Here is a 51216-nt window from a genome sequence, read left to right as displayed (position 1 = left end):
CTCCACAAGCACCCACACGAATTGCTTGATTCAGTTGTTAAAGAGCGGTTGGTTAAGATCTTTCGTCTCAACCGAGGCGCGCATTCTACAGCAGCCTCATTTGCTGTCAAGTGGTTATTTTCAGAAGTTTTCGAGGATTTTCTCAACAACTTCAACCACTTGCGCTTCCGATCTCTCGTTAGCGGGAGGCGAATTCTACAGCGTTACACGCTGCTGTCAACACCTCTTTTTCAACTTCCTTTTGGCTTCGATGAACTGAAGCAACTTACTGTCGAATCTCGCATAACTCATTGTTTACCAAGGAGTTTTCCGTTTCGACTGCGCCGGAAGTGGGGCGAATTATAGACAGATATAATTCGCCGTCAACCGTTACTTTCACATTTCTGTCATATCGATCAAAACAGCCCAGAAACGCAAAGGCCGGCCCCAAGGGGCCGGCCTTCTGCTCATCCAACCTTACAAACTAGGGAAGGCAAACTGCGACGCTTCATGGCTGGCACGCTGCGGCCAACGCTGGGTGATCGCCTTGCGACGGGTATAGAAACGCACCCCGTCCGGCCCATAGGCGTGCAAGTCGCCAAACAGCGAACGCTTCCAGCCGCCAAAGCTGTGATAAGCCACCGGCACCGGCAATGGCACGTTAACCCCTACCATGCCCACTTCAATCTCGTCACAGAACAGGCGCGCAGCTTCACCATCACGGGTGAAGATACAGGTACCGTTGCCATATTCATGGTCGTTGATCAGTTGCATCGCCGCTTCCAGGCTGTTCACCCGGACGACGCATAGCACTGGGCCAAAGATCTCTTCTTTATAGATGCGCATCTCGGGCGTCACGCGATCAAACAGGCAGCCACCCAGGAAGAACCCGTCTTCATTCCCGGCAACGCTCAGGCCACGCCCATCGACCACCAGCTCAGCGCCCGAAGACACACCATCTTCTATATAGCCGCTAACCTTGTCCCGCGCCTGCGCAGAGACCAGTGGCCCCATGTCCAAGCCACAGGAAGTACCTGCACCAATCTTCAGTGCCTTGACCTGTGGTACCAGCTTGGCAATCAATGCATCCGCCACCTGGTCACCCACGCAGACCGCCACCGAGATCGCCATGCAACGCTCGCCGCAGGAGCCATAGGCGGCCCCCATCAAGGCGCTTACGGCATTATCCAGATCCGCATCCGGCATCAGCACCGCATGGTTCTTCGCCCCGCCCAGCGCCTGTACACGCTTGCCGCGCTTGGTCGCTTCGGAATAGATGTACTCGGCAATCGGCGTCGAGCCCACAAAACTCAAGGCCTTGACCTCAGGCGCCTCGATCAGCGCATCCACCGCGCCCTTGTCGCCATGGACCACACTCAACACACCTTTGGGCAAACCGGCTTCCTGCAACAGTTGGGCAATCAGCAGCGTCGAGCTTGGATCGCGCTCCGATGGCTTGAGGATGAAGCAGTTACCGCAGACGATCGCCAGTGGATACATCCACAGCGGCACCATGGCCGGGAAGTTGAACGGCGTAATACCGGCCACCACGCCCAGCGGCTGGAAGTCGGACCAGGCATCAATGTTCGGGCCGACGTTACGGCTGTACTCGCCCTTGAGGATCTCCGGCGCCGAACACGCGTACTCGACGTTCTCGATCCCGCGCTTCAACTCACCGGCAGCATCTTCCAGGGTCTTGCCATGTTCTTCGCTGATCAACTGCGAGATACGGGCTTCGTTCTGCTCCAGCAATTGCTTGAAACGAAACATCACCTGGGCACGCTTGGCCGGCGGCGTATTGCGCCAGGCCGGGAATGCGGCCTTGGCCGAGTCGATAGCCTGTTGAATGGTTTCACGGCTGGCCAATGGCACCTGATGAATCACCTGGCCAGTAGAAGGGTTGTAAACGTCGGCGCTGCGACCGCTGTCGTTGACCAGTTCGCCGTTGATCAAATGCTGGATAAGGCTCATGCAAGGCTCCTGAAAAGTTGTCCACAGGCGCGACACGCGTCGCGCCAGGCTGTTGTTCTATATAGAAGGAGAAATCAGTCGATCTTGTTCAGCACTTCGCCGACGGCATCGAACAAGCGATCCAGGTCCTGCGGCTTGCTGTTGAAGGTTGGGCCGAACTGCAGGGTGTCGCCGCCAAAGCGCACATAGAACCCGGCCTTCCACAACGCCATGCCCGCTTCGAATGGACGCACGATCGCATCCCCATCACGCGGGGCGATCTGGATCGCACCGGCCAGGCCGTAGTTACGGATGTCGATCACGTTCTTGCTGCCCTTGAGACCATGCAGCGCATTCTCAAAGTGCGGTGCGACTTCGGCCACGCTCTGCACCAGGTTTTCCTTCTGCAGCAGATCCAATGCCGCCAGCCCGGCCGCGCAGGCTACCGGGTGGGCCGAGTAGGTGTAGCCGTGTGGGAATTCCACCGCGTACTCAGGCGTCGCCTGGTTCATGAAGGTCTGATAGATCTCGCTGCTGGCAATCACTGCCCCCATCGGGATCGCACCGTTGGTGACCTGCTTGGCGATGCACATCAGGTCCGGCGTCACACCGAAGCTATCTGCACCGAACATCGAGCCGGTACGACCAAAGCCGGTGATCACTTCGTCGAACACCAGCAGGATATTGTGCTGGTCACAGATCTCACGTAGCCGCTTGAGGTAGCCCTGCGGCGGTACGAGCACCCCGGCCGAGCCTGCCATCGGCTCAACGAACACCGCAGCAATGTTTGACGCATCATGCAACTCGATCAGCTTGAGCAACTCGTCAGCCAGGGCAATACCACCCAGCTCCGGCATGCCGCGGGAGAAGGCATTGCTCGCCAGCAGCGTGTGGGGCAGGTGATCGACATCCATCATCGCCTGGCCAAAAATCTTCCGGTTGCCGTTGACGCCACCCAGGCTGGTACCGGCGATGTTCACCCCGTGATAACCACGGGCACGCCCGATCATCTTGGTCTTGGTCGCCTGGCCCTTTAGGCGCCAGTACGCACGCACCATCTTCACTGCTGTATCGGCGCACTCGGAACCGGAGTCGGTGAAGAACACATGGTTCAGATTGCCGGGGGTCAGATCGGTGATCTTTTCCGCCAACTGGAAGGACAAAGGATGGCCGTATTGGAAGCCCGGCGAGTAATCCAAGGTGCCAAGTTGTTTGGCGACGGCTTCCTGGATTTCCTTGCGGGTGTGCCCCGCGCCGCAGGTCCACAGGCCCGACAACGAGTCGTACACCCGACGCCCCTTGTCATCGATCAACCAACTGCCTTCGGCCCCCACGATCAGACGCGGGTCGCGCTGGAAGTTGCGGTTGGCGGTGTAAGGCATCCAGTGAGCATCCAGCTTCAGCTGGCTGGCCAGGGTGGATGGGGCGTTTTCGGGCATGTTCATCAGCAAAACCTCGCAGGGCAAAAGGCAGCGTCGGGATTGAAAAGCGTTGTTGCAGCTAAATTGCCACGGGGATAAAGTCTGGGAAATGCAACTCTTCTAACCTTAAGTCAGGCTTTTACTAAACTATGAGCAGCCGCCGACCCGACCCGCTGGCCCAAGTGAGCGACTTCGATATCCGCCTGTTGCGCATCTTCCGCAGCGTGGTGGAGTGCGGAGGCTTCTCGGCGGCGGAAACCGTGCTGGGCATTGGTCGCTCTGCGATCAGCCAGCAAATGAGCGATCTCGAGCAGCGCCTGGGCCTGCGCCTGTGCCAACGCGGGCGCGCCGGTTTCTCCCTGACGGAAGAAGGCCGGGAGGTCTACCAATCGGCCCTGCAACTGTTAAGTGCGCTGGAAAGTTTCCGCACCGAGGTCAACGGCCTGCACCAACACCTGCGCGGCGAACTGATCATCGGCCTGACCGATAACCTGGTGACCCTGCCCCATATGCGCATCACCCATGCACTGGCGCAGTTGAAAGAGCGCGGCCCCGACGTGCAAATCCAGATCCGCATGATCGCCCCCAATGAAGTTGAGCAAGGCGTGCTCGACGGGCGCCTGCATGTCGGCGTGGTCCCCCAGGCCAGCGCCCTGTCGGGCCTGGAATACCAACCCCTGTACAGCGAGCGTTCGCTGCTCTACTGCGCGGTGGGCCACCCGCTGTTTTACGCCGACGACAAACAATTGGACGATCAACGCATCAACAGCCAGGACGCCATCGCACCGACCTTCCGCCTGCCCGCCGATATCCAGGCCCATTATCAGGCGCTCAACTGCACCGCCAGCGCGTCCGACCGCGAAGGCATGGCCTTCCTGATCCTTACCGGGCGCTATATCGGCTACCTGCCCGATCACTACGCCAGTCTGTGGGTACAACAAGGCCGACTGCGTGCGCTGAAACCACCTACACGCTTTTACGATTTAAGCCTGGCTTCGGTCACGCGCAAAGGCCGCCGCCCTCATTTGGTGCTGGAAAGCTTCCTCGAAAGCCTGGCCGCGACCCGCTGATACGGGCTCCCCACAAAACCTGAGCAAGTGGACAGCTTTTTGCAAGGCACAGGGACCATGAACCGTCAGCCCTGAGTCCACATGCCATGCCACCAGAATCCTCCAGCGCCAGCGACCTGATCTACGGTCTCAACGACCGCCCCAAACCACTGCCCGCCTTGCTCGCAGCACTGCAACATGTGCTCGCCAGCTTCGTCGGCATCATCACCCCGCCACTGATCATCGGCTCCACCCTGGGCCTGGCCGCCCACCTGCCCTACCTGATCAGCATGGCGTTGATGGTTTCCGGTGTCGGCACCTTCATCCAGGCGCGTAGGCCGTTTGGAATTGGCGCGGGGATGATCTGCCTGCAAGGCACCAGCTTTGCCTTTCTCGGCGCGGTCTTGTCAGCGGGTTTCCTGGTCAAGCAGCGCGGCGGCAGCCCGGAAGACATCCTGGCGATGATTTTCGGCGTGTGCTTTTTCGGCGCGCTGGTGCAGATCGTGCTGAGCCGTTTTATCGGCCAATTGCGCCGGGTCATCACGCCGCTGGTGACCGGCATTGTGATTACTCTGATTGGCATCAGCCTGATCAAAGTGGGCATCACCGACCTGGGCGGCGGCTTCAATGCCCCGGACTTTGGCGCGCCGACCAACCTGGCCCTGGGCCTGTTCGTGGTGCTGACGATTATCCTGCTCAACCGTTCGGATACGCCGTGGGTACGCCTTAGCGCGATCATCATCGGCCTGGTACTGGGCAGCCTCGCTGCATGGTTCAGCGGCAAACTGGTACCCCAGCCCCTGCCCGACCTGCCCTTGATCAGCCTGCCGACACCGTTCCGTTTTGGTTTCAACTTCGACTGGAGCGCCTTCCTGCCGGTCGCGCTGATTTATCTGATCAGCAGCATCGAAACCGTGGGCGACCTCACCGCCAACTGCATGATCGCCCGCCAGCCCATCAGCGGCCCTTCCTATATAAGCCGGCTCAAGGGCGGCGTGCTCGGGGATGGCGTCAGCTGCATGATCGCCGCCACCTTCAGCGCCTTTCCCAACACCACCTTCGCCCAGAACAACGGGGTGATTCAGTTGACCGGCGTCGCCAGCCGCTATGTGGGGCTATACATAGGCGTGGTGCTGTTTTGTCTCGGGCTGTTTCCGCTGATTGGCGCGGTACTGCAGCAAGTCCCCAAGCCGGTGCTCGGCGGCGCGACCCTGGTGATGTTCGGCAGTGTGGCCGCTGCTGGCGTGCGCATCCTGGCCCAGGCCCCGCTGGACCGACGCAGCATGCTGATCATCGCCACCTCGTTTGGGGTCGGCCTGGGCATCGCCGCGCAACCGAATTTGTTGCACCTGATGCCAACCCTGGTGCAAAACCTGTTCGACTCGGCCATCACCAGCGGCGGGCTGACGGCAATTGTGCTGTGCCTGATCCTGCCGGAATCCAAGACCGAAACGCGCGCCGCAAATCCACTCGTGGAAAACGACACACTGGAACCGCTTTGACGCTTTTATCGTATCGGGACTTGTCTGAGGCTTGAGGGTGGGTTATCTGTGCAGCAATCGCATTCATCGATCTGCACGGAAACCTCCATGAGCCTCGAAGTTCCTGCCCACAACAGCCACGCCGGAAAACCCGCCAGCCGCATTCGACAAAAGAACGAACAAGCGATCATCCAGGCCGCCGAAGACGAATTCGCCCGGCACGGCTACAAAGGCACCAGCATGAACACCATCGCCGCGAGTGCCGGGCTGCCGAAGGCCAACCTGCATTATTACTTCACCAACAAGCTGGGGCTGTACATCGCGGTGCTGAGCAATATCCTCGAACTGTGGGACAGCACCTTCAACACCCTCACCGCCGAGGATGATCCCGCCGAGGCGCTGACCCGCTATATCCGCACCAAGATGGAATACTCGCGACGCCAACCACAGGCCTCGCGGATTTTCGCCATGGAGATCATCAGCGGCGGCGAATGCCTTACCGAATATTTCAGCCAGGACTACCGCACCTGGTTCAGCGGCCGGGCCGCGGTATTCCAGGCCTGGATCGATGCCGGCAAGATGGACCCCGTGGATCCGGTACACTTGATCTTCCTGCTGTGGGGCAGCACCCAGCATTACGCCGACTTCGCGACCCAGATCTGCCGCGTGACCGGGCGCACCAAGCTGACCAAGCAGGACATGGAAGACGCTGGCAGCAACCTCATCCACATTATTCTCAAGGGCTGTGGCATCAAGCCGGCCCTCTGAACGAAGCGACCCGATGCCTTTCACCCTTACGGGCTTTTGTGAATTTCGCGAAGAAATCCGCAAAAGCCGCTTCATCACCTTTGCTGCACCGATTACCAGCCCGCAAGACGCCCAGGCGTTTATCGAGCAGCACAGCGACCTCAACGCCACGCATAACTGCTGGGCCTGGAAACTGGGCGGGCAATACCGCAGCAACGACGACGGCGAACCCGGCGGCACCGCCGGGCGCCCGATCCTGGCCGCCATCGAGGCCCAGGGGTTTGACCAGGTCGTGGTGCTGGTGGTCCGCTGGTACGGCGGCATCCAACTGGGCACCGGTGGCCTGGCCCGCGCGTATGGGGGCGGCGCCAATAAATGCCTGCAAAACGCCGAACGGGTCGAGTTGATCAGCCGCGTGCCCTTGAGCTGTGCCTGTGGTTTTGCTGAGTTGCCGCTGGTAAAGCTGCGTGTCGCCGAACTGGGCGGCCTGGTCCTGGAAGAAACCTTCACCGCCAACGGCGTGGAGCTGCAACTGGCACTCGGCGAAGCCCATATCGACACCCTGCAATCGCAGTTGGCCGACCTGAGCCGTGGGCGAATCCTGCTGCAACGTTGAACCTGATAATGTTGTTCACTGAACCTCGACGCCAAAGGAAGCCTTCATGTCTACGCCAAAAACCGCATTGATCATCGGCGCCTCGCGCGGGCTGGGCCTGGGCCTGGTCAAGCAATTGCTCCTGGACGGCTGGGATGTGACCGCCACCGTGCGCGATCCAAGCAAGGCCGATGCCCTGAAAGCCGTGGGCCCGGTCCAGATCGAGAAACTCGACATGGACGACCAGCAGGCCGTGATCGCCCTGAGCCAGCGCCTCAAGGACCGCACCTTTGACCTGCTGTTCGTCAACGCCGGCGTCAAGGGCCCGGCCATCCAGACCCCAGGCCACGCGACCCAGGCCGAAGTCGGCCAACTGTTTTTCACCAACGCCGTGGCGCCGATCAACCTGGCCCAACGCTTTGCCCCGCAGATCCGCCAAGGCAGTGGCGTACTGGCATTCATGAGTTCGGTACTGGGCAGCGTAACCATGCCCGATGCGCCGGACCTGGCGCTGTACAAGGCGAGCAAAGCCGCGCTGAACTCCATGACCAACAGCTTTGTAACGCAATTGGGCGAGCAGAAGTTGACCGTACTGTCACTGCACCCGGGGTGGGTCAAGACCGATATGGGCGGCGAAGGTGCCGACCTCGATGTGGAGACCAGCGTGCGCGGCCTGATTGCCCAAGTGAACGCCTACACCGGCAAGGGCGGCCATCACTTCGTCAACTACAAGGGCCAGACCATTCCCTGGTAAGACTGTAGCGATGTTGTGGCGAGCGGGCTTGTTGTGGCGAGCGGGCTTGCCCCGCGCTGGGCTGCGCAGCAGCCCCAATAAGCTCACCGTATTTTTTCAGACACACCTCGGCGCCAGGTTTCAGGGCTGCTACGCAGCCCAGCGCGGGGAAAGCCCGCTCGCCACGACAAGCCAACTTGCCACAACACACTCACTCACCACCGATGAGCGGTGGATAGACCCCACCGCTCACTCCACGTAAACTTCCCTCCTCGCCCTTACCGGCGACCCTGGATCAGCAGACAGGGCAACACTGAGCTGGCAAACCTGAACCCATCATTCAGAGGAGCCGGCCAATGCCTGCGACCCGTATCTGGTTAAAAAACCCTCTCGCGATCTTCACCGCCAATGCCCTCGATGCCCGTGGCGGCCTGGTGCTGCAAGACGGCGTGATCGTCGAAGTGCTCGCCCTCGGCCAACAACCGAGCATGGCCTGCGAACAAACCTTCGACGCCCGCGAGCATGTGATCCTTCCCGGCCTGATCAACACCCACCATCACTTCTACCAAACCCTGACCCGCGCCTGGGCGCCGGTGGTCAACCAGCCGTTGTTCCCCTGGCTGAAAACCCTGTACCCGGTGTGGGCACGCCTGACCCCGGAAAAACTCGCGCTGGCCAGCAAGGTCGCCCTGGCAGAATTACTGCTCTCGGGCTGCACCACCGCCGCCGACCACCACTACCTGTTCCCCGACGGCCTGGAAAATGCGATCGACGTGCAAGTCGACAGCGTGCGCGAACTGGGCATGCGCGCCATGCTCACGCGCGGTTCCATGAGCCTGGGCGAAGCCGACGGTGGGCTGCCGCCGCAGCAGACCGTGCAGCAGGGTGAAGTGATCCTCGAAGACAGCCAGCGCCTGATCAAGCGCTACCACGAGCGCGGCGACGGCGCGCAAATCCAGATCGCCCTGGCGCCCTGCTCGCCGTTCTCGGTCACCCCCGAAATCATGAGCGCCAGCGCTGAACTGGCCAACCAGCTCGACGTACGCCTGCACACCCACTTGGCCGAAACCCTCGACGAAGAAGACTTCTGCCTGCAACGCTTCGGCTTGCGCACCGTGGACTACCTCGACAGCGTCGGCTGGCTCGGCCCACGTACCTGGCTGGCCCATGGCATTCACTTCAACCCCGATGAAATCGCCCGCCTGGGCGCGGCCGGCACCGGGATTTGCCACTGCCCAAGCTCCAACATGCGCCTGGCCTCCGGCATCTGCCCGACCCTGGACCTGATCGCCGCTGGCGCGCCGATTGGCCTGGGCGTCGACGGTTCAGCCTCCAACGATGCGTCCAATATGATCCTCGAAGCACGCCAGGCCCTGTATATCCAGCGCCTGCGCTACGGGGCGGAAAAAATCACCCCTGAAGGCGTGCTGGGCTGGGCCACCAAAGGCTCTGCGCAACTGCTCGGCCGTAGCGACATCGGCGAGTTGGCCGTAGGCAAACAAGCTGACCTGGCGCTGTTCAAGCTTGATGAGCTGCGCTTCTCCGGCAGCCACGATCCTGTTTCAGCGCTGCTGTTGTGCGGCGCCGACCGCGCGGACCGGGTGATGGTGGGCGGCAAGTGGCGGGTGATCGACGGGCAGATCGAAGGCATGGACCTCAAGGGCCTGATCGCCGATCACAGCCAGGCGGCGCGGCAGTTGATTGCCGGCTAGCTACACACCCAGCAGCGACAACATGATAAAGGTCGCAAACAGCACAAAGTGGGTCATCCCTTCGATGGCGTTGGTTTCGCCATCGTTGAGGTTGATCGCGCTGACAATCAGCGTGATAAACACCATCACTGTTTGCACCGGTGTCATCGCCATCTGAAACGGCTGGCCGGTGTACAGCGCCATCGCTTCCATCACCGGCACAGTCAAGATCACCGTCGACAACGAAGCCCCCAGCGCGATGTTGACCACCGACTGCATGCGGTTGGCCAACGCTGCGCGCAACGCGGTCAGTATCTCCGGCGCGGCAGAAATCGCTGCCACCAGGATCGCCGTGATCACCGGCGGCGCACCCGTGCCCTCCAGGCCAAGGTCCAGGGTCTTGGACATCACTTCGGCCAATGCGCCAATCACCACCACGCCAAACACCAGGGTTGCGATGGAGAATGTCAGGTTGACCGGCGACGCCTGTTCTTGCGGCAGCGTCTTGCGACGTTTTTCCGGATAGCTGTAGCTGAAGAAGTAACTGTGTGGCCCCACCTGCATACGCAGAAACAATGCATACAGCACCACCATCGCGCCAATGGTGAAGGCCGAGTAGATTTTCCAGTCGGCCTCGGGGATGAATTCCGGCACCACCATGGACACACCCATGGCGGTCAGGATCATCACGCTGTAGGTCCGCGCCGAATCATCGTTGTAGGACTGCTCGCCATGCTTGATGCCGCCCATCAGCGCGGCCAGGCCGAGGATGCCGTTGATATCCAGCATCACCGCCGAGTAAATCGTGTCGCGCACCAGGGTCGGCGACGCCTCGTTGCTCATCATGATCGCCAGGATCACCACTTCCACCAGCACTGCCGCGAGGGTCAGGATCATCGTGCCGTAGGGGTCGCCCACCTTTTCGGCGAGCAATTCGGCGTGATGGGCCACGCGCATCGAAGCCATGACAATAAAGCCGATCAGCACCAGGCCACCGAGCAGCGCCGTGGCCTGCCCACTGTGCAGCAGCCAGTGTTCCAGCGGGTAGGCCGCAATGGCGGCGATCAGCGCCAGCCACATGAATTTTTCTTGCTTGAGGGATGTGAGCATTGCGGGCCTTTTCGAGCGGCGATTCAGTCATTGATGGGGTACAGACTGCAGCGAATCGCTAACGTTTCGTTACACCTTAGTTCATTCACCCACTGGCACAGGCACGAAGAATGCTTACCGCTCGGTCAGGTTTTACCGATTATTTGCGCCCTGGCCTGTAGAATGTCGCCATTGCACCTGATGAGAACGCACACATGTACGACTGGCTAAACGCCCTGCCCAAGGCTGAACTGCACCTGCACCTGGAAGGTTCGCTGGAGCCCGAGCTGCTGTTCAGCCTGGCCGAACGCAACAAGATCGCGCTGCCGTGGAACGACGTCGAGACCCTGCGCAAGGCCTACGCCTTCAACAACCTGCAGGAGTTTCTCGACCTCTATTACAAGGGCGCCGATGTATTGCGCACGTCCCAGGACTTCTACGACCTGACCTGGGCCTACCTGCTGCGTTGCAAGGCGCAGAACGTGATTCATACCGAGCCGTTCTTCGACCCGCAGACCCACACCGACCGTGGCATCCCTTTTGAAGTAGTGCTCAATGGCATCGCCAGCGCGCTCAAGGATGGCGAGCAGCAACTGGGTATCACCAGCGGCCTGATCCTAAGCTTCCTGCGCCACCTGAGCGAAGAAGAAGCGCAAAAAACCCTCGACCAGGCGCTGCCGTTCCGTGATGCGTTTGTCGCCGTGGGCCTGGACAGCTCGGAAATGGGCCATCCACCGAGCAAGTTCCAGCGCGTGTTCGATCGCGCCCGTGGCGAAGGTTTCCTGACCGTTGCCCATGCTGGCGAAGAAGGCCCGCCGGAATACATCTGGGAAGCCCTCGACCTGCTGAAAATCCAGCGTATCGACCATGGCGTGCGCGCCATCGAAGACGAGCGCCTGATGCAGCGGATCATCGACGAGCAGATCCCCCTGACCGTGTGCCCGCTGTCCAATACCAAGCTGTGTGTATTCGACGACATGGCCCAGCACAACATCCTCGACATGCTCGAGCGTGGGGTGAAGGTCACGGTGAACTCCGATGACCCGGCTTACTTTGGCGGGTATGTCACCGAAAACTTCCACGCGCTGCACACCTCCCTGGGCATGACCCAGGACCAGGCCAGCCGCCTGGCGCAAAACAGCCTGGATGCACGCCTGGTCAAGCCCTGACCCCTCCCTGTAGGAGCGAGCTTGCTCGCGAAGGACGCCAACGATAAAGCGTACATCCTGGATGAACGCGGCGCCTTTGAATTGTTCGCGGGCAAGCCCGCTCCTACACAGCTGCCATCCGGGCAATTTCCAGGCGTCCGGTCTCGGTAACCTGCAGTGCGCTCGACTCACTGATCGTCTGCAACCAGCGCGACTGCATGAACAACTGCAACAACCCTGCCCCCAACGCCCCCCCCAGGTGCGGCTGCTGTTCGCTCCAGTCATAACAATCGCAAGCCATCGTCGCGTAACTCTGGTGGGCCAGGGCCTGGGTAAAAATGCCATGCTCGGCCAAATGGCGTGCGCCCAAGGGGGTCACGTGGATCCGTTGCTCGAAGCGTTCAATCCACTTCGCCAACACCATGCGTTGATAAAGTGCCGCGGCCATTTCCCCGCCCAGGTGGTCATGGCAGAGCCGTGCCTGACGCAACAACGCGGGCGCCAGCAATACCGCGACCGACCGGCTGGGCGCACTGCGCGCCACACTGGCCATTGTGGTACTGGCCAATGCATCGATGGCTGCGGCCACATCCGCCGCCGCCATGCGGAAGAAGCGCTTGCGCCCCCGGGCTTCAATACGCAGCAACCCGCCCGCCGCCAACCGCGCCAAATGCGCATTGGCCGATGACGCTGACAACCCGGCCAGCATCGCCAGCTCCTCGGACGGCTTGGCCGAACCGTCCATCAACGCCCAGATCATTGCAGTGCGCTTGGGGTCTGCCAGCAAGGTGGCGATCTGGCTGATGCAAGGTGCCTGTTCCATGTACTCACTCCCTGTTGAATCGTTGGTCTGCTCCATTTCGCGCAAAAGTATAAGTGTGTGGGCAGCAGATTCCGTGGCGTCCTACCGCCAAATCAGCGACAGCAGCTGCCTGAAATTTCCTGAAATCCCTGAGGTTATTGCGTAGTTCCCCTGCGTTCGGGCAATTGCGCGCTCAACTTCCCACAACGTGCCACAAGCATTTCACGCAAGAGGTTGATCGGTTTACTCAATTGCGCGCGATGGGCACACAGCAGATTGAGCGGTGTGCGTTCACCCTGCAGCTCGGGCAAGAGCAACTGCAGGCGACCAGCCAGCACATCGGCGCTGACATCCAGCCAGGACTTGTAGGCAATGCCCACCCCGGCCACGGCCCAGCGCCGCACCACATCCGCATCGTCACTGAAACGGTCACCGCTGACAGTCAGGCTGATTTCCCGTTTGGCGTCCTGAAACCGCCAATGGTCGTGCACCCGGCTGCCGAGCATATAGAGCAGGCAATTGTGCTGGGCCAGTTCTTCCAGATGGCGCGGCTCGCCATGCCGGGCCAAGTAGCCGGGCGCTGCGCACAGTACCCGACGATTGTCCGGCGCCACCGGCAACGCCACCAGGCTCGAATCCTCGGGTTCGCCATAACGCAAGGCTATATCCACCGGTTGGCGGAACAGGTCGGCGATCCGGTCGCCCAGCAGCAGGCGCACGCTCAATTGCGGGTGCTCGCGCTGAAACTCGTCCAACCACGGCAGCAACAGGTTCCGTCCGAAGTCCGATGGCGCCGACAGCTGCAGGACGCCGCTGACATGATCCTGGCCGCTGGCCAGCAGGCGCCGGCCTTCATCCAGTTGGCTCAAGGCACCCCGGGCGTACTCTAGAAAGCCTTCGCCCTCGGCGGTCAGGCGCAGGCTGCGGGTGGAACGTGCCAGCAAGCGCGCGCCCAACTGTTGCTCAATGCGTTTCAACGCAGCACTGGCCACCGCTGCCGACATATCCATGACCCGTGCGGCAGCCGACAAGCTCCCCAAATCCGCCGCACGCACGAACAACTGCAAATCATCAAAACGCAGCATGAGCACCGCCCCGGGCAATTATCAAAAAAATATTGAAAGAGACTGCTCTTTTAGCGGGTTTTATCTGCAAGAGAAATAGCCAATGATCTACCCATCCCATTCCGTACACCCTGGAACTCGTCATGAAAGCCATCGCCTACTACGCCGCATTGCCGATCAACGACCCCAAGTCCCTGCAAGATGTGCAACTGCCTGAGCCGGTAGCCGGCCCGCGCGACCTGCTGGTGGAAGTCAAAGCCATCTCGGTCAACCCGGTCGATACCAAGATCCGCCAGAACGTCGCCCCGGAAAACGGCGCGGCCAAGGTGCTGGGCTGGGACGTGGCTGGCGTGGTCAAGGCCGTGGGCAGCGACGTCACCCTATTCAAGGTCGGCGACAAGGTGTTTTACGCCGGTTCCCTGACACGCCCGGGCGGCAACAGCGAGTTGCACACCGTGGATGAGCGCATCGTCGGCCATATGCCCCAGAGCCTGGGTTTTGCCGAGGCGGCCGCCCTGCCATTGACGGCCATCACAGCCTGGGAGCTGCTGTTCGAGCGCCTGCAAATTGCTGAAGGCCAGACCGATCAAGGCCAGAGCCTGCTGATAGTCGGCGCTGCCGGTGGCGTGGGGTCGATCCTTACCCAGCTGGCTGCGCAACTCACCGCGCTCAAGGTGATCGGCAGTGCCTCGCGCCCGCAAACCCAGGCCTGGGCCAAGGACCTGGGGGCTGATCTGGTGGTCGACCACAGCCGGCCACTGAGCGAAGAACTCAAGCGCGCAGGCCACCCACAGGTGACCCATGTTGCCAGCCTGACCCAGACCGACCAGCATCTGGACCAGTTGGTCGAAGCCCTCGCGCCCCAAGGCAAACTGGCCTTGATCGATGATCCCAAGTCACTGGACGTGCTCAAGCTCAAGCGCAAGAGCCTGTCGCTGCACTGGGAGTTCATGTACACCCGCTCGATGTTCGAGACCGCCGACATGATCGAGCAGCACAACCTGCTCAATCGGGTAGCCGAACTGATCGATGCCGGCACCCTGAAAACCACGGTGGGCGAACACTTCGGCCTGATCAACGCAGAGAACCTGCGCCGGGCCCATGCCCTGCTGGAAAGCGGCAAGGCCAAGGGCAAGATCGTGCTGGAAGGCTTCTAAGCCAAGGGCTCTGTCAGCACCGTCTGTTATCTCTGTAGGTAACGGACGGCACCGCTAGTCAGAGACTTGATCCTTGTCATATTTGTGAGCGTATTCGGGTTTATATTGGCCGCCTTTGCCACGCAATCTTTTACGTGAGGAAGTCAGCAATGAAGATCCTGATAAAAGCGTTAGCAAAATCCCAAGGCAACAAATGGCAGGTCCGCCTGGACCACGACGCCTTTACCTTCCGCACTGAAGCCGAGGCCCGCGCCTTCGCCAACACCCTGCAAAACCGCATCCAGGCGCCCCACCGCTTTCCCGAAAGCCAGCAGCGCGCTACTGGCTGAAAACGCCGTCAGACCTGCGCTTGCAAGGCTCGCTGCCGTTGCAGGCGCTGGGTCAACATGGCCACCACTACCGCCAACACCCCGCACAAGCTGATGACGATCGACATCGGCATGGCTGTGCCGTCGTGCAATGCGCCGACCAACGACGCTGCACCCGCGGCCACGCCAAACTGGATGCAGCCCAGCAGTGCCGACGCGCTGCCGGCCCGTGCGCCCTGGCCGTTCATGGCGCATGCCGAGGTGTTGGGCATGATGCAACCCAGGCTGGCAATACACAGGAACAGCGGCACCAGCAGCGGCCACAATGCTTCGGTATGCAAGGCACTGACCGCCAGCAACGCCAACGCCGCTGCGAGGTAGACCCACACCGTGCGGGTCAGCAGAAACGCCGGGCCGCGCTTGGACAGCAGCCGCGCGTTGACCTGAGCCACCAGGATAAAGCCCGCGGCATTGGTGCCGAACAGCCAACCGTAGTGCTCGGCCGGCACGCCATACAGCTTGATAAAGACGAAAGGTGAACCGGCGATGTAGGCAAACATCCCGCCAATTGCGATACCGCCAGTCACGGCATACCCCAGGTAGACCCGATCAGCCAGCAGCCGCCCGTATTGGCGCAACGCCCCGGACAGTGGCTGCCGAGGCTGATGGGCCGGAAAACTTTCCGGCAAGCCGACAGCCACCGCCACCCCGGCGCCGACACTGAATACCGTCAACGCGAGGAAGATCGACTGCCAGCCCCACAGGCTGACCATCACCCCACCGAGCATCGGCGCCAGGATCGGTGCCAGCCCGACCACCAGCATCAATTGCGAAAAAACCTTGGCCGAGCCCACCGCATCGCACTTGTCGCTGACCACCGCCCGGGAAATCACCATGCCCGCACACCCGCCCAGGGCCTGGACGAAGCGCGCACCGATCAGCCATTCCAGGGACGGCGCATAGGCGCACGCCAGGGAAGCCACGGTGAACAAAGTGACACCGCTCAACAGCGGGATACGCCGGCCAAAACGATCCGCCAGCGGCCCATAGATCAACTGACCGATCGCCAGGCCCGTGAAGTACACCGCCAGGGTCAGTTGGATATGTTTTTCGTCAGTGCCGAATGCCACGGCCATGGCCGGGAAGCCCGGCAGGTAAAAGTCGATGGCCAGCGGCGCAAATGCGCTCAAGGCCCCCAGAATAAGGATTATGCGAAGGTTCATCAGGCACCCGGTAGAGTCGGCAGCCCGACAGTCTAGCCGCGCTTGGGTGCCTTGAACATTACGTTAGCTCGCTACCTATTAAATAATCAGGCGAGCTTGGCGCTGTAGCCTTCTTCGCTGATCAGGCTGATCACTTCGTCCGGCGATAAACGACTTTCAACACCGACTTCCTTGGCGGCCAGATTCACATTCACACTGGCCGCCGGGTCCTTGGCCTGTACCGCTTGGGTCACGGCCCGAACGCAGTGGCCGCAGGTCATTCCTTCAACGCTGAATATTTGCATGACATGACTCCTTGAGTGAGGTTGCACCCAGTCTCATCCTTGCCACGATGGCAAGGTCAAGCGCTGAAAAAAACCGCCGGGCTGGTATTCCCTGGCGACGTCCGCCAAGCTGCAAGCATCCACGATTTGAAACCGGAGAATTCACCATGCGCTGGTCGTTTTTTGGCCTTGCCAGTCTGCTGAGCCTGTTCGCCGCCGTCCCCCAGGCCAGCGCCGCCGAGGACTACGCGGTGCTGATCGTATCCAGGGAGCGCCTGGAAGTGCCCACCAACTGCGAGATTGGCCTGTACGTCAATGACCAGTTGGCCGGGCGGCTGTTCCAGGAGCAGGCCACCTCGTTCAACTTCCCGGAAGGCAAGGTCTCGCTGCGTCTCAAGCTGCTGCCGGGCCAGGCTCCAGGCTGCCTGCCGGGGCTGTTGGCACCCAAGGCCCAAGAGATCACGCTGAAAGCCGGCGACGTACGCAAGTTGCGCATTGCCCAGGGCGCCGACGGCATGTACCTCAAGCCCGCCAAGCTCGGCTACTGACCGTTTTTGTAGGAGCGAGCTTGCTCGCGAAGAACGAAAACGATGACGCGTATTTACCGGGTAAATGCGGCGCTCTCCAGTTCTTCGCGAGCAAGCTCGCTCCTACAAAAAAACGGTATCAGGGCTTGCCGTGAATTAAGGGGCTTGACCTTCCCCTAAGGTCAAGCTTGATCCTACAGGCAACTTTTCCTGGAGGAACGCCCCATGAATGGATCCACCACCTTCGACCTGCCGATCAGCGGCATGACCTGCGCCAGTTGCGTGGGCCGGGTCGAGCGCGCCCTGAACAAGGTGCCCGGCGTGCAAAGCGTCAGCGTCAACCTGGCCAATGAACGGGCCCATGTCGAGGTGGCGGGCCAGATGGACCCTGCCGTGCTGATCGCCGCCGTGGAAAAAGCCGGCTACACCGCCACCCTGCCGCAAAGCGAAACCGCCACCCAAGCCAGCCAGGAACAGCGTCTGAAACGCGAACGCTGGTCGCTGGTGATGGCCATTGCGTTGGCGTTGCCGCTGGTTTTGCCGATGCTGGTGCAGCCTTTCGGCCTGCACTGGATGCTGCCGGCCTGGGTGCAGTTCCTCCTCGCCACGCCGGTGCAGTTCATTTTCGGTGCGCGCTTCTATGTCGCCGCCTGGAAAGCCGTGCGCGCCGGCGCCGGCAATATGGACCTGCTGGTGGCCATCGGTACCAGCGCCGGGTATGGCCTGAGTATCTACCAGTGGCTTATCGCCCCGGCAGGGGTTGAACCCCATCTGTACTTCGAAGCCTCGGCGGTGGTGATTGCCCTGGTGCTGCTGGGCAAATACCTGGAAAGCCGCGCCAAACGCCAGACCGCCAGCGCCATCCGTGCCCTGGAGGCCTTGCGGCCGGAGCGGGCGATTCAGTTGATCGATGGCCGTGAGCAAGAGGTTGCCATCAGCGCCCTGCGCCTCAACGACCTGGTGCTGGTCAAGCCCGGCGAGCGCTTTCCGGTGGACGGCGAAGTGGTCGAGGGCCAAAGCCACGCCGATGAAGCCTTGATCACCGGTGAAAGCTTGCCGGTGCCGAAACAGCCTGGGGATAAAGTCACCGGCGGCGCAATCAACGGTGAAGGCCGTTTGCTGGTACGCACCCTGGCCCTCGGTGCCGAGAGCGTGCTGGCGCGGATCATTCGCCTGGTCGAAGACGCTCAGGCGGCCAAGGCGCCGATCCAGAAACTGGTGGATAAAGTCAGCCAGGTGTTTGTGCCGACCGTGCTGGTGATCGCCCTCGCCACGCTGATTGGCTGGTGGTTGTACGGTGCACCGCTGGAAACGGCATTGATCAATGCGGTGGCGGTGCTGGTCATTGCCTGCCCTTGCGCACTGGGCCTGGCCACGCCAACGGCGATCATGGCCGGCACTGGCGTCGCGGCCCGCCACGGGATTCTGATCAAGGACGCTGAAGCGCTGGAGCGCGCCCACGAAGTCAGCGCGGTGGTATTCGACAAGACCGGCACCCTCACCTCCGGCGCGCCGAAAATCGCCCACCTGAGGGCAGTGGATGGCAACGAAGCCTTGTTGCTGCAACAGGCCGGCGCGCTGCAACGCGGCAGCGAACACCCCTTGGCCAAGGCGGTGCTGGACGCCTGTAATGATCAAGGTTTGCCGGTTGCCGATGTGAGCGCCAGCCAATCCCTGACCGGACGCGGCATTGCCGGCACCCTGGACGGTCGGCAACTGGCCTTGGGCAATCGGCGCATGCTCGACGAAACCGGCTTGAAGCCAGGTGACCTGGCCGCCAATGCCAGCGCCTGGGAAGCCGAAGGCCGCACCTTGTCCTGGCTGATCGAGCAAAGCCCACAGCTTCGCGTGCTGGGCCTGTTCGCCTTTGGCGACACGCTCAAGGAGGGTGCCCTGCAAGCCGTGCAACAGCTCAAGGCGCGGCATATCAGCAGCCATTTGTTGACCGGCGACAACCGCGGCAGCGCCCGCGTGGTGGCACAAGCGCTGGGCATCGATGATGTGCACGCCGAAGTATTGCCCGCCGATAAAGCCGCCACCGTCGCCGAGCTGAAAAAGACCGGCGTGGTGGCCATGGTCGGCGACGGCATCAACGATGCGCCGGCCTTGGCCGCAGCAGATATTGGCATTGCCATGGGCGGCGGCACCGACGTCGCCATGCACGCGGCCGGCATCACCTTGATGCGCGGCGATCCGCGCCTGGTGCCCGCGGCCCTGGAAATCAGCCGCAAGACCTACGCGAAAATTCGACAGAACCTGTTCTGGGCCTTTGTGTATAACTTGATCGGCATTCCGCTGGCCGTATTCGGCCTGCTCAACCCGGTATTGGCCGGTGCCGCCATGGCCCTGTCCAGCGTGAGCGTGGTCAGCAATGCGCTACTGTTGAAAACCTGGAAACCCAAGGATCTGGAGGATCACCGCCAATGAACATCGGCCAGGCAGCCCGGCAAAGCGGCTTGAGCGCCAAGATGATTCGCTATTACGAGTCGATCAACCTGCTCAAGCCGGCCCATCGCAGCGACAGCGGCTATCGCCTGTATAACGACGACGACCTGCACACCCTGGGCTTTATCAAACGCTCGCGAGACCTGGGGTTCTCCCTGGAGGAAGTCGGCAAGTTGCTGGAGTTGTGGCAGGACCGGCAACGGGCCAGTGCCGACGTGAAAGCGTTGGCTCGCCAGCATATCGAGGAGCTGGATCACAAGATCCGCGAACTGGGGCAGTTGCGCGATACGTTGCAGGACCTGGTGGAGCACTGCCAGGGCGATCACCGGCCCGATTGTCCGATTCTCAAGGAATTGGCGTCGGGCAGCTGTTGCGGATCTAACTGACCGAACGCAAAACCCAATGTGGGAGCTGGCTTTTGTGGGAGCTGGCTTGCCTGCGATGCAGGCACCTCGGTACATCAGTTGCACCGAGGTGATGCTATCGCAGGCAAGCCAGCTCCCACACAAACCGGCTCCCACATTTTTAGATCGTCATGAATCTGGCGATCACTGCATCCAAGGCGGCGGCGGTTCTTCCGCCGGTTTGCCCGGTGGTGCATCGTCCGCTGCGCGGATCGCCTGGCGTCGCTCTTCGTCGAGCCGCGCCGCTTCGATCTCACGCATCACGCCGCCGACGTCTGCCAATTCTTCCGGCTCATCGAACTCGCCAGTCAACACACTGGCCGGGTGCAAGGTGCCGGCTTCGTACAGCGCCCACATCTCCTTGGCGTACTTGGTGGTCTTCAATTCCGGGGCAAATCGCCCGAAATACGAAGCCATGTTGCCCACGTCCCGCTCCAGCATGGTGAATGCGTGGTTGTTGCCCGCCGCGTCCACCGCTTGCGGCAAGTCGATGATCACAGGGCCCGTCGGCGTCAACAGTACGTTGAACTCCGACAGGTCACCGTGCACCAGGCCGGTACACAGCATCAGCACGATCTGCGAGATCAGGAACGCGTGATACTCACGGGCCTGATCCGGCTCCAGCACCACGTCGTTGAGTCTTGGCGCCGCATCACCGTATTCATCGGCCACCAGTTCCATCAGCAATACGCCTTCAAGGAAGTCGTAGGGCTGGGGCACGCGCACACCGGCGCCGGCCAAACGAAACAGAGCCGCAACTTCGGCGTTCTGCCACGCGTCTTCGGTTTCTTTCTTGCCGAACTTGGAACCCTTGGCCATGGCCCGGGCCTGCCGGCTGTTGCGGACCTTGCGGCCTTCCTGGTATTCGGCCGCCTGACGAAAACTTCGTTTATTCGCCTCCTTGTAGACCTTGGCGCAACGTAACTCGTTGCCGCAGCGCACCACATAAACAGCTGCTTCTTTACCACTCATGAGTGGGCGCAGCACTTCGTCGACCAGACCGTCCTCGATCAGGGGTTCAATGCGTTTAGGAGTCTTCATCAGCTTTTATTGTGGGTCCTTTATTACCAAACACGCGTATGGCACTCGTTATACGGCAATCCTCGCACAGCGGGGAGAGGGTAACGAGCCTTGATCTGCTAAAGAATGCATCCAATATGCCAGATTAATCCGACAAAGCCGCTATTGCCCGAGGCGTTCGGATAATAGCCGAGATCAGCGCTCAATGATCGCCGTCACGCCTTGGCCCCCCGCCGCGCAGATCGAGATCAGCCCGCGCCCCTTGCCCGCCGCGTCCAGCAGCTTGGCCAGGTTGGCGACAATACGCCCACCGGTGGCGGCAAATGGGTGCCCGGCGGCCAGGGAACTGCCCTTGACGTTCAGGCGGCTGCGGTCGATTGAGCCCAACGGCGCATCCAGCCCCAGGCGGGTCTTGCAGTAATCGGCATCTTCCCAGGCCTTGAGTGTGCATAGCACTTGGGCAGCGAAGGCTTCGTGAATTTCGTAGTAATCAAAATCCTGCAAGGTCAGGCCATTTCTCGCCAGCAAGCGTGGGACGGCATACACCGGCGCCATCAACAGCCCTTCGGCACCGTTGACGAAATCCACCGCCGCCGCTTCGCCATCACGCAGGTAGGCGAGAATCGGCAGGCCACGTTCCTTGGCCCAGGCTTCGCTGCCCAGCAACACCAGGGAGGCGCCATCGGTCAGTGGCGTGGAGTTGCCAGCGGTGAGAGTGCCCTTTTCACTGCGCTCAAAAGCCGGTTTGAGGCTGGCGAGTTTCTCCAGGGTCAGGTCCGGGCGCAGGTTGTTGTCACGGGTCAGGCCCAGGAACGGCGTGAGCAAATCGTTGTGCCAGCCCTCGGCATAGGACGCGGCCATTTTCTGATGGCTTTGCAGGGCCAGTTGGTCCTGCTCGGCGCGGGGAATCTGCCAGGTCTGCGCCATCAATTCGCAATGCTGGCCCATGGACAGGCCAGTACGCGGCTCGCCATTGCGCGGCAACTCCGGTTTGAGGTGCTGGGGACGAAGTTGTAACAGGACTTTTAATTTATCCGCCATGGATTTGCTGCGATTGGCTTGCAGGAGGATTTTGCGCAGGCCCTCATTCACTCCGATGGGCGCGTCGGAAGTGGTGTCGACACCACCTGCGATCCCACATTCGATCTGCCCCAGGGCAATCTTGTTGGCCACCAGCAGCGCCGCTTCGAGCCCGGTGCCGCAGGCCTGTTGAATGTCGTAGGCCGGGGTTTGCGGCGACAGGCGCGAGCCCAGCACGCACTCACGGGTCAGGTTGAAGTCCCGCGAATGCTTGAGCACCGCACCTGCAGCCACTTCGCCCATGCGCAGGCCGTGCAGGTTGTAGCGCTCGATCAAGCCTTCCAGGGCAGCCGTCAGCATCGCCTGGTTACTGGCCGTGGCGTAAGGGCCATTGGAACGGGCGAAGGGGATACGATTACCGCCAATGATCGCGACACGGCGCAACTGAGTCATGGAAAGCTCCCTGTTAGGTGGTAGGTGCAATCCTGAGCCTAGACTAGGAACGACTGTCACCTATTGATGGTCCACCCTTTGAACCCCAGCAGCCGGAGAGCGTTCCATGTCTGACCGTTATATCGACTTCGCCAACTCAAGCCTTGGCCACCGCGTGGTCTCGGCCATTGGCCTGCCGTCCCCGGTACGCCTGGAGCGCTGGCAAGCCGGGCGCCTGCGCCCGGTGGAAGGCGCCCTGCTGTTGGGTGGCGGCCCGCTGGCGGCCCAGGTGCTGGGATTTGCCAATAAACTCACCGAGGCCATCTACAGCTACGGGGCCGAGCCGCTCAAGGCCACGCCCTGGATCCCCGGGCATGGCCCCAAGCTCAAGGCGGTACTGTTCGATGCCAGCCATTTGCAACACACCGACCAACTCAAGCAACTGCGCGAGTTCTTCCAGCCGCTGCTGAAAAATCTCGATCACAGCGCGCACCTGGTGATTCTCGGTCGCGCCCCGGAAAGCCTCAGCGATCCATTCGCCGCCAGTGCCCAGCGGGCCCTCGAAGGCTTCAGCCGGTCGCTGGCCAAAGAGCTGCGCAACGGCGGCACCTTGCAGTTGCTGTATGTCGGCGAAGGCGCCGAAGCACAGTTGGAAGGCGCGCTGCGGTTTTTCCTCTCGCCGAAAAGCGCCTATGTCTCCGGCCAGGTGCTGCGCCTGAGCGCCTGCCCGACCCAAGTGCATGACTGGACGCGCCCACTGGCCGGGCTCAAGGCCCTGGTGACCGGGGCTGCCCGAGGTATCGGCGCTTCGATTGCCGAAACCCTGGCCCGGGACGGTGCCGAAATTGTGTTGCTGGATGTGCCGCAGGCCAAGGCCGATCTCGACGCCCTGGCCGCACGCTTGGGCGGGCGTGGCATTGCCCTGGATATCTGCGCCGATGACGCCGCCACGCAACTGATCGAACAATTGCCAGATGGCATCGACATCGTGGTGCACAACGCCGGGATCACCCGCGACAAGACCCTGGCCAATATGACCCCGGAATACTGGGACGCCGTATTGGCGGTCAACCTCAACGCCCCACAAGTGCTGACCAAGGCCCTGCTCGACAGCGGCACCCTGCACGACAACGGCCGCGTGGTGTTGCTAGCTTCGATCAGCGGCATCGCCGGCAACCGCGGGCAAACCAACTACGCCGCGAGCAAGGCCGGGCTGATCGGCCTGGCCCAGGCCTGGGCGCCGCTGCTGGCGCAACGGGGCATCAGCATCAACGCCGTGGCCCCGGGCTTTATCGAAACCCAGATGACTGCACATATTCCTTTCGCCTTGCGTGAAGCCGGGCGGCGCATGAGCTCCCTGGGCCAGGGTGGTTTGCCGCAGGATGTTGCCGAAGCGGTAGCGTGGCTGGGCCAACCGGGCTCAGGTGCGGTCAGTGGCCAGGCGTTGCGTGTATGCGGGCAAAGCCTGCTGGGAGCGTAACTATGCTGTGGTACACATTACCTCGCAGCCCGGCACTACCGCCGCTGTATTGGCGCGCCGCACTCAAGCGCAAGATCACCGGCACCACGCTGCCCGACTCAGGGTTGCATTGCCGGGTGCAGGTCAATCCTGCGGCAGTGACGGCCTACCGCAAGGTCTGTGGGTTTGCCGAGAGCCCGATGTTGCCGGCGACTTATCCACACATCATGGCGTTCGGCCTGCAGCTGCAACTGCTGACGGCACCGCAGTTCCCCTTCCCGCTGCTAGGGCTGGTGCACTTGAGCAACCGTATCCGCGTGTTTCGCCCCATGGGCGGGGTCAGCGATGTGCGGGTCAGTGTGCATACGCGCAACCTGCAACCCCACGCCAAGGGCGCGACCTTTGACCTGATCACCACCGTCGAGGATTCCCTGGGTTTGCTGTGGGAAGGTGAAAGCCAAATGCTCTGTCGCGGGGTGAAACTCGATGGCGAGGTACCGGAGCAATCCCTGCCAGCGCCCAGTACGGTCAGCGAGCTGACTCGCTGGAAGGCACCGTCCGACATCGGTCGGCGGTATGCCCGGGTATCCGGCGACTACAACCCGATCCACTTAAGCGCCCTGACCGCCAAGTTGTTCGGCTTCCCCCAGGCGATCGCCCATGGCCTGTGGAACAAGGCGCGCACTGTGGCGGCCCTGCATGAACATCTACCCGCGGCGAACATCGAGATCTACGTTGAGTTCAAGAAACCGGTACGCCTGCCTGGCGAGGTCATCTTGTTGAGCAGTGCGCCCGGTTCCAGCGGCGAGTTGCAACTCAAGGGCGCTGGCGATATCGAGCATATGCTCGGCAAGTGGCAGCCGATTGCCTGAAAACGGGTTAACCGGCTGATTAATTGTATATATACAACCTAAGTTATAGCGGGCTATCGATAGCCCGCTAACTTATTCAACTCGTTGATTTACATCGCATCATATTTAACAGAAACCTCACTTATATACCGTTGGTATTAATCACCAAGACGCATATCCGTGCCTGTATATAAATCGTTAATACCAAGTTGAGCGTTGCGACAAAGAGTGCCGAGGACTGTTATAGCCACAACGGACGCAAATATTGCCTGCTGAAGAACGGGTGAACTTGCGAGACCAACAAAGGCTGTACCAGGTGCTAAGGAACTCATCATGAAAACTCAAGTCGTGTTGTGGAAGGCAAGTACTGCATTGGCCCTTATCTTGGCGATGAGCCTGGGAGGCTGCAGCAGTGGTGGTGGCGGTCATAAGAGCAGCGTTGCATCCTCGTCCCCGGATGCTGGCGCCGGTACCGGTGGTGGTGACGGCGGCGGCACGGGTGGCGGCGACGGTGGTGGCACTGGCGGCGGCACAGGTGGCGGCACCGGCGGTGGCACTGGCGGCGGCACAGGTGGCGGAACCGGCGGTGGCACTGGCGGCGGCACAGGTGGCGGCACCGGCGGTGGTACTGGTGGCGGCACTGGCGGTGGTACTGGCGGCGGCACAGGTGGCGGCACTGGCGGTGGTACTGGCGGCGGCACAGGTGGCGGCACTGGCGGTGGTACTGGCGGCGGCACAGGTGGCGGCACAGGCGGCGGCACCGGCTCGACTACCAGCCCATTGGTCACTGGTCAGATTGCGGCCAATCTGGGCAGCACCCTCGGTAACGTCGGTACAGCGATCGGTGGCATCGGCACAACCGTTGGCGGCGTTCCGGTAGTCGGCACTGCCGCAGGCGGCCTGGTGACCAGCGTGGGCACCGCGGTTGGCAGCGTCGGCACTGGCGTCGGCACTGGCCTGGGCTCCCTGGGCACCAACAGCAACTCCGTAGGCGTTACCGTGGCCGGCGTAGCCAACGGCGTTGCCGACCTGGGCACGGGTGTTTCGAACACCGGCAAAACACTCTCGACTACCCTGGGCGGTATCCCGGTAGTCGGCGGCCTTACCGGCGGCGTCGGTGGGGCGGCAGGTGGCCTGGTGGATAAAGTTGGCCAGGCAGTCACCATGCTCGGCGATACCTTGAGTACCGCCAGCACCACCGGCCCACTGGGATCGGTCACCAACACCCTGGGCGGCAAAGTGCTGGTGCCTGTGGTCTCGCTGGTGGAAAACACCACCGGCAACCTGGGTAAAGCCACCGGCCTGGGCAACCCGGTCAATGGCCTGCTGGATAAAGTCGGCTCTACCGTCACCGGCCTCGGGACTCAGGTGGCAGGCGCAGGTGGCGCTGGCAACCCAGTGACCGGTGCCGTGGGCAGCGTGCTCAGCGGTGTCGGTGCGGTAGCAGGCACTGCGGGTGGTTATGTGGCACCGTCTGCCGGTACCGGCAGTGGCAGTGCCCCGGCATCCGGTCTGCCTGAACTGGTGGGCGGCCTGGTGGCCAACGTCGGTAACGGCCTGAATGCGGGCAACACCAACGGCACCGTCAGTGCAGGGGGTGTGGCAGGTGGCGCACTGGGCAACACCGTGGCCTCGCTCGGCACAGTGATCGGTGGCAATGGTGTGGCCAACACCGCAGCAACCGCACCGGTAGCAGGTCTGGCGACCAATGTGGGCGCGGCGCTTAACCCTGTGACTTCGGGTGTCAGCAGCCTGACCCAGAACATCGGCACCACCACCGGCATCGGCGCACCGGTCAACGGCCTGGTGACTCAAGTGGGCGGCGCAGTCAGCAGCCTCGGCGGCAACATCACTGCAGCCAATGCCAACCCGATCACCAACACTGTAGGCCAGACCGTCAACACAGTCGGTGGGGTGGTGTCCTCGGTCGGTGGCCTGGTAACCGGCGGCACCGGCGGTAGTAGTGGTGGTGGCCTGCTCGGCGGTCTGAACATCAACGCCAACGCCAATGCCACGGCGTCTGGATCGGCCACTGCAAACACCGGCGTAGGTGGCCTGCTCAAGGGCCTGACCGGCAAATAGAAGAATTGCACCTGGCCATTAGACGGCCTCCTCTACAGCGCCTACGCTTGGTTGAGACGAGAGATTCCAATGGGTCTCTCGTCTTTTTTATTGGAACTCCCGAACCGTGCCCAAGAACCCGGCGGGAACCTGCGAAATGCCGCTGCAGTTTTGACCATGGAGTGTCCTATGCGCGTTTTGACGCCGTTGTTATTGCTCACCCTCAGCGCTTACGTACACGCCGAGACCCTACCCAGCTTCCTCAACAGCAACGACACCATCCGCAACCTCCCCGTACCCAACCTGCCGGCCGACGCCTACCGCCCGGTGACGCCGCAGACCCAGCTACCAGAGACCCCGGCCGCACAAGCGCAACCGTTGCTGATGGACACCAAAGTCACCATCCGCAAACTGCAGATCGAGGGCGGCACCGTGTACCCGCTGCAGGAAGTCGCCCAGGTTTTCGAGCCGTTGATTGGCCGTGAAACCAACCTTGCGCAACTGATCGAAGCCACCCGCAGCATCACCCGTCGCTATCAGCAGGACGGCTACCTGTTGTCCTACGCCTTCCTGCCCGACCAACGCTTCGAGCAGGGCCTGGTGCGGGTGGTTTTGGTCGAGGGCTACATCAAGGACTACCAAGTGCAGGGCGACATTGGTTCGGTCTCGGGCTACGTCGACAAGCTGGCACAAAAACTCCAGGCCGAACGCCCGCTGACCCGCAAGACGTTTGAGCGTTACACCACCTTGATGGGGCGGATTCCTGGCGTGACCCTGCAAGCGCAAGTACCGCCACCGGGCACCACCGACGGTGCCGCGCATATGAATATTCAGGCCAGCCGCAAACCGTTTACCAGCAGCATGAGCATGACCGACGACAGCCGTGGCGGCCTGCAAGCCCTGATCGCCGGCACCAGCAACTCCCACACTGCAATGGGCGAACAAGTGAGCCTCAGCGGCCTGTTCCCTCCGGGGGAAGACAAAGAGCGTTACTACCGGCTCGACTACAGCCAGTTCATCAATGCCGAAGGCACGCAATTGAGCCTGTATGGCGCGCGCTATCGCAGCGACCCGAGCACCCGTATCCGCCTGGACGGCGGCTTTTCACTCAAGCCGCACCGGGAGAACGACCGCTTCTCCATCGGCCTGAGCCATCCGCTGATCGCCTCGCCCAGCGAGTCCCTGACCCTCGGCACCCGCTTCTACGGAGTGAACGACCGGACCCGCTATCAACTGGTGGGTTACCCGCAACGGTTCGACGTAGAAACCGACCTGCGCGCACTGGCCTTCGAAGGAGACTGGCGCAAGGCCGATGATCGCCAATTGCGCATCCTCAGTGCCGGCCTGTACCAAGGCATCGACGGCTTGGGGGCCAAGACACGCAGCGACCTGGAAGGGATAAAGTCTGACCTGGACTTCTTCCGCCTGCGCCTGTCCGGGGTACAGAGCGACAAGTTCTTCGACAATTGGCAAGGCGTGCTCTCGGCAGCGCTGTACTGGAGCGACGACACCTTGCCCGACAGCGAACGCGCAGTGTTCGGCGGGCAGAATTTCGGGCGTGGTTACCCGGATGACCAGGGCTCGGGCGACAAGGGCTGGGGGGTGGCCTACGAGGTCAACTACAGCTACAACCGCAGTGGTGACTGGGTAAGGATCGTGCAGCCCTACATCGTGCTCGACCGTGCCAAGGCGTGGTTCAACAACTTGCCGGTGAAAGATAGCGACATGTCCTCTGCCGCCATAGGCCTGCGGTTTGGCGATGCCAAGTACTACAACATTGCGTTGGAGGCGGCCAAGCCGATGTCGGATATGGCGCTGGACAGTTTTAACCGGCGGCCGCGGTATACGTTGAGTTTCAGCTATCAGTTGTAGGGGTGGATTGAGCTAATAAAGGCACGCGGACCTGTGGAGAGGGGGCTTGTCCCCCGTTGGGCTGCGCAGCAGCCCCAATAAGACTTACTGATTTTTATCAGCCACACCGAAGTGGCCGGTTTTGGGGCTGCTGCGCAGCCCAGCGGGGGACAAGCCCCCTCGCCACAATAGCCGCCGTACTCAGGTCAACGCATCCCCCACCTTGCCAAAGAATGTCGCAATCTGCGGTCCCAGCAACTTCCCGGCGGCCAGCACTACCAACGCAATCACCACAATCAAAATCACATACTCGATGGCCGTCGCACCGTCCCTGCGGCGCAAGAGCAGCATCGACCAAGCACACATCCTCATCAGCAAGGTAAGCAACATAGGAACTCTCCTGAACCGGCGCTATGGATGAGTCACGGCTTCCCCGTCTTCAGGGGAAACAGATTGTTGAGGGTATCGAACAACCGAACCAGGTAGATGGGTTTGCGAAACAGGTCCAGGACCTGCAAGCGCAACATGTCACTGACGTCATCCATTTCGGCATGACCCGACATGACAATCACGGGCAGGTGCTGGCGTGAGGTGTGCTCACGCAAGCGCTTGATCAGGGAAATGCCGCTTTCCTCAGGCATGCGCAAGTCAGTGATGACCAGCGCAATATCAGGATGCAGTGTCAGTTCCTGTAGTGCATCCGTGACGGAGCTGGCACAGAAGCAAACAAAGCCCTCGTTCCCCAGCGATTCCGCCAGTTCTACGAGGGCATCTTCTTCGTCATCCACCAACAGGATCTGCTGGCGGCTCGTCACAACAGCGTTCATGAGCAATACCTTCCAAGACAATCACTGATGGGCTTGCTCAAAGCGCTATTGCCAATCAGGTCAAGGCTGCCCCGACTTTAGCGAACATGGCCGCGATCTGAGGCCCAAGCAATTTCCCCGCTGCCAATACGACTAGCGCAATAACTGCCACGAGGATCACGTACTCGATCGCCGTAGCGCCCTCTTTGCGATGAAACAGCAGTTGGAGTTGAAGGTAGAGCTTCATCATGAAGGTAAGGAACATATGACTTCTCCTTTGCGCTTGCTTGCGCAGATCGCGGTACTGCACGGTGATTGCTGCGTGCCACTAGAGCATTGTCAACAAACCCCACATCAACAACTGTAAGAACGGATTAATCACAAAGTAGTAGTCGCAACACTGGCGTCATAAACCCGCGTTTTCAGGAGGCATGTCGATAGTTCCAAAATAAATCGTGATGGCTAATGGCATTTTGTCCTAGCTCGGCTACCGTCAAATAGCGAAATCGTTAGATGTTCATAGCTGCCTGGTTGCGAAATCAACTCGTTGGGAAAAACGGGCCCGTAGTGCAACAGGAAAGGGAGAGCCTTCATGAACAGTCGTGTCAGCATGATCCTGGCCGGGTTGTTATTAATCGGTGCGCTATTCGCAGGCTATTGGGGGCTGGTGCTGAGTCGCCCGCCTGAGCCGGTTGTCGAACCGTCGCCATCTGGCGTTTCCGTGGAAAAAACCGTCGCCGCCGTCGAAGACCAGACCCGCCAATCGGTAGTGGTCCTGGCCCATGATGTGCCGCCGTATATCGCCCTCACCGCCGCCGACCTGACCCTGGAAAGACTGCGCACGGCACCGGCCGGCAGCCTGACCAGCCTCGACCAGGCCATCGGCCGCACGCCCTTGAGAGCCCTGCCTGCCGGTACTTGGCTGGATGATTCGAGCTTCAATGCCGGTGGCCCCCTGGCCCGCATGATCCGCCCTGACGAACGCGCCCTGGCGGTCGCCGTCGATGAGGTCATCGGCGCCGCCGGCCAGTTGAGCCCCGGGGATTTTGTGGATGTGCTGCTGTTCCTGCGTCCGGAAGGCACCAACCCTGAGGCCACGGCCCAGGTCATCGTGCCGGCCCTGCGCCTGCTCAGTGTGGGCGATAACCTCGGCCCGACCAACGATGGCAAGCCGGCCGTAGCCCCGCCCACCACCGATGAAGAAAAGGCCCGCCAGGCACAACGCCAGGCAAGCCCGCCGCGGACCGTGGTGTTGGCAGTGCCACAACAGTTGATGAGCCGTTTGATGCTGGCAACCAGCGCCGGCACCTTGCGCCTGGCCGTACGCAGTGCCGATGAGCAGTTGCTGAGCCAGTACTGGGCCGGCAACAACGACGCCCCCGCCAACCTGCAAAGCGCTAATCGCGAGCTGTACCAGTTCACTCAACTGGCGATGCTCGGGGCCCCGAAAAGAGTCGCGCAAGCCGGGGGCGCCAACGAAACCAGGCGCTCCGGCATCGAGGTCATACGTGGTAACCAAGCGACCCAACAAAACCCCTGATTGAGCAAGGATGCCCTGAATGCGCCAACGTTTCGCACCTGCGTTCACTCAAATGGCCTGGGCCTTGATGCTGTCCAGCCTGCCTGTCGGCCTGGCATTCGGCGCCTCGGACACCTGCAGCAACCTGGGTGCCCTGCCGGCCGTGGTCGAGGTCGGCGAAGGCTTGCAGCAAAACCTGCAGTCACCGGTGGCGATCACCCGGCTGGCCATTGGTGACCCCAAAATCGCCGACGTACACCTCAATGGTGACCGCGCGTTCCTGCTCACCGGCGTGGCCTCTGGCGCCACTAGCCTGATGGTCTGGACCCGTTGTTCCAGCGCCCCGCGCCAGAGCATGGTGTTCGTCAAGGGCAAGGCCAGCTCAAGCCTGACCAGCATGGCCCTGTCGCCCTCCGACGACCCGTCCCTGCCGAGCCAGGTGCAGACCGATATCCGCTTTGTGGAAGTCAGCCGCACCAAGCTCAAGGAGGCCAGTACCTCGATTTTTGGCGGCACGCGCAACTTCCTGTTCGGTAGCCCGCGCACCGCCGGGATGAGCCTGCCGCTGGATAACGAAAGTTTTAACATCGGCATTGGTGGTGGGCGTTTTTCGGCGGTGATCAATGCCCTGGAACGCAGCGGCTTTGCCTACACCCTCGCGCGTCCGAGCCTGGTTGCCATGAGCGGGCACAGTGCGACCTTTCTGGCCGGCGGCGAAGTGCCGATCCCGGTGCCCAGCGCCGGCAGCGACACGATCTCCATCGAGTACAAAGAGTTCGGCATCCGCCTGACGCTGACCCCGACCGTGATCGACCGCACGCGGATTTCCCTGAAGGTGGCGCCGGAAGTCAGCGAGCTGGATTACGCCAACGCCCTACAGGTAGAGGGCATCCAGGTGCCGGCCCTGACCGTGCGCCGCACCGACACCACGGTGTCCCTGGCCGATGGCGAAAGCTTTGTGATCAGCGGCCTGATCAGCAATAACAACCGCTCCACCATCAGCAAGTTTCCAGGCCTGGGCGATATCCCGATCCTCGGCGCGTTTTTCCGTGACAGCAACGTCAGCCGCGAGGAAAAAGAGCTGCTGATGATCGTCACCCCGCACTTGGTCCAGCCCCTGGCCGCCAACGCACGCCTGCCGTCCCTGCCCGGGGAAAAACTGCGCACCTACGACCCCAACTGGTATCGCCTGTACTTCCTGGAAAACGGCAACTTCGACCGACGCACAGGACTTTCCCAATGAGCGATAGCCTGAGCCAGACGTTCCTGGCAATCACCCGCAACACCACCGACCTGGAATGGCTGCAAGGCGCCCTGGCGCCCCTGGGCCAAGTGGTCAGTGCCGGTGGTGGCAGCCTTGATGAACTGTTGGCCCTGGTGGACGTGACCTTCGCCAACCTGGTGTTCGTGGGCCTGGACCGCGAGCATGTGGTGGCCCAGAGCGCCTTGATCGAAGGTGCCCTGGAAGCCAAGCCAATGCTCGCCATCGTCGCCCTGGGCGACGGCATGGACAATCAACTGGTGCTCAACGCAATGCGTGCCGGCGCGCGGGATTTTGTCGCCTACGGCTCGCGCTCCAGCGAAGTCGCCGGCCTGGTGCGACGCCTGAGCAAGCGCCTGCCACCGGTGGCGCACAGCGCACACCTGGGCGGCCTCACCGTGCTGTATGGCACCCAGGGCAATGCCGACGGCGCCCTGCTCGCCAGCCACCTGGCGATGGTGGTGCAAAAGAGTGGTCAACAGACCCTGCTGCTGGACCTGGGCCTGCCCCGTGGTGACAGCCTGGCGCTGCTGGGCCTGGAAAGTTCGTTCAACTTTGGCGATGCCCTGCGCCACCTGCGCCGCCTGGACACCACCCTGATCAACAGCGCGTTCACCGCCACCGAGGGTGGGCTGCGCATCCTCGCCTATACCGAAAGCGACGAGCCGCTGGAAATGACCAGCGCCGCCGAGTTGTACATGCTGCTCAGCGCCCTGCGCCAGCACTTCCAGCACATCGTGGTGAACCTCACCGGCCAGCGCGACAGCGAAGCCTTGCGCACCTTCGTCAGCCATTGCGACAAGCTCTTGTGGTGCACCGACCAGAACGTCCTCGACTGCCGGCGCAACCTGGCGGTACTCAATCAGTGGCGGGAAAAAGGCATGAAGCTTGATCATGCCAAGCTGCTGGTGGACCGCTACCTCAAAGGTGCCGCGCCGGACACCGATGCCCTGGAAAAGAGCTTCGGCCTGGAGGCCATCGCCGTGTTGCCCTTCAGCCCCGAGGTGCGCCTGAACGCCAAGAACCAGGGGCAAACCTTATTCAGCCTGGCGCCCCGGGAGACCCTGACGCAAAACCTCAAGACCCTCGGTGAACGCCTGGCCAAGCGCTCCGAAGGTCTGGAAAAACCCTCCACCCGCTGGTTCGATCGGCTGCTGGGGACTCCCAAATGAGCAGCGAAAAACTCTTCGGCGCACCCGCCCGTGGGCTTAACAGTGCGGTGGATCACGACGGCCTGAAACTGGTGCTGCACCGCTACATCATCGATGCCATCGAAGAGTCAGGCAAAAACCTGCTGGAAGGCTCGCGCCAATCCCTGGCGCAATTTGTCATCGACAAGGTGTCGGAATACATCACGCGCATGCACCTGGCGATTTCGCGTTATGAGATGGAGCGCCTGGCCGAAGAAATCGTCGATGAGCTGACCGGTTTCGGCCCGCTGGAAGTGTTGTTGCGCGACCCCTCGGTGACCGAGATCCTGGTCAACGGCCCGCACCGGGTATTTGTCGAGCGCGACGGCCTGTTGCACCAGAGCGACCTGCGTTTTATCGACGCCCATCATGTGGAGCGGGTCATGCAACGCATCCTCGCACCGCTGGGCCGGCGCCTGGATGAGTCATCGCCGATGGTCGATGCCCGGCTGCCCGATGGCAGCCGGGTCAACGCGATCATCCCGCCGATTGCCCTGGACGGCCCGTGCCTGTCGATTCGTAAGTTTCGCAAGGACATGCTCAAGAGCAGCGACCTGGTAGCGATGCAGACCATCGACCAGGCGATCTTCGAGTTTTTCCAGGAGGCGGTCGGCAAGCGCTGCAATATCCTGATCAGCGGCGGCACCGGCACCGGCAAGACCACCCTGCTCAATATCCTCAGCCAATTGATCAACCCCCATGAACGCCTGGTGACCATCGAAGACGTCGCCGAACTGCAACTGGGCCACCCCCACGTGGTGCGCCTGGAAACCCGCCCGCCGAATGCCGAAGGGCATGGTGAGGTAAAGGCCAGCGACCTGATCCGCAACGCCCTGCGGATGCGGCCGGACCGCATCATCCTCGGTGAGATCCGCGGCGTGGAAGTGCTGGATGTGATGACCGCAATGAACACCGGCCACGACGGTTCCATGAGTACCGTGCACGCCAACAATGCCCAGGACGCGCTATTGCGCCTGGAAACCCTGGTGGGCCTGACCGGTCGCGTGGTCGCGGAGAAAACCCTGCGCCAGATGATCTGTGCGGCCCTGGATGTGGTGATCCAGCTGACCCGCATGCCCGATGGCCGGCGCTGCGTCAGTGAAGTGGTGGAGGTCGTGGGGGTGCGCGATGACGTGTATGTCACCAACACCCTGTTCCGCCATGACCGGCGCACCGGCTTTGGTTTCCTGCGCGAGGCGGTCAACCCGGCAGGTGACAAGCTGCGCCGCGAATCGGCCTTGCCGCTATAGGAGCGTCACCATGACCGGCGCCATCTTGATGTTCAGTTGCGTGATCCTGATTGGCGTGTCGCTGCATCTGTTCCTCAGTGGCCTGCGCCAGGCGGAAACCGATCGGGTGCTGGAGCGGCTCGCCGAAGGGCAGCCGCTGCTGGCCGAAGAGCGCGGCCGCTGGGTCGGCCTGGAGCGCATGTTCCAGCGCGCGGGCCTGGGCAAGCCCACTGACAGCCTGGGCCTGTGGGTGACCTGCTGGGTGTTGGGCGCGCTCCTGGGCTTGCTGGTGTGGAGCTGGGTCGGGATGGCCGCAATGTTAGTGCTTCCGCCCCTGATACTGCGGCTGTATATCGCCTGGCGCTATCGGCGGCGGGTGAAACGGATGGTCGAACAATTGCCGCAAGTCCTCGACCACACCGTGCGCAGCCTGAAATCCGGGCGCACCCTGGCCGATGCCCTGCTGGGTGCCATCGACAGCACCGAGGCGCCTTTGAAGCCTGCCATGGAGCGTATCCAGCGCAACGTGCAATTGGGGGTCAGCCTGCCCGAGGCCGCCAGTGATTTTGCCGAACTCTACGAGCAGGACGAGTTCCGCATGCTCGCCCTGGGACTCAAGGTCAACCACCGCTACGGCGGCAACGCCAGTGACTTGCTGGAGAACCTGATCAAGGTCATCCGCGAACGGGAGCAAGGCGCGCGGCAATTGCGCGCCATGACCGGCGAGACCCGCGTCACGGCCTTTGTGCTGGCCGGCATGCCGATTGCGATGGTGGGCTATTTCATGCTGATCAACCCCGGCTACCTGCTGACCATGTGGAACGACGACAGCGGCCGCTACATGCTGCTGGCCGCGCTGACCATGCAGGTGCTGGGCTGGACCCTGGCCGAATGCACCCACGACACCTCCGTGGAATGGGTACACCCCGAAGACCGTGACCTGTACTTCGAACGTACCCGGCAATTACTGCGCGAAGGCAGCGTGCGCAGTCGCTACCGCGTGCGCGATCGCCAGGGCAATTACCACTGGCTGCTGGACGAAGCCAAGCTTTTGCGCGACGACCTCGGTTTGCCGGTGGAAGCCGTCGGCCTGTGGCTGGACGTCACGGAAGCGACCCTCGCGGCGCAGCAAATCAAGGACAGCGAAGAGCGCTATCGCATCCTCGTCGAAGACTCGCCGGCCATGATCTGCCGCTACCGCCCGGACCTGACCCTGACCTTCGGCAACACGCCCCTGGCCAACTACCTGGAATGTACGCCGGCACAGTTGCCGGGGGTCAACCTGGGCCACTGGTTATCTGAAGAACAGCGCAACGCCTTCGTAAAACGCATCGGCCAGTTGAGCCCGGAGTTCCCCGTCAGTACTGCCGAAATCAGCCTGCAACTGCCGGGGCGCGAACATGCGTGGTGGGTGTGGTCCGACCGTGGCGTGTTCGACGAGCACGGCCAACTGCAGGAAATCCAGGCCGTGGGCCGCGACAACACTGAAGTGCGCCGCTCCCAGCAGCAACTGACCCAAAGCGCAAAAATGGCCACCCTCGGCGAAATGGCTACCGGCCTGGCCCATGAGATCAACCAACCGCTGAACGTGATGCGCATGGCCATCGTCAATGTGCTCAAGCGCCTGGGCAACGGCGACGTACAGATCGACTACCTGACCGAAAAACTCCAGCGCATCGACGCCCAGGTCCAGCGTGCGGCCAGGGTGGTGGACCATATGCGCGTGTTCGGCCGCCGCTCGGAGGTCGAGCAACAACCCTTCGACCCGGCCCAGGCGGTGGAAGGTACCCAGTCACTGCTGGGCGAAGGCCTGCGCGGCAAGGGCGTGGACCTGCGCATCACCCCCATGGACTTCAGCGCGCAGGTCAACGGCCATGTGGACCAACTGGAACAGGTACTGATCAACCTGGTAGTCAACGCCCGCGACGCGCTGATGGCACGGCACGAAAAAAACCACGACTTCCACCCATGGATCGCGCTGTACAGCGAACACGACAGCCGCCATGTGCGCCTCTTTGTCGAAGACAACGGCGGCGGCATCGATGCACGGTTGCTGGAGCGCATCTTCGAGCCGTTCTTTACCACCAAGCCCATTGGCGTCGGCACCGGGCTGGGGTTGTCGGTGAGCTACGGCATCGTGGAAAACATGGGCGGACGCCTGAGCGTCGCCAACAGCGAACACGGCGCGCGGTTTTGTGTGGAGTTGCCGGTGGTGGGTGTGGGTTAGATGACGAGGTAGGCGCGGCCCATGTGGCAGGTGAGGTTGGCGCCAACGTCTGCGTTGCCCAGGTTGATGCCCAGGGCAGCCAACAGCGTATTGACGATAGGGTCCAGCAGCGGGGATAAAAGCCCTTGAACGAGCCCGACGAGGGTTGTGGTGATCGTGGCCAGGAGCGCCGCGACACCCGCCAATGCTCCATTCGGAATCGCCGGGGCGGGAGGCGGTGCGTAGGTCACCTGAAGTCCATTCAACGTGTTACCCAGGCTGTTGATGATGTTGACACTGGAAATACTTTTGTAGGTCGGCGGGAGGTTCATTTCTGCCACCGGGGAATAAAACAGGCTTTCTGTTCTCTGCCCTACAGTTGATTGCGCCTTTAACAAAAATCCGCCGCCGACATTGGCTTTGCGTGGGTCGCAGCCTCCCAACAAAGTGCAGTGCTGGGTACCGATATCAATGAGGCGGACCGGCTGGACATCCACTGGTGTCGATGAGGAGAACGCCTTGGCCGGGTCAATTTTACCGACTGCCAGGGTGGCCAAAGAACTGGTGGCCTGGGCAGTTAATGTCTTGGTTGCGGAGGTTGCACAGGTGAAGTCGGTAACATGGCTTTCGCCACTGGCAGCCTCGATGTAAATGTCCAGCGTGCTGGCAATATCAATATCTGTGCGCTCGCAAGACAGGGCACATAAAAGAGCATTTACGATAGCTGCCAGATCCAGATTCAAAAGCCCCTTCACTACCTTGATCACCGGGTCGGTCAAGCCTGCCAGCCCCGATATCACAGAAGAAACCGTCCTCAAAATCGGCGCATCCACCGAGATCAACGTGCGTACTTGTGCAGTGCGCACGGAAATCTGATTTGTCCCCGTAGCCAAGCCAGCCTTGGCCAGCGCGGGGTTGCCGATGGCGGATAGCTGTGGCGGCTCCATGACTTTGGTTTTGACTGAGAAGGTGGCGACCAGTGGCACGCTCAATTGAAAATCTGCCCTCACCAAACTATTGCCATTGGAGAGTTGGGCCACGCCCTGCAGCAACTGGAACAACTGCACATCCGTATTCAAGGCCGCTGTGGGCGTGCCCGTCGCGACATTTAACAAATCGCCCAGTTTGAGCACCTTGGTATTCGGTGCGATGGCTTCGATGGCAAGCACGTTGGTGATCGTCGCCGCGACCGCCGAACCGTTGGTTTGCAGCACCTTGACCGCCGCGTCGATCAATTGCGTCGCCGAAACCGCGGTGTTGAGCAGCGTCGTGTAGTCACCCGCCGCCACGTTCGCTTGAATTGCCAACTGGTCCAGGTAACTGAGCAGGTTCACATTGGTATTGATCAAGCCCTGCCAACCCACGGCGGTCAGAGACAGGCCACCACCAAGCAAGCCACCGATGGTTTTGTTCAAGATGTCTGATTGAGCCGAATTGACCGTCAGCAGCGAACTACGAATCGTCAATTGCGCCACCGGCGGCGCCAGCGCCGCCACCGCTGTCGCAGTCAACGTAGTACTTGCGTTGTACGTCCCGCTGAACAACTTCCACACCCCATTGGCGATACCCGTGGTGACGGTGCGGCTCGCGACTACGCGGATGGCCTCATTCTTGGTGGCATCCGCCGTAAAGACACGGGTGTTGAGGCCATTGGTCAACAACGTCCCGCACGTCACCGCCAGGGCGCGGCTGGGGTCGTTGGCGACGACGGTGAAGCCATTGCGGGTGGCGTTCTGCTTGGCGTAGTCGACGGCGGTGGTGCTGCCTGCACACTGCCCGCCGCGGTTGGCGGCTTCCAGGGCGGCGGTGTCGGCAACGGCCTGCAGCTTGCGTTTTTCCAGGTACAGGCGACCGCTATCGACCACCAGCAACAGAAATACCAGGGCCAAGGCCAAGGTCCCGGCGAACACCAGACCGATTGCGCCACGTTGGCCAGAACGAAGTCGGGGAGACATCGAGCACTCCTTTGCCGGCGAACTGCCGAGCGCTTACTCTCCTGTAATGAACAGCAGTGTAGACAAGGCTTGGGAGGTGCGCTGGCAAGTTGCCACTTTGGCGACTGACGGAACCCTCAAGGCCCACCAACCCTTTGTGGCGAGCGGGCTTGCCCCGCGCTGGGCTGCGCAGCAGCCCCAAAACCAGACGCCACGGAGAACCTGATACACCGCATTCGGTTCACTGGGGGCTGCTTCGCAGCCCAGCGCGGGGCAAGCCCGCTCGCCACAGAAAGCCAGCGCCTGTTCGGACCGAGTAAGACTTACCGTGGCGGGTAGTTGGACAGCACCTTGGTCACCGTCGCCCGGATCGCCGCGCTGCGGTCTTGGGGGCTGGGGGAGCTGCTCATCATTTGTTCATCGCTGCCGCGCCACACCAGCTTGCCGTCCTTGCCGTCGAGCAGGTCGATCTGGAGGGTGGCGACCTTATAGGTGACGTTGCGCGTTTCGTTGTACATCGGCGCGCCCCAATAGCCATTCCACGGGCCACCCCAGGCGCCGCCGTAGTTGGTGGTGACTTGTTGCTGGCGATCTTCGACGATCAGGTAGGCCTGCACGTTCACGTCAGCCTTGGCCCCGGGGGCGGCCGGGCGCAGGCCGCGTTGGTCGAGCTGGTCGGCCACCGCCTGGCGGATACGCTGTTCGGTAAGGTCACTCTTGATTCGCGGATCGTCAGGACGGTACTGCAACGCCGGATCTTTCCAGGCCCAGCTACGGTACGCCCCAAAGTCGCGGCTGGCGTCAAAGTCGTGGTTGACCTGATGGGTCTGGCAACCGCCCAGCAGCACGGCAAAAGCGAGCAAAGCGATACGACGCAACATGGTAGTTCTCCAAAGGGCAAACCGAACCTGAGATGAGAATAGCTGTTAACTCGGAGGATACGCCGTCATCGCCTTCTGCACAGCCTGGCGCAAGGCATCACCACGTTCACTCAAGCTGCCCTGGCTGCCCGTTTCGGCGCTGGCGCTCCACACCGGCTGGCCCGTGCGGGCGTCGAACAGGTTGACGCGCACCACCACGACCTGCACTTCATAGGTGCGCACAATCGGCACCGAGTTGTACATGCCGTAGCCGTTGCCATAGCGATTGTAGCCACCGTAGCCATAGCCATAATCGTCCTGCACCTGGCGCAGGCGCTTTTCCAGGTGCACGTCGGCGCTGACCAGCAAGTCCGGCGCACGCTGGTCATGTACCGGGCGCAGGCCGCGCTGGTCGAGGGCACCGCTGACGGCTTCGGCGATCTGCGCAGGATCGGCCCAGGCCGACCCCGCCGGCAATTGGCCGTTGCGCCAGGCCCAGTTGCGGTAGGCGCCATAATCGCGCACCGGCGCCGGGTAGGCGCTGGCGTCAAAGGTGTTGGCCGCCTGGGCAGGCGCCGGCGGCATGGGCTTGGACGCCGCAACATACGGGTTGTTGCTGGAGCAGGCACCCAGCCCCAGGCACAGCAGGATCAATGCACAGCGCTTCATTTCGATCTCCGCAGACTGGGCCGCTTAAACCGGACGGCAGATCCAGTGCAAATAACGCCCAAGTCCGGCAAAGCTTGGGTGACGACGGTGAGCGAGTTCCATCTCCAACAAGTCCTGCAAATCGGCGCGGGCCTGGAATTCCACCGGCATGTAGTCGTGAAATACCCGTACCCCGCTCTGGCTTTCGACCTGCCACAGGCCTTCAAGTTGCGCCGCCAGTTCACGCGGGTCCAGGGGCTGTTGCGGGGTCAGGCTCTGTTTTTCGCCGGCCATGTCGTTCTTGCGCATCTTGCGAAAGTGGCCCTTGAGCAAGTTGCGATAAATCAACGCATCACGGTTATAGAACGCCAGGGACAACCAGCCGCCCGGCGTCGTCAACTGGTGCAGCACCGGCAGGATCGCGTGGGGTTCAGCCAGCCATTCCAGCACGGCGTGGCACAGCACCAGGTCATAGGGCTCGGTGAGCTGACCCAACAGCTCCTGCCACGGAGCCTGGATGAACGTTGCAGTCTGCCCCGCCTCGGCAAAACGCTGACGGGCGCCTTCAAGCATCGGCTCGGCGGGTTCGGCCAACGTCACCTGATGCCCGCGCTCGGCCAGCCACAGCGACATATGGCCCAGGCCTGCGCCGATATCCAGCACGCGCAAGGGGCGATCCGGCAGGGCCTCGATCAGGTCGGCCTGCAACACGGCCAGGCGAATCGCGCCCTTGGCACCGCCGTAGATCTTCTCGGCAAATCGCGTGGCCAACTGGTCGAAATGACGATCACTCATGGGCAAACCGCCGCTCGTTGTCAGCCAGTTTGGCGCTTACCACCTGGTTCATATCCAGGCCTAGCTCACCGCACAGCAGCAGGAGATAGAGCACGATGTCACCCACTTCCTGGCCGGCGTGGGCGAGTTTGTCGGCGGGTAACTGGCGGGATTGGTCTTCGCTCAGCCACTGGAAGATTTCTACCAGTTCAGCCATTTCGACACTGGCGGCCATGGCCAGGTTTTTCGGGCTGTGGAACTGTTTCCAGTCGTTGTTATCGCGGATGCGATGCATGCGTTCGGTAAGGTGTTCGAGATTCATGGGGGGCTCCTGAAGAGGTATAGCTTCGGGCTCAAGGGCGGGGATGGCAAATAAATTTGCGGCGCGCTCAAGGCCGCCATCGCAGGCAAGCCAGCGCCCACATTTGACGGTATTCAAAAATCAAACTGTGGGCGCTGGCTTGCCTGCGATAGCGATCTAATCAACCACGCTGAACTCAACCCGGGCCGTCTGCCCCGCCTCATCGAGCACACTCAGTTGATAGCGCCCCAACTGCTCCAGGCTGGCATTGATGCTGTCCTGGTTGGCACTGTCGCCCAGCGGCGCCCCGTTAAGGAACCACCAGCGCCGCCCACTGCCGCCCAACGCCGATAGCTTCAAGCGCAACTGCTGCTGGCTGCCCGCCGGCAAGCGCAGTTGATCTCCCTCCCGCACGCCCACCACCGACAACGGCGACGACGCCGCCAACGCCGGTGGCGGGCAATCCGGGTCTGGCGCGGGGATGCGAGCGTCACGCCGCTCGATTTTCGGCAGCCACGGCTCCAACGGTGCCGGCCACAGGGCAATATCCCGCGATACCGCGCCCGGACAACTGGCGGCCACGCGCAAGCCTTTGGCGTTGACCCATATGGTTTCCATCAAGCCGACACCCAACGGCTGATCCAGTGCCTGCAGGGTCGGCGGCGTGGTGTTGTCCAGCGTCCAGGCAAAGCGCTGGCGCCGGCAATTGGAGTCGCTACGCCCCATGGGCTGGCCCAGGGGCCAACAGATCGCCGCCACGCCGACGTTCATCGGCACGGCTTTGACGGGCGCGGTAATGCCGCGCTGGCTGTCGCGGTTGGTCAGCACGTCGTGTACTTGCAGCATCAACGGCGCCGCCGAGGCCAGGCCAAACTGGCCCGGCACCGGGGTGCCGTCCGGGCGGCCGATCCACACCCCAATCAAGTAGCGCGGCCCGACCCCGATGGCCCAGGCATCGCGAAAGCCGTAGCTGGTGCCGGTCTTCCAGGCCAGCACCGGGCGCTGTACCAACTCGGCCCGGGGATCACGATCCGGCCGTGCCTGGCCACTGAGGATGCGCCGCACGATCCACGCCGAACCTGGCGATAACAGCGGACGCTCCTTGAGCGCATCCCCAGGCTGCAAGCGAATCGCGGCGCTCTTGCCGTCACGGGCCAACGCGCTGTAGCCGCCGACCAGGTCCTCCAGGCGGCTGCCGGCACCGCCGAGGATCAACGCCAGGTTCGGTTCAGCCAGCGCCGGCAACGCCAGGGGCATGCCGCCGATGCGCATCTCCCCGGCAAAGCGCTTGGGCCCGTAGGCTTCCAGCAGTTGCACCGCCGGCAGGTTCAACGAGCTGGAGAGCGCCGTACTGGCCGGTACCGCACCGGTAAAGCCCATGGAGAAATTGCCCGGCCGGTAATCGCCATAGCGCCGTGGCACATCCTGCAGCAGCGATTCGGAGTGAATCAGCCCCGCGTCCAGGGCCATGCCATACAGAAAGGGTTTGAGGGTCGAGCCCGGCGAGCGCAGGGCGCTGATCATATCCACATGGCCAAAGCGCCGTGCATCGTTGATGTCCACCGATCCCAGGTAGGCGCGCACGGCCATGCTTTCTTCCTCGACCACGAGGATGGCCGCCGAGGTGTGCTCCGGCAGGCGTGCGCGCCAGCCCAGCAGCAGGTCTTCGAGACGGCGTTGCAGGGTCGCGTCGATCGTGGTGCGAATCAGCGGCGGGCTGTCAGGACGGTTCAGGCGGCGCGCCAGCAGCGGCGCCAGGCTGGGTTCCAGGCGCGGCGCCAGCAACAGGGGTTCTTCCAGGGCCTCGTCGACCGCCGATTGCGGCCAGACCTGAAACTCGGCCAGGCGCCGCAGCACTTTGTCCCGCGCCTCCTGGGCGCGCTGCGGGTGACGATCCGGGCGCAGGCGGCTCGGCGCCTGGGGCAGCACCGCGAGCAAAGCCGCTTCGGCGTGGGTCAGGTGCTGTGGAGATTTGCCCAGGTACGCCCAACTGGCTGCTGCCACCCCTTGCAAGGTGCCGCCGAAGGGCGCGCGATTGAGGTACAGGTTGAGGATTTGATCCTTGGACAGGTGCCACTCCAATTGCGCCGTGCGCCACAGCTGGCGAAACTTGCCGGGCAAGGTGCGCGAATGGGGATCGAGCAGGCGCGCCACTTGCATCGACAAGGTGCTGCCGCCGGACACCACTCGCGCCCCAGAGAGGTTCTGCCAGGTCGCCCGCACCAGGGCCAGCGGGTTGACGCCGGGGTGTTGGTAGAACCAACGGTCTTCGTAGGTCAGCAGCGCATCGAGGTAATACGGCGAGACTTCACCGGTGGCGACCGGGTAACGCCATACGCCGTTGGCATCCGCGAAACGCCAGAGCGGCGTGCCATCTTCGGCCAGCACCACGCGGGCCAGGTCGTCCTTGGGCAGCGGCAAGGGCCAGAGGCGGTCGGCCAGCCAAAGCAGGGCTGTCACCACCAGCAGGCTACCCAGGGTAGCGCGTGCAACTATTCGCAAATTCAAACGGGCAAACCTCTATGCTTCAAGGGAACTCGCCCAAGGGATTGGCGACCAAAGGCTCAGGTCCGGCAGATACGCCCACCCTTTCATCAGGAAACTCATATGCAGGTAGAAAGCTTTTTCGAATGGCTGGGCCAGGCGCTCGGTTCGGTCATCCGCTTTATCGTCGACGGGCTCAGCGGACTGTTCGGCGCCCTGACCAATGCCGGTGGCAATTTTATAGATGGCCTGTCCCGCACCCTGGGCATGGATACCTCGATCATCAGCATCATCACCCTGATCATTGGCCTGATGCTGCTGTACTCGGCAGTCCGGGCATTTATGCGGGCCTCGATCATCATGGGGATTATCTGGTTGCTGCTGGGGCTGTGGCTGCTCAGTTGGGTTGTGCATTAACACCCCTTACCTGTGGGAGCGGGCTTGCCCGCGATAGCGCTATTTCAGCCGATACATTCGGCGGCTGATACACCGCTATCGCGGGCAAGCCCGCTCCCACATTAAAGATAGAGCCTGCTCCCACAGGTCGGGCGCTTAACGCCCCTTGATCACCATATCCGCCGGGGTTTCCCCCACTGCCTGCCAGTTCGGCCGGTACATCGACTCCACTTGCGGTGGCGGTACGCGATAAGTCCCAGGTGTGACCGCGCGAGCCAGGTACAGCAGGTGCGTGGTGCCGTAGCCGTCCAGGTTCAGCGCTGCCACGTAACGATCATCGCGATACTCCTGATGCTTGATCGACGCATTCTGCATCGACTCACGCCACTCCTTGACCTGGCTGCTGGCGTTTTCCAGGCTGGCAGCACTTTGTCCCAGGTTCTGGTTCTCCAGCTCCAGGCCAGCCGGCAGCAGATCCACAACCAATGCATCCGGCACCCGTTGCTTCTTGGCGCTGACCGCAATATGCACCAGCACCAGGTCACCACTGCGCAGGCTTTGCAGGTTCAGCGGCTGGCCATTCATCCCCAGGTATTCGCGGCGGATGCTCAGGTTTTCACCGCCCGCCGCTGGCGCCTGCTGTGGATAACCGGAAATGCTCAGTTGCTGGTAAATCGGCTCGCTGCCTGGGTTGCGCACGGTCAGCGGTGAGGCCAGCAACGGCCCTTCCAGCTTCAGGCCGGACTGGCCGTTGTTCAGCTCGCGGGTTTCGCCGCCGCTGCTCAACTGGGCAGTCCAGTTGGTTTCCGGCTTGCCCAGCAAGCCACGGCCGGCGAGGAACAGCGAGTTGCGCTCCTGGGTCGACAACCATGGGCTGGCCGCCATCTGGTCCGACAGCTCGAACAGGCGCTCTTCACGCTTGCCCTTGGCCAGGTCGTTTTCTTCGAGCAAGGCCAGGATCATCGCCTGGTCACGCAGCGGGCTGCCGTAGTCGGCCAGCCATTCATTGGCCTTGCGCTGCACGGCAAGACCCGCCAGCAGCGCCTGGTCGGCACGCGGCTGATCGCCCATCTTCTGCAAGGCAATCGCCAACTGCACCAGCGGTAGGCCCGAACGCGCATCGCTGCGGCGCTCGAACAGGCTGCGCAAAGCGCCCAACGGTGCCTGCTGGGTACGTGACAGCACCAGGCCGGCATAGGCCTGCACGGCGAAGCGTGTGTGGTCGGCGTTGTCGCTGTAGTCGACCTCGATCAGGTTGCGTTCCTGCACATAGCGCAGCAGGCGTTCGCTGGCCTTCTTCAGCGCTTCAGGCGGTACCGCAAAACCCTGGTCGCGGGCGCGCAGCAGGAAGTCGGTGACGTAAGCCGTCAGCCAGTACTCTTCCTCGCCATCGGCGCCCCACAAACCAAAGCTGCCGTTGTAGCGCTGCATGCCCAATAGGCGTTCGATACCCAGTTCGATCTTGCGCTTGCGCTCCACATCCGGCTCGCCGGTCAAACCCAGGCGCGCCAGCACGGTGGCATCGGCATACAGCGACGGATACAGGCCGCTGGCGGTTTGCTCCAGGCAACCGTACGGGTAGGCCTTGAGTGCACGAATCTGCTCGCCAAGGTTCAACGGTGGCCGGCTCGACAGACTCAACAGCGCCTCACGCCCGGCGGGTTCAAACAAGGCCAGCTCCGCATCCGGCAGGCTCCAGGCTTCATCCTTGAGCACCGCACGGTATTGCTTGAGCAGCGCCGGATAAGCCGGGCGCACGCCCAATGTCCATTCGCGGGTAAACGCCGGCAGGTTCTCGCCCGGCAGGTCCAGGCCATTGACCGTGACCTTGACTTTGCCCTGGCCGAAGCCACCCAGCGCGCGCACCGGAATCTGCAAGGTGGTGCGCTGGCCCTCGGTCAGTTGCACGCTGTGCGATGGCTCGCCCAGCAGGGTCAGTTGACCTTCGGCGGTCAGTTGCACATCCAGCTTCTGTGCCTTGCCCGACAGGTTGGACAGGTCCAGTGCCAGGCGCGTCTGGTCGCCGCCGGCGAGGAAGCGCGGGGCCGACAGTTCGGCAATCAAAGGCGCGGCGATCACGGTCTTGGCTTCGGCCATGCCGTAGCGGTCGTCACTCCAGGCCTGGGCCATCAGACGCAGTTCGCCGTTGAAGTCAGGGATATTGACGCTGACTTCGCCCTCGCCTTTGTCGCTCAAGGTCACCGGCGCGCTTTGCAAAGCGACGATGGTGACGCTGGTGTCCGGGCGCTTGCCGCCCTTGGCCAGCGCCGCGTCACCACCAAAGGCCAGGCTGGCCAGGCGGCCCTGGCCGGCTTCGATCAACTGCCCATAGATATCGAACTGGTCCACACCGTAGGCCTTGCGGCCAAACAGGCTGGAGTAGGGATCCGGGGTTGGGTATTCGGTGATATTAAGAATGCCCACGTCCACCGCTGCCACCAGCACATGCACCTGTTTGGGCACGCTGCCATCGGCATTTTTTGCCGCGACCTTGACCGTCAGCGGTTGTTTGGGGCGCATTTTTTCCGGCGCGGTCAGGGTCAGGCCCAGTTTGCGCTGGGTACGATCCAACGGCAGATGCAGCAAGCCCACGGCGCGTTTAGGCGTGATGTTGGCCTTGCGCTCACCCGGGCGAATCACCAGCGCACTCACATACAGGTCATGGCGCGACCATTTCGGGTCGAGCTTCACCGCAAAGCTCTTGCCTTCGGCCGGCACGTCGATCTCTTGCCACCACAGCGGGCCTTCGCTGGACTCCACCAACAGGTAGCCTTTACCAGCCGCCGGCGGGGTGACGGTGACGTTGGCCGTATCGCCATCGCCATACGCCGGTTTGTCCAGCGCCAGCTTGACCTGATCGGGGCGCACGGCGCCGCCTTCGGTGTTGTCCTGGCCCTGGTAACCGGCCCAGAAGCGCTTGCTGCTGATCAGGCCGGTCTGCGGGTCTTCGACTTCGACGCGGTACGGGCCCCACTCCACCTGGAAGCTGACCTTGGCCGTGTCGCCGGCCTTGATGTTGACGGTCTGCTCATCGAGGTTGAGGAATTTCTCGTTGTAGTGATAGCTCCAGCCATCGTTGTCCGAGTAGTTCCAGTAGTAGTCGCGGCGCTCGCGAACCAGGCGGACCTTGAGGTTGTCGACCGCGAGTTTCTGGCCCTGCTGGTTGGCCAGCAGCACTTCAAACTCCGCCGGGCCGTCGCCATTGGTTTCCTTGCCATCGAACAGGCCACGCAGGCCGGGCAGTTGCTCGGCCGGCCAGACCGGCTGCACCAGGCGCCGGGTGATCGGGCGCCCGCCAGACTCTTGCAGGCTGGCCTGGACGATCAGTTGCAGCGGCGACTTGGCTTCGCTCCACTTGCTTTCCAGGGTGAGTTTTTCCTCGCCCTTGGCGTCGAGCACGCTTTCATCCAGTTCAAAATCCTGACTCAGTTCTTCTTCAGTCACCGAGCCAAACTCATAACCGGGCAGCGACTTGACCGCCTCGCGCAACGGCCGCACATACACTTGCCCGCTCAGGCGATTGCCCGCCGCAGGGGCGCCGTAGAGGTAGCGGCCATTGACCTGGATAACCGCATTGTCTGCAGGATTAAGCGGTGTATCGCTGCCCTTGAGCTCCAGGGCCAGGCGCTCGGGCAGGAAATCTTCGACGAGGAATTCGTACAGTTGCGGCTTGCCGTCACCCAGGTCGAACACCAGTTGCCAGCGCCCGGTCGGCGCTTCGCCGGCCAGTTGCAGTTGGTATTGATAGAGGCCGGAAGCATCGGCATCCCACACGAATTTGCGGCTGACCTGCTCATCCGGGCGGCGTACTTCAACACTCACCGGTTGCGGCTTGACGGCATTCCCGTCCTTGTCGCGCAGCAGCGCATTGAGCAGCACGGTTTCGCCAGGGCGGTACAGGTCGCGCGGGCCGAACACAAAGAATTGCAGGGGGTGCGCGGGCTGGCCGCCGATATCGAACTCGGCCAGGTCCAGGGCTGCGCTGTCGAGGCGCAACAGGCTGGTCTGCTCGCCCTGTTTGGCGAGCAATACCTGGGCCTTTTTCGGCAGCGGCAGTTCAGCGTGGCCGCCCTTCTCGGTCTTGCCCTGGCCCAACACGCGGCCTTCGGCATCGAGGATTTCCAGCTCGACGCCATCCAGCGCCTTGCCGCCCTCCAGCGCCTGGGTGAACACATCCAGGCGGTTGGCGTAACGGTGTACCGACAGGCCGATATCACTGAGGGTGAACAACGTGGCCGGTTGGGAATAGTTGTAGGTGCCCGAAGCACGCATCACCGCCAGGTACACGCCCGGCTGTTGCAACTGTTTGAGACCGGCGATGGGCAACAACAGGGTTTCGCGGGTATTGCGCGCAGGATTGAGGTCGAAGCGGCCGCCGTAGACCAGGTCGGCCATGGGCAACAGTTCACGGGATTCGTAGCTTTGCAGGCTGGTATTGCGGCCCCACTGGGCGAGGAACGCCGGCAGCGATTCGGGTTTGATGCGGAAGAATTCGACGTCGATCTTGTCGACATTCAACGCGATCACCGGCAGGCCTTCGGCCAGACGAGTGGGCAACAGGGTGCCACGGCTGGCGAAGCCGACGGTGGCTTGCAGGTCGCGGGTTTCCAGGCGTGCCGTGTATTCAGCGGCGAGCTTGGCGTCGTTGACCCCACGCAGCCCGGCGTCCACGGTCAGCACCAGCTTGCGCTGGGGCTCCAGGTGACGCAGGCGCAATTCCATCAGGTTGTCGGAAAGCTCCCAGGCACCGTCGACCTTGCCGGACTTGCTGTCCACCAGGTGCAGTTTGTCGGCGAACTTCTGCTCGGGATCCAGCGGGATTGAAAAACTCACCGACAAGGTGCTGGCGCCATCCAGTTGCACCTCAGACACGTCCACCACGCTTAACTCACGGCCGGCATAACGCTGCTTGAGCGTCGCCACATCCACCGCGGCCTTGGCCGGCTTTGGCGCCGTCACCGCCGCCGCAGGGGCAGTGGGTGCAGCCGGTTTATCGGAAGAATCGCAGGCGCTCAGCAGGGCCAGCGCACAGGCCAGGAACAATCCTTTGTTAAGCATGGGGCACTCGTTGTCGGGGTGTCTGAGGGGTGAACTATATATCAGTGCCAGCCAAGTGGCTGTGGCGCTGCTCACATTGACCGACGGAGGGCGGTTTGGTTCTCAACTACCTCAAAAGCGTAGAACCCCCCCTGTGGGAGCGGGCTTGCTCGCGAATGCGGTGGATCAGCCAATATATAGGTTGACTGACCCACCGCATTCGCGAGCAAGCCCGCTCCCACATTTGGATCTGCGCCGCTGTTGAGGGCCAGTTACAATGCCGCTCCCCCAAGGAGCCCGAATGTCCACCTTAATCACCGACTGGCGTCACCGCCCCACCCATCGCCGTGTCTGGGCCCTGGCCGCGCCGATGATTCTGTCGAATATCTCGGTGCCGCTGGTGGCCTTGGTGGACAGCATGGTCATCGGCCACCTGCCCCACGCGCACCAGTTGGGCGCGGTGGCCGTGGGGGCCAGTCTGTATACCTTCCTGGCCTGGGCCATGGGGTTTCTGCGCATGGGCACCACCGGGTTCGCCGCCCAGGCGGCCGGGCGCAATGATGGCGCGGCGCTGCGGCAAATCCTGTTGCAAGGCCTGCTGTTGGCGCTGGGGTTGGCCATGGTGCTGGGCACGGTGGGCATTCCCCTGAGCCATCTGGCGCTGGAATGGATGCAGCCTTCGGCCGAGTTGAATCAACTGACCCGCGAGTTTTTCCACACCCGCCTGTTCGGGTTACCTGCGGCGTTGGCCACTTATGCGCTGGTGGGCTGGTTCCTCGGCACGCAAAACGCCCGGGCGCCGCTGGCGATTCTTTTGACCACCAACCTGGTGAATATCGCCCTGAACCTGTGGTTTGTACTGGGCCTGGACTGGGGCGTGGCCGGTTCGGCGCGGGCCTCGGTGATTGCCGAATGGACCGGCGCCCTGCTCGGCCTGGCCCTTACGCAAAAAGCCCTGCGCGCCTACCCCGGGCATATTGCCTGGGCGGCGCTCAAGGTCTGGCAAAGCTGGCGCGCGCTGCTGGCGGTCAACCGCGACATTTTCATTCGCAGCCTGGCGCTGCAATCGGTGTTTTTCATGATCACGGTGCAAGGCGCTCGGCTGGGCGATGCCACGGTCGCGGCCAATGCCCTGCTGCTCAACGGGCTCTTGTTGACGGCCCATGCGCTGGACGGCCTCGCCCACGCAGTGGAAGCACTCTGCGGCCACGCCATCGGCGCCCATGATCGCCAGGCATTGCGCCGCTCGCTGGTAGTCGCCTGCGGCTGGTCGCTGATCGCCAGCCTCGGCTTTGTGCTGCTGTTCACCTTCGCCGGCCACTTGTTTATCGCCATGCAAACCGATATCCCCAGCGTGCGCACAACCGCCGATATCTACCTGCCGTACCTGGCGGTACTGCCGTTGATTGCGGTGTGGAGTTATCTGCTGGATGGTTTGTTTATTGGCGCGACCCGCGCGCGGGAGATGCGCAATGGCATGTTGCTGACGGTGCTGATGATGCTGCCAGTTGCCTGGGCGTTGCAGGGGTTGGGTAACCACGGGCTGTGGATAACGTTCCTGCTGTTCATGGCGGTGCGCAGTTTGACGTTGTGGGCGATTGCCTGGCGGCTGAATCGGCAAGGGCTTTGGCTGGGCGCCAACTAGTGTGGGAGTGGGCTTGCCCGCGATGAGCCTAGGTATCTACACAACTTTGCCGCAACGCCTAGATCCAGGCAGATAGCGCAGTTGTGGCGAGCGGGCTTGCCCCGCGCTGGGCTGCGAAGCAGCCCCAATAAGCCGAATGCGTTGTACCAGATACAC

Annotated in this window: 42 protein-coding genes and 1 pseudogene; 24 read left to right on the top strand and 19 right to left on the bottom strand. The window is 62.1% G+C overall.

The features are described from left to right. A partial coding sequence (locus FIV38_RS30130; protein ID WP_211368511.1) for a hypothetical protein occupies window positions 1-345 on the top strand: 345 nt, incomplete at its 5' end. Window positions 346-456: 111 nt separating this feature from the next. Here the strand turns inward: FIV38_RS30130 and FIV38_RS25450 are convergent. After that, complete coding sequence (locus FIV38_RS25450; RefSeq protein WP_070994359.1) at window positions 457-1950, bottom strand: CoA-acylating methylmalonate-semialdehyde dehydrogenase; 1494 nt, start codon at window positions 1948-1950, stop codon at window positions 457-459. Window positions 1951-2024: 74 nt separating this feature from the next. Then, complete coding sequence (gene aptA, locus FIV38_RS25445) at window positions 2025-3374, bottom strand: omega-aminotransferase AptA (RefSeq protein WP_029297539.1); 1350 nt, start codon at window positions 3372-3374, stop codon at window positions 2025-2027. Between the two features lie 125 nt (window positions 3375-3499). On the opposite strand from aptA, the gene FIV38_RS25440 reads away from it, so the two are divergent. The 6 genes from FIV38_RS25440 (at window position 3500) to FIV38_RS25415 (ending at window position 9667) form a co-directional block, all read left to right on the top strand. Beyond that, window positions 3500-4420, top strand: a complete 921-nt coding sequence (locus FIV38_RS25440) for a LysR family transcriptional regulator (protein WP_029297541.1) — start codon at window positions 3500-3502, stop codon at window positions 4418-4420. A gap of 86 nt (window positions 4421-4506) precedes the next feature. After that, window positions 4507-5901 (top strand): uracil-xanthine permease family protein, encoded by a 1395-nt coding sequence (locus FIV38_RS25435; protein WP_092233235.1) that lies wholly within the window; start codon window positions 4507-4509, stop codon window positions 5899-5901. Between the two features lie 87 nt (window positions 5902-5988). Then, window positions 5989-6648, top strand: coding sequence for a TetR/AcrR family transcriptional regulator (locus FIV38_RS25430; RefSeq protein WP_029297545.1), 660 nt, complete (start codon window positions 5989-5991; stop codon window positions 6646-6648). A gap of 13 nt (window positions 6649-6661) precedes the next feature. Next, window positions 6662-7243 carry an IMPACT family protein gene (locus tag FIV38_RS25425; protein ID WP_029297547.1) on the top strand — a complete coding sequence of 194 codons (582 nt, stop codon included), beginning with the start codon at window positions 6662-6664 and terminating at the stop codon, window positions 7241-7243. 46 nt (window positions 7244-7289) lie between these two features. Beyond that, window positions 7290-7976 carry an SDR family oxidoreductase gene (locus FIV38_RS25420; RefSeq protein WP_029297549.1) on the top strand — a complete coding sequence of 229 codons (687 nt, stop codon included), beginning with the start codon at window positions 7290-7292 and terminating at the stop codon, window positions 7974-7976. A 335-nt stretch (window positions 7977-8311) separates the two neighbouring features. Continuing rightward, a complete protein-coding gene (locus FIV38_RS25415) occupies window positions 8312-9667 on the top strand; it encodes an 8-oxoguanine deaminase (RefSeq protein WP_092233233.1) in 1356 nt (451 codons plus the stop codon). Here FIV38_RS25415 and FIV38_RS25410 read toward each other — a convergent pair whose 3' ends face one another. Continuing rightward, window positions 9668-10756 carry a calcium:cation antiporter gene (locus tag FIV38_RS25410; protein WP_092233230.1) on the bottom strand — a complete coding sequence of 363 codons (1089 nt, stop codon included), beginning with the start codon at window positions 10754-10756 and terminating at the stop codon, window positions 9668-9670. 194 nt (window positions 10757-10950) lie between these two features. Here FIV38_RS25410 and FIV38_RS25405 point away from each other — a divergent pair, with 194 nt between their 5' ends. Next, entirely contained in the window at window positions 10951-11904 is a 954-nt protein-coding gene (locus FIV38_RS25405) for an adenosine deaminase (protein WP_029297554.1), read from the top strand. 103 nt (window positions 11905-12007) lie between these two features. On the opposite strand, the gene FIV38_RS25400 is transcribed toward FIV38_RS25405, so the two are convergent. Continuing rightward, the gene (locus FIV38_RS25400; protein WP_092233226.1) at window positions 12008-12706 is read right to left on the bottom strand and encodes an ArsR/SmtB family transcription factor; all 699 of its coding nucleotides are present in this window, start codon (window positions 12704-12706) and stop codon (window positions 12008-12010) included. A 134-nt stretch (window positions 12707-12840) separates the two neighbouring features. Next, window positions 12841-13770, bottom strand: a complete 930-nt coding sequence (locus FIV38_RS25395; protein WP_092233223.1) for a LysR family transcriptional regulator — start codon at window positions 13768-13770, stop codon at window positions 12841-12843. A 122-nt stretch (window positions 13771-13892) separates the two neighbouring features. On the opposite strand from FIV38_RS25395, the gene FIV38_RS25390 reads away from it, so the two are divergent. Both FIV38_RS25390 and FIV38_RS25385 read left to right on the top strand, forming a co-directional pair. Next, window positions 13893-14906 carry a zinc-binding alcohol dehydrogenase family protein gene (locus tag FIV38_RS25390; RefSeq protein ID WP_092233220.1) on the top strand — a complete coding sequence of 338 codons (1014 nt, stop codon included), beginning with the start codon at window positions 13893-13895 and terminating at the stop codon, window positions 14904-14906. A gap of 149 nt (window positions 14907-15055) precedes the next feature. Further along, on the top strand, window positions 15056-15235 hold the full coding sequence (locus FIV38_RS25385; protein WP_029297561.1) for a hypothetical protein: 180 nt from the start codon (window positions 15056-15058) through the stop codon (window positions 15233-15235). Between the two features lie 8 nt (window positions 15236-15243). Here the strand turns inward: FIV38_RS25385 and FIV38_RS25380 are convergent, their stop codons facing one another. Together FIV38_RS25380 and FIV38_RS25375 are read right to left on the bottom strand one after the other, a co-directional pair. Continuing rightward, entirely contained in the window at window positions 15244-16437 is a 1194-nt protein-coding gene (locus tag FIV38_RS25380; protein ID WP_029297563.1) for a multidrug effflux MFS transporter, read from the bottom strand. 86 nt (window positions 16438-16523) lie between these two features. After that, complete coding sequence (locus FIV38_RS25375; RefSeq protein WP_029297565.1) at window positions 16524-16721, bottom strand: heavy-metal-associated domain-containing protein; 198 nt, start codon at window positions 16719-16721, stop codon at window positions 16524-16526. 146 nt (window positions 16722-16867) lie between these two features. On the opposite strand from FIV38_RS25375, the gene FIV38_RS25370 reads away from it, so the two are divergent. From FIV38_RS25370 to cueR, 3 genes are all read left to right on the top strand, one after another. Next, entirely contained in the window at window positions 16868-17248 is a 381-nt protein-coding gene (locus FIV38_RS25370; protein WP_092233217.1) for a hypothetical protein, read from the top strand. 204 nt (window positions 17249-17452) lie between these two features. After that, on the top strand, window positions 17453-19654 hold the full coding sequence (locus FIV38_RS25365; RefSeq protein WP_029297569.1) for a heavy metal translocating P-type ATPase: 2202 nt from the start codon (window positions 17453-17455) through the stop codon (window positions 19652-19654). Further along, the gene (gene cueR, locus FIV38_RS25360; protein WP_029297571.1) at window positions 19651-20058 is read left to right on the top strand and encodes a Cu(I)-responsive transcriptional regulator; all 408 of its coding nucleotides are present in this window, start codon (window positions 19651-19653) and stop codon (window positions 20056-20058) included. Before FIV38_RS25365 ends, cueR begins: the two co-directional genes overlap by 4 nt. 162 nt (window positions 20059-20220) lie before the next feature. On the opposite strand, the gene FIV38_RS25355 is transcribed toward cueR, so the two are convergent. Together FIV38_RS25355 and FIV38_RS25350 are read right to left on the bottom strand one after the other, a co-directional pair. Then, a complete protein-coding gene (locus FIV38_RS25355; protein WP_029297573.1) occupies window positions 20221-21117 on the bottom strand; it encodes a PA4780 family RIO1-like protein kinase in 897 nt (298 codons plus the stop codon). Between the two features lie 174 nt (window positions 21118-21291). Further along, window positions 21292-22569, bottom strand: coding sequence for an acetyl-CoA C-acetyltransferase (locus tag FIV38_RS25350; RefSeq protein WP_092233214.1), 1278 nt, complete (start codon window positions 22567-22569; stop codon window positions 21292-21294). A 106-nt stretch (window positions 22570-22675) separates the two neighbouring features. On the opposite strand from FIV38_RS25350, the gene FIV38_RS25345 reads away from it, so the two are divergent. The 4 genes from FIV38_RS25345 to FIV38_RS25325 all read left to right on the top strand — a co-directional run bounded on the left by FIV38_RS25345 (window position 22676) and on the right by FIV38_RS25325 (window position 28791). After that, window positions 22676-24028: a 3-oxoacyl-ACP reductase gene (locus FIV38_RS25345; protein WP_092233211.1), complete on the top strand. Its 1353-nt coding sequence runs from the start codon at window positions 22676-22678 to the stop codon at window positions 24026-24028. 2 nt (window positions 24029-24030) lie between these two features. Further along, entirely contained in the window at window positions 24031-24879 is an 849-nt protein-coding gene (locus FIV38_RS25340) for a MaoC family dehydratase (protein ID WP_092233208.1), read from the top strand. Window positions 24880-25191: 312 nt separating this feature from the next. Beyond that, window positions 25192-26940 carry a collagen-like triple helix repeat-containing protein gene (locus FIV38_RS25330; RefSeq protein WP_235860977.1) on the top strand — a complete coding sequence of 583 codons (1749 nt, stop codon included), beginning with the start codon at window positions 25192-25194 and terminating at the stop codon, window positions 26938-26940. Between the two features lie 168 nt (window positions 26941-27108). Then, window positions 27109-28791, top strand: coding sequence for a ShlB/FhaC/HecB family hemolysin secretion/activation protein (locus tag FIV38_RS25325; RefSeq protein ID WP_092233205.1), 1683 nt, complete (start codon window positions 27109-27111; stop codon window positions 28789-28791). A 180-nt stretch (window positions 28792-28971) separates the two neighbouring features. On the opposite strand, the gene FIV38_RS25320 is transcribed toward FIV38_RS25325, so the two are convergent. Genes FIV38_RS25320 through FIV38_RS25310 form a run of 3 tightly spaced genes read right to left on the bottom strand, consistent with a single transcriptional unit; the run spans window position 28972 to window position 29841 of the window. Then, window positions 28972-29160, bottom strand: coding sequence for a Flp family type IVb pilin (locus FIV38_RS25320; RefSeq protein WP_092233202.1), 189 nt, complete (start codon window positions 29158-29160; stop codon window positions 28972-28974). 32 nt (window positions 29161-29192) lie between these two features. Continuing rightward, a complete protein-coding gene (locus FIV38_RS25315) occupies window positions 29193-29597 on the bottom strand; it encodes a response regulator (RefSeq protein ID WP_092233199.1) in 405 nt (134 codons plus the stop codon). Between the two features lie 55 nt (window positions 29598-29652). Next, window positions 29653-29841: a Flp family type IVb pilin gene (locus FIV38_RS25310; RefSeq protein WP_029297589.1), complete on the bottom strand. Its 189-nt coding sequence runs from the start codon at window positions 29839-29841 to the stop codon at window positions 29653-29655. A gap of 327 nt (window positions 29842-30168) precedes the next feature. Between FIV38_RS25310 and cpaB the strand changes: the two genes are divergently transcribed. The 5 genes and pseudogenes from cpaB to FIV38_RS25285 form a co-directional block, all read left to right on the top strand. Next, window positions 30169-31116, top strand: coding sequence for a Flp pilus assembly protein CpaB (cpaB, locus tag FIV38_RS25305; protein ID WP_092233197.1), 948 nt, complete (start codon window positions 30169-30171; stop codon window positions 31114-31116). 19 nt (window positions 31117-31135) lie between these two features. Continuing rightward, complete coding sequence (locus FIV38_RS25300) at window positions 31136-32338, top strand: type II and III secretion system protein family protein (protein ID WP_029297593.1); 1203 nt, start codon at window positions 31136-31138, stop codon at window positions 32336-32338. Next, complete coding sequence (locus FIV38_RS25295) at window positions 32335-33528, top strand: CpaE/TadZ family protein (RefSeq protein WP_092233194.1); 1194 nt, start codon at window positions 32335-32337, stop codon at window positions 33526-33528. Before FIV38_RS25300 ends, FIV38_RS25295 begins: the two co-directional genes overlap by 4 nt. Continuing rightward, window positions 33525-34796 carry a TadA family conjugal transfer-associated ATPase gene (locus tag FIV38_RS25290; RefSeq protein ID WP_070994311.1) on the top strand — a complete coding sequence of 424 codons (1272 nt, stop codon included), beginning with the start codon at window positions 33525-33527 and terminating at the stop codon, window positions 34794-34796. Before FIV38_RS25295 ends, FIV38_RS25290 begins: the two co-directional genes overlap by 4 nt. 400 nt (window positions 34797-35196) lie before the next feature. Next, a pseudogene (locus tag FIV38_RS25285) lies at window positions 35197-37002 on the top strand (ATP-binding protein); the annotation flags it as partial. Here the strand turns inward: FIV38_RS25285 and FIV38_RS25280 are convergent. The 6 genes from FIV38_RS25280 to pbpC all read right to left on the bottom strand — a co-directional run bounded on the left by FIV38_RS25280 (window position 36999) and on the right by pbpC (window position 44006). Then, on the bottom strand, window positions 36999-38936 hold the full coding sequence (locus tag FIV38_RS25280; RefSeq protein WP_092233188.1) for a pilus assembly protein TadG-related protein: 1938 nt from the start codon (window positions 38934-38936) through the stop codon (window positions 36999-37001). The pseudogene FIV38_RS25285 and the gene FIV38_RS25280 sit on opposite strands and share 4 nt — an antisense overlap. A gap of 302 nt (window positions 38937-39238) precedes the next feature. Beyond that, window positions 39239-39796: a DUF4136 domain-containing protein gene (locus FIV38_RS25275; RefSeq protein WP_092233185.1), complete on the bottom strand. Its 558-nt coding sequence runs from the start codon at window positions 39794-39796 to the stop codon at window positions 39239-39241. 45 nt (window positions 39797-39841) lie between these two features. Further along, window positions 39842-40444 (bottom strand): DUF4136 domain-containing protein, encoded by a 603-nt coding sequence (locus FIV38_RS25270; protein ID WP_029297619.1) that lies wholly within the window; start codon window positions 40442-40444, stop codon window positions 39842-39844. A gap of 24 nt (window positions 40445-40468) precedes the next feature. Next, on the bottom strand, window positions 40469-41218 hold the full coding sequence (locus FIV38_RS25265; RefSeq protein ID WP_029297621.1) for a methyltransferase: 750 nt from the start codon (window positions 41216-41218) through the stop codon (window positions 40469-40471). After that, window positions 41211-41519 carry a MazG-like family protein gene (locus FIV38_RS25260; protein ID WP_092233183.1) on the bottom strand — a complete coding sequence of 103 codons (309 nt, stop codon included), beginning with the start codon at window positions 41517-41519 and terminating at the stop codon, window positions 41211-41213. Before FIV38_RS25260 ends, FIV38_RS25265 begins: the two co-directional genes overlap by 8 nt. 156 nt (window positions 41520-41675) lie before the next feature. After that, window positions 41676-44006 (bottom strand): peptidoglycan glycosyltransferase PbpC, encoded by a 2331-nt coding sequence (gene pbpC / locus FIV38_RS25255; RefSeq protein WP_092233180.1) that lies wholly within the window; start codon window positions 44004-44006, stop codon window positions 41676-41678. Window positions 44007-44105: 99 nt separating this feature from the next. Between pbpC and FIV38_RS25250 the strand changes: the two genes are divergently transcribed. After that, window positions 44106-44399, top strand: coding sequence for a hypothetical protein (locus tag FIV38_RS25250; protein WP_029297627.1), 294 nt, complete (start codon window positions 44106-44108; stop codon window positions 44397-44399). A 135-nt stretch (window positions 44400-44534) separates the two neighbouring features. On the opposite strand, the gene FIV38_RS25245 is transcribed toward FIV38_RS25250, so the two are convergent. Further along, entirely contained in the window at window positions 44535-49436 is a 4902-nt protein-coding gene (locus tag FIV38_RS25245; RefSeq protein WP_092233177.1) for an alpha-2-macroglobulin family protein, read from the bottom strand. 280 nt (window positions 49437-49716) lie between these two features. On the opposite strand from FIV38_RS25245, the gene FIV38_RS25235 reads away from it, so the two are divergent. Beyond that, window positions 49717-51060, top strand: a complete 1344-nt coding sequence (locus FIV38_RS25235) for an MATE family efflux transporter (protein ID WP_092233174.1) — start codon at window positions 49717-49719, stop codon at window positions 51058-51060. Window positions 51061-51216 lie beyond the last annotated feature (156 nt).

Origin of the sequence: Pseudomonas proteolytica (genome assembly GCF_007858275.1) — a bacterium.
In the GTDB taxonomy this organism is placed as follows: domain Bacteria; phylum Pseudomonadota; class Gammaproteobacteria; order Pseudomonadales; family Pseudomonadaceae; genus Aquipseudomonas; species Aquipseudomonas proteolytica.
The sequence above is the reverse complement of the archived record's forward strand: the minus strand, read 5'-3'. Positions and strand labels throughout refer to the sequence as shown.

Excerpts from the sequence above, each read along its gene's own strand:
- FIV38_RS25385 (WP_029297561.1), top strand. The coding sequence starts at position 15,056 with ATGAAGATCCTGATAAAAGCGTTAGCAAAATCCCAAGGCAACAAATGG.
- FIV38_RS25295 (WP_092233194.1), top strand. The coding sequence starts at position 32,335 with ATGAGCGATAGCCTGAGCCAGACGTTCCTGGCAATCACCCGCAACACC.
- FIV38_RS25415 (WP_092233233.1), top strand. The coding sequence starts at position 8,312 with ATGCCTGCGACCCGTATCTGGTTAAAAAACCCTCTCGCGATCTTCACC.
- FIV38_RS25395 (WP_092233223.1), bottom strand. The coding sequence starts at position 13,770 with ATGCTGCGTTTTGATGATTTGCAGTTGTTCGTGCGTGCGGCGGATTTG.
- FIV38_RS25420 (WP_029297549.1), top strand. The coding sequence starts at position 7,290 with ATGTCTACGCCAAAAACCGCATTGATCATCGGCGCCTCGCGCGGGCTG.
- FIV38_RS25435 (WP_092233235.1), top strand. The coding sequence starts at position 4,507 with ATGCCACCAGAATCCTCCAGCGCCAGCGACCTGATCTACGGTCTCAAC.
- FIV38_RS25355 (WP_029297573.1), bottom strand. The coding sequence starts at position 21,117 with ATGAAGACTCCTAAACGCATTGAACCCCTGATCGAGGACGGTCTGGTC.
- FIV38_RS25275 (WP_092233185.1), bottom strand. The coding sequence starts at position 39,796 with ATGTTGCGTCGTATCGCTTTGCTCGCTTTTGCCGTGCTGCTGGGCGGT.
- cpaB (WP_092233197.1), top strand. The coding sequence starts at position 30,169 with ATGAACAGTCGTGTCAGCATGATCCTGGCCGGGTTGTTATTAATCGGT.
- cueR (WP_029297571.1), top strand. The coding sequence starts at position 19,651 with ATGAACATCGGCCAGGCAGCCCGGCAAAGCGGCTTGAGCGCCAAGATG.
- FIV38_RS25390 (WP_092233220.1), top strand. The coding sequence starts at position 13,893 with ATGAAAGCCATCGCCTACTACGCCGCATTGCCGATCAACGACCCCAAG.
- FIV38_RS25400 (WP_092233226.1), bottom strand. The coding sequence starts at position 12,706 with ATGGAACAGGCACCTTGCATCAGCCAGATCGCCACCTTGCTGGCAGAC.
- FIV38_RS25310 (WP_029297589.1), bottom strand. The coding sequence starts at position 29,841 with ATGTTCCTTACCTTCATGATGAAGCTCTACCTTCAACTCCAACTGCTG.
- FIV38_RS25440 (WP_029297541.1), top strand. The coding sequence starts at position 3,500 with ATGAGCAGCCGCCGACCCGACCCGCTGGCCCAAGTGAGCGACTTCGAT.
- FIV38_RS25375 (WP_029297565.1), bottom strand. The coding sequence starts at position 16,721 with ATGCAAATATTCAGCGTTGAAGGAATGACCTGCGGCCACTGCGTTCGG.
- FIV38_RS25245 (WP_092233177.1), bottom strand. The coding sequence starts at position 49,436 with ATGCTTAACAAAGGATTGTTCCTGGCCTGTGCGCTGGCCCTGCTGAGC.
- FIV38_RS25365 (WP_029297569.1), top strand. The coding sequence starts at position 17,453 with ATGAATGGATCCACCACCTTCGACCTGCCGATCAGCGGCATGACCTGC.
- FIV38_RS25325 (WP_092233205.1), top strand. The coding sequence starts at position 27,109 with ATGCGCGTTTTGACGCCGTTGTTATTGCTCACCCTCAGCGCTTACGTA.
- FIV38_RS25425 (WP_029297547.1), top strand. The coding sequence starts at position 6,662 with ATGCCTTTCACCCTTACGGGCTTTTGTGAATTTCGCGAAGAAATCCGC.
- FIV38_RS25265 (WP_029297621.1), bottom strand. The coding sequence starts at position 41,218 with ATGAGTGATCGTCATTTCGACCAGTTGGCCACGCGATTTGCCGAGAAG.
- aptA (WP_029297539.1), bottom strand. The coding sequence starts at position 3,374 with ATGAACATGCCCGAAAACGCCCCATCCACCCTGGCCAGCCAGCTGAAG.
- FIV38_RS25260 (WP_092233183.1), bottom strand. The coding sequence starts at position 41,519 with ATGAATCTCGAACACCTTACCGAACGCATGCATCGCATCCGCGATAAC.
- FIV38_RS25450 (WP_070994359.1), bottom strand. The coding sequence starts at position 1,950 with ATGAGCCTTATCCAGCATTTGATCAACGGCGAACTGGTCAACGACAGC.
- FIV38_RS25330 (WP_235860977.1), top strand. The coding sequence starts at position 25,192 with ATGAAAACTCAAGTCGTGTTGTGGAAGGCAAGTACTGCATTGGCCCTT.
- FIV38_RS25300 (WP_029297593.1), top strand. The coding sequence starts at position 31,136 with ATGCGCCAACGTTTCGCACCTGCGTTCACTCAAATGGCCTGGGCCTTG.
- FIV38_RS25250 (WP_029297627.1), top strand. The coding sequence starts at position 44,106 with ATGCAGGTAGAAAGCTTTTTCGAATGGCTGGGCCAGGCGCTCGGTTCG.
- FIV38_RS25315 (WP_092233199.1), bottom strand. The coding sequence starts at position 29,597 with ATGAACGCTGTTGTGACGAGCCGCCAGCAGATCCTGTTGGTGGATGAC.
- FIV38_RS25235 (WP_092233174.1), top strand. The coding sequence starts at position 49,717 with ATGTCCACCTTAATCACCGACTGGCGTCACCGCCCCACCCATCGCCGT.
- FIV38_RS25405 (WP_029297554.1), top strand. The coding sequence starts at position 10,951 with ATGTACGACTGGCTAAACGCCCTGCCCAAGGCTGAACTGCACCTGCAC.
- FIV38_RS25345 (WP_092233211.1), top strand. The coding sequence starts at position 22,676 with ATGTCTGACCGTTATATCGACTTCGCCAACTCAAGCCTTGGCCACCGC.
- FIV38_RS25270 (WP_029297619.1), bottom strand. The coding sequence starts at position 40,444 with ATGAAGCGCTGTGCATTGATCCTGCTGTGCCTGGGGCTGGGTGCCTGC.
- FIV38_RS25340 (WP_092233208.1), top strand. The coding sequence starts at position 24,031 with ATGCTGTGGTACACATTACCTCGCAGCCCGGCACTACCGCCGCTGTAT.
- FIV38_RS25410 (WP_092233230.1), bottom strand. The coding sequence starts at position 10,756 with ATGCTCACATCCCTCAAGCAAGAAAAATTCATGTGGCTGGCGCTGATC.
- FIV38_RS25320 (WP_092233202.1), bottom strand. The coding sequence starts at position 29,160 with ATGTTGCTTACCTTGCTGATGAGGATGTGTGCTTGGTCGATGCTGCTC.
- FIV38_RS25350 (WP_092233214.1), bottom strand. The coding sequence starts at position 22,569 with ATGACTCAGTTGCGCCGTGTCGCGATCATTGGCGGTAATCGTATCCCC.
- FIV38_RS25280 (WP_092233188.1), bottom strand. The coding sequence starts at position 38,936 with ATGTCTCCCCGACTTCGTTCTGGCCAACGTGGCGCAATCGGTCTGGTG.
- FIV38_RS25290 (WP_070994311.1), top strand. The coding sequence starts at position 33,525 with ATGAGCAGCGAAAAACTCTTCGGCGCACCCGCCCGTGGGCTTAACAGT.
- FIV38_RS25380 (WP_029297563.1), bottom strand. The coding sequence starts at position 16,437 with ATGAACCTTCGCATAATCCTTATTCTGGGGGCCTTGAGCGCATTTGCG.
- FIV38_RS25370 (WP_092233217.1), top strand. The coding sequence starts at position 16,868 with ATGCGCTGGTCGTTTTTTGGCCTTGCCAGTCTGCTGAGCCTGTTCGCC.
- FIV38_RS25430 (WP_029297545.1), top strand. The coding sequence starts at position 5,989 with ATGAGCCTCGAAGTTCCTGCCCACAACAGCCACGCCGGAAAACCCGCC.